The 57369-nt window shown below is 68.9% G+C and carries 48 protein-coding genes, 1 tRNA gene and 2 pseudogenes (1 of these 51 cut by a window edge); 27 read left to right on the top strand and 24 right to left on the bottom strand.

The features are described from left to right. From ACH492_RS15470 to ACH492_RS15480, 3 genes are all read left to right on the top strand, one after another. Nucleotides 1-833: the 3' portion of a low temperature requirement protein A gene (locus ACH492_RS15470; RefSeq protein ID WP_398986671.1), read on the top strand. 367 nt of this gene lie to the left of the window's left edge; 833 of the gene's 1200 nt are visible here — the last part of the coding sequence; its start codon lies beyond the left edge, outside the window; its stop codon occupies nucleotides 831-833. Between the two features lie 42 nt (nucleotides 834-875). Beyond that, complete coding sequence (locus ACH492_RS15475; RefSeq protein ID WP_398986673.1) at nucleotides 876-1946, top strand: P1 family peptidase; 1071 nt, start codon at nucleotides 876-878, stop codon at nucleotides 1944-1946. Between the two features lie 185 nt (nucleotides 1947-2131). Then, complete coding sequence (locus tag ACH492_RS15480; protein ID WP_398986675.1) at nucleotides 2132-2905, top strand: DUF6227 family protein; 774 nt, start codon at nucleotides 2132-2134, stop codon at nucleotides 2903-2905. Between the two features lie 77 nt (nucleotides 2906-2982). Here the strand turns inward: ACH492_RS15480 and ACH492_RS15485 are convergent, their stop codons facing one another. The 5 genes from ACH492_RS15485 to ACH492_RS15505 form a co-directional block, all read right to left on the bottom strand. After that, nucleotides 2983-3453 carry a hypothetical protein gene (locus tag ACH492_RS15485; RefSeq protein ID WP_398986677.1) on the bottom strand — a complete coding sequence of 157 codons (471 nt, stop codon included), beginning with the start codon at nucleotides 3451-3453 and terminating at the stop codon, nucleotides 2983-2985. A 98-nt stretch (nucleotides 3454-3551) separates the two neighbouring features. Continuing rightward, complete coding sequence (locus ACH492_RS15490) at nucleotides 3552-6023, bottom strand: fructose-specific PTS transporter subunit EIIC (RefSeq protein WP_398986679.1); 2472 nt, start codon at nucleotides 6021-6023, stop codon at nucleotides 3552-3554. Continuing rightward, nucleotides 6020-7009 (bottom strand): 1-phosphofructokinase, encoded by a 990-nt coding sequence (gene pfkB / locus ACH492_RS15495; RefSeq protein ID WP_398986681.1) that lies wholly within the window; start codon nucleotides 7007-7009, stop codon nucleotides 6020-6022. The genes ACH492_RS15490 and pfkB overlap by 4 nt, the downstream gene beginning before the upstream one ends. Continuing rightward, a complete protein-coding gene (locus ACH492_RS15500) occupies nucleotides 7006-7767 on the bottom strand; it encodes a DeoR/GlpR family DNA-binding transcription regulator (RefSeq protein ID WP_398986683.1) in 762 nt (253 codons plus the stop codon). The genes pfkB and ACH492_RS15500 overlap by 4 nt, the downstream gene beginning before the upstream one ends. Before the next feature lie 198 nt (nucleotides 7768-7965). Then, complete coding sequence (locus ACH492_RS15505) at nucleotides 7966-9471, bottom strand: MFS transporter (protein WP_398986685.1); 1506 nt, start codon at nucleotides 9469-9471, stop codon at nucleotides 7966-7968. Between the two features lie 63 nt (nucleotides 9472-9534). On the opposite strand from ACH492_RS15505, the gene ACH492_RS15510 reads away from it, so the two are divergent. Beyond that, the gene (locus ACH492_RS15510; protein ID WP_398986687.1) at nucleotides 9535-10497 is read left to right on the top strand and encodes a helix-turn-helix transcriptional regulator; all 963 of its coding nucleotides are present in this window, start codon (nucleotides 9535-9537) and stop codon (nucleotides 10495-10497) included. Between the two features lie 178 nt (nucleotides 10498-10675). On the opposite strand, the gene ACH492_RS15515 is transcribed toward ACH492_RS15510, so the two are convergent. Further along, entirely contained in the window at nucleotides 10676-11668 is a 993-nt protein-coding gene (locus ACH492_RS15515; RefSeq protein ID WP_398986689.1) for an RNA polymerase sigma factor RpoD/SigA, read from the bottom strand. Between the two features lie 146 nt (nucleotides 11669-11814). On the opposite strand from ACH492_RS15515, the gene ACH492_RS15520 reads away from it, so the two are divergent. Beyond that, nucleotides 11815-12381 (top strand): GNAT family N-acetyltransferase, encoded by a 567-nt coding sequence (locus tag ACH492_RS15520; protein ID WP_398986691.1) that lies wholly within the window; start codon nucleotides 11815-11817, stop codon nucleotides 12379-12381. Here the strand turns inward: ACH492_RS15520 and ACH492_RS15525 are convergent. Further along, nucleotides 12378-13160, bottom strand: coding sequence for a dioxygenase (locus ACH492_RS15525; protein WP_398986694.1), 783 nt, complete (start codon nucleotides 13158-13160; stop codon nucleotides 12378-12380). The genes ACH492_RS15520 and ACH492_RS15525 overlap by 4 nt on opposite strands. 142 nt (nucleotides 13161-13302) lie before the next feature. Here ACH492_RS15525 and ACH492_RS15530 point away from each other — a divergent pair, with 142 nt between their 5' ends. After that, nucleotides 13303-13827: a MarR family winged helix-turn-helix transcriptional regulator gene (locus tag ACH492_RS15530; protein WP_398987338.1), complete on the top strand. Its 525-nt coding sequence runs from the start codon at nucleotides 13303-13305 to the stop codon at nucleotides 13825-13827. Between the two features lie 186 nt (nucleotides 13828-14013). On the opposite strand, the gene ACH492_RS15535 is transcribed toward ACH492_RS15530, so the two are convergent. Beyond that, complete coding sequence (locus tag ACH492_RS15535) at nucleotides 14014-15537, bottom strand: MFS transporter (RefSeq protein ID WP_398986696.1); 1524 nt, start codon at nucleotides 15535-15537, stop codon at nucleotides 14014-14016. 135 nt (nucleotides 15538-15672) lie between these two features. Then, nucleotides 15673-16326, bottom strand: coding sequence for a TetR/AcrR family transcriptional regulator (locus ACH492_RS15540; protein ID WP_398986698.1), 654 nt, complete (start codon nucleotides 16324-16326; stop codon nucleotides 15673-15675). A 279-nt stretch (nucleotides 16327-16605) separates the two neighbouring features. Here ACH492_RS15540 and ACH492_RS15545 point away from each other — a divergent pair, with 279 nt between their 5' ends. Continuing rightward, nucleotides 16606-17892 (top strand): M6 family metalloprotease domain-containing protein, encoded by a 1287-nt coding sequence (locus ACH492_RS15545; protein WP_398986700.1) that lies wholly within the window; start codon nucleotides 16606-16608, stop codon nucleotides 17890-17892. Here ACH492_RS15545 and ACH492_RS15550 read toward each other — a convergent pair. Next, nucleotides 17879-19579, bottom strand: a complete 1701-nt coding sequence (locus tag ACH492_RS15550; protein WP_398986702.1) for a class I adenylate-forming enzyme family protein — start codon at nucleotides 19577-19579, stop codon at nucleotides 17879-17881. The genes ACH492_RS15545 and ACH492_RS15550 overlap by 14 nt on opposite strands. Before the next feature lie 40 nt (nucleotides 19580-19619). After that, the gene (locus ACH492_RS15555) at nucleotides 19620-20774 is read right to left on the bottom strand and encodes a CapA family protein (protein WP_398986704.1); all 1155 of its coding nucleotides are present in this window, start codon (nucleotides 20772-20774) and stop codon (nucleotides 19620-19622) included. Nucleotides 20775-20925: 151 nt separating this feature from the next. Between ACH492_RS15555 and ACH492_RS15560 the strand changes: the two genes are divergently transcribed. The 3 genes and pseudogenes from ACH492_RS15560 to ACH492_RS15570 all read left to right on the top strand — a co-directional run. Then, nucleotides 20926-21001, top strand: a tRNA-Arg gene (locus ACH492_RS15560). A 583-nt stretch (nucleotides 21002-21584) separates the two neighbouring features. After that, nucleotides 21585-21731 (top strand): annotated as a pseudogene (locus ACH492_RS15565) (IS5/IS1182 family transposase); the annotation flags it as partial. 38 nt (nucleotides 21732-21769) lie between these two features. Next, nucleotides 21770-21865, top strand: a pseudogene (locus tag ACH492_RS15570) (IS5/IS1182 family transposase); the annotation flags it as partial. A 284-nt stretch (nucleotides 21866-22149) separates the two neighbouring features. Here ACH492_RS15570 and ACH492_RS15575 read toward each other — a convergent pair. Then, a complete protein-coding gene (locus tag ACH492_RS15575) occupies nucleotides 22150-23139 on the bottom strand; it encodes an aldo/keto reductase (RefSeq protein ID WP_398986706.1) in 990 nt (329 codons plus the stop codon). A gap of 100 nt (nucleotides 23140-23239) precedes the next feature. Here ACH492_RS15575 and ACH492_RS15580 point away from each other — a divergent pair, with 100 nt between their 5' ends. Beyond that, nucleotides 23240-23662 carry a MarR family winged helix-turn-helix transcriptional regulator gene (locus tag ACH492_RS15580; protein ID WP_398986709.1) on the top strand — a complete coding sequence of 141 codons (423 nt, stop codon included), beginning with the start codon at nucleotides 23240-23242 and terminating at the stop codon, nucleotides 23660-23662. A 751-nt stretch (nucleotides 23663-24413) separates the two neighbouring features. Next, nucleotides 24414-27875, top strand: a complete 3462-nt coding sequence (locus ACH492_RS15585) for a type ISP restriction/modification enzyme (protein WP_398986711.1) — start codon at nucleotides 24414-24416, stop codon at nucleotides 27873-27875. Between the two features lie 391 nt (nucleotides 27876-28266). Here the strand turns inward: ACH492_RS15585 and ACH492_RS15590 are convergent, their stop codons facing one another. From ACH492_RS15590 to ACH492_RS15600, 3 genes are all read right to left on the bottom strand, one after another. Continuing rightward, entirely contained in the window at nucleotides 28267-29607 is a 1341-nt protein-coding gene (locus ACH492_RS15590) for a ferric reductase-like transmembrane domain-containing protein (protein WP_398986713.1), read from the bottom strand. A 267-nt stretch (nucleotides 29608-29874) separates the two neighbouring features. Beyond that, on the bottom strand, nucleotides 29875-30558 hold the full coding sequence (locus ACH492_RS15595) for a DDE-type integrase/transposase/recombinase (RefSeq protein ID WP_398987340.1): 684 nt from the start codon (nucleotides 30556-30558) through the stop codon (nucleotides 29875-29877). Continuing rightward, a complete protein-coding gene (locus ACH492_RS15600) occupies nucleotides 30468-30713 on the bottom strand; it encodes an IS3 family transposase (protein WP_398986715.1) in 246 nt (81 codons plus the stop codon). The genes ACH492_RS15595 and ACH492_RS15600 overlap by 91 nt, the downstream gene beginning before the upstream one ends. Before the next feature lie 457 nt (nucleotides 30714-31170). On the opposite strand from ACH492_RS15600, the gene ACH492_RS15605 reads away from it, so the two are divergent. Then, nucleotides 31171-31737, top strand: coding sequence for a Uma2 family endonuclease (locus tag ACH492_RS15605; RefSeq protein ID WP_266379015.1), 567 nt, complete (start codon nucleotides 31171-31173; stop codon nucleotides 31735-31737). Nucleotides 31738-31890: 153 nt separating this feature from the next. On the opposite strand, the gene ACH492_RS15610 is transcribed toward ACH492_RS15605, so the two are convergent. Continuing rightward, nucleotides 31891-32427 (bottom strand): hypothetical protein, encoded by a 537-nt coding sequence (locus ACH492_RS15610; protein ID WP_398986717.1) that lies wholly within the window; start codon nucleotides 32425-32427, stop codon nucleotides 31891-31893. Nucleotides 32428-32834: 407 nt separating this feature from the next. Between ACH492_RS15610 and ACH492_RS15615 the strand changes: the two genes are divergently transcribed. From ACH492_RS15615 to ACH492_RS15625, 3 genes are all read left to right on the top strand, one after another. Beyond that, nucleotides 32835-33212, top strand: a complete 378-nt coding sequence (locus ACH492_RS15615) for a DUF6959 family protein (RefSeq protein ID WP_398986719.1) — start codon at nucleotides 32835-32837, stop codon at nucleotides 33210-33212. A 390-nt stretch (nucleotides 33213-33602) separates the two neighbouring features. Beyond that, nucleotides 33603-34343, top strand: coding sequence for a hypothetical protein (locus ACH492_RS15620; RefSeq protein ID WP_398986721.1), 741 nt, complete (start codon nucleotides 33603-33605; stop codon nucleotides 34341-34343). A gap of 707 nt (nucleotides 34344-35050) precedes the next feature. Further along, nucleotides 35051-35593, top strand: coding sequence for a hypothetical protein (locus ACH492_RS15625; RefSeq protein ID WP_398986723.1), 543 nt, complete (start codon nucleotides 35051-35053; stop codon nucleotides 35591-35593). A 74-nt stretch (nucleotides 35594-35667) separates the two neighbouring features. Here the strand turns inward: ACH492_RS15625 and ACH492_RS15630 are convergent, their stop codons facing one another. Next, nucleotides 35668-37116, bottom strand: a complete 1449-nt coding sequence (locus ACH492_RS15630) for a hypothetical protein (protein ID WP_398986725.1) — start codon at nucleotides 37114-37116, stop codon at nucleotides 35668-35670. Nucleotides 37117-38079: 963 nt separating this feature from the next. On the opposite strand from ACH492_RS15630, the gene ACH492_RS15635 reads away from it, so the two are divergent. From ACH492_RS15635 to ACH492_RS15645, 3 genes are all read left to right on the top strand, one after another. Next, a complete protein-coding gene (locus tag ACH492_RS15635) occupies nucleotides 38080-38601 on the top strand; it encodes a YcxB family protein (RefSeq protein ID WP_398986727.1) in 522 nt (173 codons plus the stop codon). A 485-nt stretch (nucleotides 38602-39086) separates the two neighbouring features. Then, complete coding sequence (locus ACH492_RS15640; RefSeq protein WP_398986729.1) at nucleotides 39087-40970, top strand: glycoside hydrolase family 15 protein; 1884 nt, start codon at nucleotides 39087-39089, stop codon at nucleotides 40968-40970. A gap of 33 nt (nucleotides 40971-41003) precedes the next feature. Next, nucleotides 41004-42425: an MFS transporter gene (locus ACH492_RS15645; protein WP_398986730.1), complete on the top strand. Its 1422-nt coding sequence runs from the start codon at nucleotides 41004-41006 to the stop codon at nucleotides 42423-42425. Between the two features lie 83 nt (nucleotides 42426-42508). On the opposite strand, the gene ACH492_RS15650 is transcribed toward ACH492_RS15645, so the two are convergent. Beyond that, entirely contained in the window at nucleotides 42509-42889 is a 381-nt protein-coding gene (locus tag ACH492_RS15650; RefSeq protein WP_398986732.1) for a hypothetical protein, read from the bottom strand. Next, on the bottom strand, nucleotides 42886-43473 hold the full coding sequence (locus tag ACH492_RS15655) for a TetR/AcrR family transcriptional regulator (protein ID WP_398986734.1): 588 nt from the start codon (nucleotides 43471-43473) through the stop codon (nucleotides 42886-42888). Before ACH492_RS15655 ends, ACH492_RS15650 begins: the two co-directional genes overlap by 4 nt. Before the next feature lie 57 nt (nucleotides 43474-43530). Here ACH492_RS15655 and ACH492_RS15660 point away from each other — a divergent pair, with 57 nt between their 5' ends. From ACH492_RS15660 to ACH492_RS15670, 3 genes are all read left to right on the top strand, one after another. Beyond that, nucleotides 43531-43782: a hypothetical protein gene (locus ACH492_RS15660; RefSeq protein ID WP_398986736.1), complete on the top strand. Its 252-nt coding sequence runs from the start codon at nucleotides 43531-43533 to the stop codon at nucleotides 43780-43782. Nucleotides 43783-43855: 73 nt separating this feature from the next. Beyond that, complete coding sequence (locus tag ACH492_RS15665; protein WP_398986738.1) at nucleotides 43856-43996, top strand: hypothetical protein; 141 nt, start codon at nucleotides 43856-43858, stop codon at nucleotides 43994-43996. Further along, nucleotides 43996-44625: a hypothetical protein gene (locus ACH492_RS15670; RefSeq protein ID WP_398986740.1), complete on the top strand. Its 630-nt coding sequence runs from the start codon at nucleotides 43996-43998 to the stop codon at nucleotides 44623-44625. The genes ACH492_RS15665 and ACH492_RS15670 overlap by 1 nt, the downstream gene beginning before the upstream one ends. A gap of 70 nt (nucleotides 44626-44695) precedes the next feature. Here ACH492_RS15670 and ACH492_RS15675 read toward each other — a convergent pair whose 3' ends face one another. Beyond that, nucleotides 44696-46018, bottom strand: a complete 1323-nt coding sequence (locus ACH492_RS15675; RefSeq protein WP_398986742.1) for a hypothetical protein — start codon at nucleotides 46016-46018, stop codon at nucleotides 44696-44698. A 513-nt stretch (nucleotides 46019-46531) separates the two neighbouring features. On the opposite strand from ACH492_RS15675, the gene ACH492_RS15680 reads away from it, so the two are divergent. Next, nucleotides 46532-46990 (top strand): hypothetical protein, encoded by a 459-nt coding sequence (locus tag ACH492_RS15680; protein WP_398986744.1) that lies wholly within the window; start codon nucleotides 46532-46534, stop codon nucleotides 46988-46990. Nucleotides 46991-47032: 42 nt separating this feature from the next. Here ACH492_RS15680 and ACH492_RS15685 read toward each other — a convergent pair whose 3' ends face one another. The 3 genes from ACH492_RS15685 to ACH492_RS15695 all read right to left on the bottom strand — a co-directional run bounded on the left by ACH492_RS15685 (nucleotide 47033) and on the right by ACH492_RS15695 (nucleotide 52811). Continuing rightward, entirely contained in the window at nucleotides 47033-47788 is a 756-nt protein-coding gene (locus ACH492_RS15685) for an adhesin (RefSeq protein WP_398986746.1), read from the bottom strand. A gap of 326 nt (nucleotides 47789-48114) precedes the next feature. Next, nucleotides 48115-49932 carry an MFS transporter gene (locus tag ACH492_RS15690; RefSeq protein ID WP_398986747.1) on the bottom strand — a complete coding sequence of 606 codons (1818 nt, stop codon included), beginning with the start codon at nucleotides 49930-49932 and terminating at the stop codon, nucleotides 48115-48117. 200 nt (nucleotides 49933-50132) lie between these two features. Further along, the gene (locus ACH492_RS15695; protein WP_398986749.1) at nucleotides 50133-52811 is read right to left on the bottom strand and encodes a serine hydrolase; all 2679 of its coding nucleotides are present in this window, start codon (nucleotides 52809-52811) and stop codon (nucleotides 50133-50135) included. Between the two features lie 253 nt (nucleotides 52812-53064). Between ACH492_RS15695 and ACH492_RS15700 the strand changes: the two genes are divergently transcribed. From ACH492_RS15700 to ACH492_RS15710, 3 genes are all read left to right on the top strand, one after another. Then, complete coding sequence (locus ACH492_RS15700) at nucleotides 53065-53796, top strand: GPP34 family phosphoprotein (RefSeq protein WP_398986751.1); 732 nt, start codon at nucleotides 53065-53067, stop codon at nucleotides 53794-53796. 242 nt (nucleotides 53797-54038) lie between these two features. After that, entirely contained in the window at nucleotides 54039-54896 is an 858-nt protein-coding gene (locus ACH492_RS15705; RefSeq protein WP_398986753.1) for a helix-turn-helix domain-containing protein, read from the top strand. Nucleotides 54897-55090: 194 nt separating this feature from the next. Then, on the top strand, nucleotides 55091-55300 hold the full coding sequence (locus tag ACH492_RS15710; protein WP_398986755.1) for a DUF397 domain-containing protein: 210 nt from the start codon (nucleotides 55091-55093) through the stop codon (nucleotides 55298-55300). Between the two features lie 164 nt (nucleotides 55301-55464). Here ACH492_RS15710 and ACH492_RS15715 read toward each other — a convergent pair whose 3' ends face one another. Continuing rightward, on the bottom strand, nucleotides 55465-56322 hold the full coding sequence (locus tag ACH492_RS15715; protein ID WP_398987342.1) for a hypothetical protein: 858 nt from the start codon (nucleotides 56320-56322) through the stop codon (nucleotides 55465-55467). 96 nt (nucleotides 56323-56418) lie between these two features. On the opposite strand from ACH492_RS15715, the gene ACH492_RS15720 reads away from it, so the two are divergent. After that, nucleotides 56419-57201, top strand: a complete 783-nt coding sequence (locus ACH492_RS15720) for an SDR family oxidoreductase (RefSeq protein WP_398986757.1) — start codon at nucleotides 56419-56421, stop codon at nucleotides 57199-57201. Nucleotides 57202-57369 lie beyond the last annotated feature (168 nt).

Genomic DNA, 57369 nt, shown 5'->3' on the forward strand with positions numbered 1-57369 from the left:
ACAACGACTGGACCGTCGCCGTCATCGGCTATCTGATCATGCGAGTCGCGCTGACGACCCAGTGGCTGCGGGCGGCGGCCTCGGAGGCGGGACCGGCCCGGAGGACCGCGCTCGAGTACACCGTGAGCCTCGTGGTCTGCCAGATGGCCTGGGTGGGGCTGCTGTTCGTGCCCGACGGGGCCAAACGGTGGCTGTTCATCGTTGTGGCCGCCGCGGAGCTGCTGATCCCGCTGGTCGCCGAGCGGAACCAGCAGACCCCGTGGCACCCGCACCACATCGTCGAGCGCTACGGACTGTTCACGATCATCGTGCTGGGCGAGACGATGTTCGCGAGCACCATCGCCGTACAGTCCGCGCTCGACGACAACGAGGCCCTCGGCGAGCTGCTGCCCATCGCGGGCGGCGGTCTGCTGATCATCTTCTCCGCGTGGTGGATCTACTTCGCCGTACCGGCGCACGAGCGGCTGGTCTCCAACCGGCAGGCCATTCCATGGGGCTACGGACACGTCCTGATCTTCGGGTCCGCGGCAGCGATCGGCGCGGGCATCGAGGTCTCGATCGAACACGTGGTGGGCAAGGCGCACATCTCCGCGGTCGCGGCGAATGCCGCCGTCACCGTCCCGGTCGCTCTCTTCCTGTTCACGGTCTGGCTACTGCACGCACGTCACTTCAAACGCACCCTCCCACAGCAGCTCACCCTCCCCGTCGCGACCCTGGCAGTCCTCGCCTGCACATTCGCGGGGGACTGGGCCGTCCTCACCACGGGGCTCGTCACCGCGGCGACGGTCGCGGTGGGTGTGACACTCGCCACCCGCCAGACGGTCACCGCGTGACGGACACGGCCTGCCGCAACTGGCGTGATACGCATGGGCGTTATGGACAGGAATGATGCTCCGGCAGACGGGCAGGCCGGCGGACCGGCGGAAGGTGGGCTCACGGACGTGGCCGGCCTGCGGGTCGGCCATGCGCGCGTGCCCGGCGAGCGTGCCCTCAGCGGCACCACCGTCGTGCTCGCCCCCGCGGGCGGAGCGATCGCCGCCGTCGACGTACGCGGCGGCGGCCCCGGCACCCGGGAGACGGATGCCCTCGACCCCCGCAATCTGGTCCAGCGCGTCGAGGCGGTCGTACTGACCGGCGGCAGCGCGTACGGCCTCGACTCCGCCGCCGGCGTGATGGCCTGGCTGGAAGAGCAGGGCCGCGGCGTCCGCGTCGGCCCCGACCCCTCGCACGTGGTGCCGGTCGTCCCGGCCGCCTGCGTCTTCGACCTGGGGCGCGGCGGCGACTGGCGGGCCAGACCGGACGCGGCGACAGGCCGCGCCGCGGTGGAGGCGGCAGCCCGTACGGAGGAGGGCGCGCCGGTCGAGGAGGGCAACGTCGGCGCGGGCACGGGCGCGGCCGTCGGGCAGTTCAAGGGCGGGATCGGCACCGCGAGCACGGTCCTGGACTCCGGGATCACCGTCGCCGCGCTCGTCGTGGCCAACGCCGCGGGCTCGGCCGTCGATCCGCGGACGGGCGCGCTGTACGGGCAGTACTTCGCGGGCCGCGTCACCTACCCCTCCCCCGACGTCCACGCCGCTGCCCAGCTCCGCCTCACCGAGGCGCGCGAGAAGAGCGGGCCGCCCCCGCTCAACACCACCCTCGCCGTCGTCGCCACCGACGCCGACCTCACCCGCGCCCAGGCGCAGAAGCTCGCGGGCACGGCGCACGACGGCATCGCGCGCGCCGTACGCCCCGTCCATCTCCTCAACGACGGGGACACCGTCTTCACCCTGGCCACGGGCGCCGTCCCCCTCGACGCCGCCAACCCGCTCGCGCTCAACGAGGTGCTCGCGGCGGGCGCGAACGTGGTGACGCGGGCGATCGTACGGGCGGTACTCACGGCCGAGGGGGTCGAGGGACCGGGCGGGGTGTTTCCTGCGTACCGGGACCTGTACGGCATCAACTGACTTACGGGGCAAGTCAGTTGGCTCCGGCGCACGGAACCCCCGGCGGATGCGCGGGAACGCGAGCGGACGCGCGGGAACTTCCCTCGCACCCCCTTCGTTTTCCCGAACCCCGGACACGTTGTCAGACCCAGGGGCTACGTTTAGCAATCACCAAGTGACTTGCGGCGACGGCCTGGAGACCCATCTTGAACGATCCGTACGAGACAACCGAGACGCAGCTCGAGCGACTCCTGGGTCGGGCACTCAACTCCTTCGACCTGCCCGACGCCACGGTCGAACGACTGGAGTCGGCGCTGGCGCACGCCAGTTCGCTGCACTCCTCGCACCACAGCGCGGCGCTGCACCGCGCGACGTACCGCCATGCCTATCTGCTCAGCGACGGCAGCTCGCTCGTCCTGTGGGAGCTGGTGCACAACACCGGGCGCGGCGGCGCTGAGCAGCACGAGCTGTACACCGAGGAGTCGGAGGCCCGCCTCGCCGCCTCACGGCTGCCCGCGGGTTTCCCGGGCTTCGCCGGACCGGACGCGGGCCCCAGCTTGGATCCGGGCGCCGATCCCGGCGCCGACCTGGACGCCGATCTGGAGCTTCTCGCCAGCCTGATGGCGACGCCGCCGGCCCCGCTCCCCCGGGTGTATGCCCCGGACAACTCCGCGGACCACGCCCGCCGCGTGCTGCGCCGCGCGGAGAACGCCGACCGGCCGGGCGAAGAGACCGCGCGCCTGCTGCGGGCCGCGTTCGCCCACCACATCACGCAGGTCTTCGGCCGCCAGTACCGGGTGGAGGGCAGGGACGCGGGCTTCACCCTCTACGAGCACGCGTTCCTGCTGCTGGACGGGACGGAGACGAGCCTGTGGGAGGTGGAGCACACAGCGACGCCGGACGGCCGCCATATGTGCGAGGTGTACGGCGCGGAGCACACCGCGCGGGAGGCGATGGAGCTCCGGGCGCGGGTGCGTTAGCCGACGGGCGTCAGTCGGCGGGCGTCAGCCGACGGGTGCTTGGGCCCGCGGGTGCTTGGGCCCGCGGGTGCGTTCGGCTAGGTGACCTTCCGGTAGGTCACATCGAAGTCGTACGACCACGTCTCGCCGTCGCCCGACCCTTCCCAGCGGCCGGTGATGGTCCTGCCGCCAGCGCCGATCGTGCCGGTGAACCGCTGGTGGAACGCGGGTGCGGCCCGCCGAATGGTCCAGATCCCGTCCTGTACGTCGGTCTCGTAGACCCGGGAAACGCCGCGTCCGTCGGCGTAGAGCATGGTGAACGTCCCGGCCGCGTCGTCCAGTCCGGTGACCGACTCGACCGGGAAGGGCGCGTTGTCCAGCCATTCAGCGGCGGTGGACGCGTCGGGCTCCAGGTCCGCGTGCTGGAGGAGGAAGGCTCCGCCCTCCAGCCACGCGAAGGTCGTCCTTGCGCGCGCCACGAGCCGGCCTTCGATGGACGCGTCCATCAGCCACTCGCCCACGAGGGGCTCCAGCCGTTGGAGCTCGGGGTGTGTCGCCGTCTGCCTCACGGGCTTCTCCTCACGGGCTTCTCCTCACGGGCTTCTCCTCACGGGCCTCTCCTTCCTGGTGACCGTGCCTGGTGACCGTGACCATCGGTCGGGCCCGCTCAGGCCGCCGCGAGCACCTGGGTCTCCTCCTCGGCCGCGGCCGGTACCTGCTCAGGCTGCCGCTTGCGCGCGCGCTTGAGGAGGATGACCACGCCCGCGCTGACGAGTGTGCCCGCGACTATCGCGACCAGGTAGAGGAACGGGTTGCCGATCAGTGGCACCACGAAGATGCCGCCGTGCGGGGCGCGCAGGGTGCACTCGAAGGCCATCGACAGGCCGCCGGTAACCGCGCCGCCCGCCATCGCGGCCGGGATCACCCGGAGCGGGTCGGCCGCGGCGAACGGGATCGCGCCCTCGGTGATGAAGGACGCACCGAGCACCCAGGCGGCCTTGCCGTTCTCGCGCTCGGTCTTGGTGAAGAGCCTGCCGCGTACGACGGTGGCCAGAGCCATCGCCAGCGGCGGCACCATGCCGGCGGCCATCACCGCGGCCATGACCTTGAGGGATCCTTCGTTGGGGTTGGCGAGCCCGCCGACCGCGAAGGTGTACGCGACCTTGTTGAGCGGGCCGCCGAGGTCGAAGCACATCATCAGGCCGAGGATTGCGCCGAGGATGACGGCGTTGGCGCCGGAGAGGCTGGACAGCCAGTCGGTGAGCGCCTGCTGGAGCTCGGCGATGGGCTTGCCGATCACCAGGAACATCAGGAACCCGACGACCGCGGACGAGATGAGCGGGATCACGACGACCGGCATGATGCCGCGAAGTGGTTTGGGCACTTTGAGGCGTTGGATCGCCATGACGGTTGCGCCCGCGAGCAGACCGGCGATCAGGCCGCCGAGGAAACCGGCGTTGATGGTGAGCGCGATGGCGCCGCCGACGAAGCCGGGGACGAGACCGGGGCGGTCGGCCATTCCGTAGGCGATGTAGCCCGCGAGTACGGGGACGAGGAAGCTGAAGGCGAGTCCGCCGACCTGGAAGAGGAGGGCGGCCCAGCTGGTGTGGTCGGCCCAGGCGAAGTGCTCGGCGACGGACTTGGCGTCGGAGATCTCGTAGCCGCCGATGGCGAAGCCGAGGGCGATGAGGAGGCCGCCGGCGGCGACGAACGGGACCATGTAACTGACGCCGGACATCAGCCACTTGCGCAGCTTGGTGCCGTAGCCCTCGCCGGGCTCGCCGGCCGCCTCGACGGGTGTGGCCTTGGCGGGACCGCTGGCCTCACCGCGCGCGGCCTTGCCACGGACCTCGGCGATGAGCTCGGCGGGCCTGCTGATCCCGGCCTTGACGCCGACGTCGACGGTGGGCTTCCCGGCGAAGCGCTCCTTGTCCCGTACGGGTACGTCGTGCGCGAAGATCACGCCGTCGGCGTCGGCGATGACCTTGGGGTCGAGCCGGGTGAACCCGGCGGACCCCTGCGTCTCGACGGCGACTTGGACGCCGTTGGCTTCGCCGGCCTTTTCGAGGGATTCGGCGGCCATGTAGGTGTGGGCGATGCCGGTGGGGCAGGAGGTGACGGCGACGATGCGGAAGGGGGTGGTGGTGTCTCCCCCACCCCGCCCCTTCCCGAAACCGGGGCTCCGCCCCGGACCTCCGGCCGCGCCGTCGCCGGCTTCGCCGCGCTCGGCGGCCACCGGCTCCACTCCGACGCCGGGCACCTGCCCGTCGCTGTCGGCGGCAGCTTCCCCGCCGGACGCGTCACTGTCGGCGCCCGGCACCGCCGCGGCGGCGGCATCCCGCGAGCCCGCGGCCGGTGCGCCCGCGCCCCCGTCAGGCGAAGGCGCCGCGCCAGTCGCGCCCGAGAGCGAGCCGCCACTCGACACCGCGCCCGACGCCGTGTCGGTCTCCGCCGCCCCGTCAGCTGCGCGCGTCCCACCTGGCAAAGCCGAGGCGGCCATGCCCGTCGAGCCCTCGCCAGAGGCGGAACCTCCGCTTGGCACCGGCACCGAGCCCGAAGCCGTATCAGTCTCCGCCGCCCCGTCGGCCACTCCCCGCGAACCCGCGGCCGGTCCACCCTCGCCGCGCTCCGGCGAAAGCGGCGCGACCGCGGCAGCCCCCGCGCCCGGCGCGGCTCCAGCACCCGCCGCGGTCTCCGGAGCGTCGCCCCGGATCAGCGCGGCAGCCGCATCCGCGGCCGTCGCTCCCCGCAGCGTCCCCGTGAAGTTCTCGTCCATCAGGCGGCGCGCCAGGCTCGACAGGATCGTCAAGTGGGCGTCGTCCGCGCCCGCGGGGGCCGCTATCAGGAAGATCAGGTCCGCCGGGCCGTCCGGAGCGCCGAAGTCGATGCCCGAAGCGCTGCGGCCGAATGCCAGTGTCGGCTCGGTGACATGCGCGCTCCGGCAGTGCGGGATGCCGATCCCGCCGTCCAGGCCCGTCGGCATCTGGGCCTCGCGGGCCGCAACGTCCGCCAGGAAACCGTCCAGGTCGGTGACCCGGCCATGGGCCATCATCCGCTCGGCCAGCGAACGGGCCGCGGCCTCCTTCGTCGTCGCGGCCAGGTCGAGGTCGACCAGGTCCGCGGTGATCATTTCGCTCATCGCGGGCTCCCTTGCTCGGTGAGTGCTCGGTCCAGGGGGATCTCCGCGGTCACGGTGACCGCGGACGGGTCGAGGTCGGTCGGCTTCGGCATCACGCTGCCGGGCAGCTGGACCGCGGCCGCGCCGTGGGCGACCGCCGCGGACAGCGCGTCCGGGCCCTCGCCTCCCGCCGCCAGGAAGCCGGCCAGCGACGCGTCGCCCGCGCCGACGTTGCTGCGGACGGCAGTCACGGGGGCGTGCCCGTAGAAGATGCCTGCGGAGGAGACCAGCAGCTGGCCGTCCGCGCCCAGGCTCGCCAGCACCGCGCCCGCGCCGAGCCCGCGCACCTCCTCCGCCGCCTTGACGGCGTCGCCGACCGTGGCGAGCGGGCGGCCCACCGCCTGGGCGAGTTCGTCGGCGTTGGGCTTGACGATGTCGGGGCGCGAGCGCAGGGCGGCCAGCAGGGACGGGCCGGAGGTGTCGAGGGCGACCCGTGCCCCCGCCGCGTGGGCCCGGGCGACCAGCTCGGCGTACCACTCGGGCGCGAGGCCACGCGGCAGGCTGCCGCAGCACGCGATCCAGGCCACGGACGCGGAGTGCTCGGAGTGCTCGGAGGCCGCAAAGGCCGCGGAGACCGAAGAGACCGCGGACAGAAGCGACTCGGCTTCCGCGGCGCTCAGTTCGGGGCCTGGCGCATTGATCTTCGTCAGCGTCCCGTCCGGCTCCGCCAGCGCGATGTTGGAACGCGTCGCACCCGCCACCGCAACCGGCGCGACCTCGATGCCCTGCCCCGTCAGCAGCTCCACGACGAGCGCGCCGGGCGCCCCGCCGAGCGGCATGACCGCGACCGTGCGGTGCCCGGCGGCCGCGACGGCCCGCGAGACGTTGACGCCCTTGCCGCCGGGGTCCATCCGCTCGGCCGTGGCCCGCAGGACTTCGCCGCGGTCCAGCGCCGGGACCTCGTACGTACGGTCCAGCGAGGGGTTCGGGGTGACGGTCAGGATCATGCGCGTACGACTTCCGTTCCCGCGGCCTCGATCGCCGCGGCGTCCTCGGGGCTGAGCCCGCTGTCGGTGATGAGCAGGTCGACGTCGGCGAGGTCGCCGAAGCGGGCGAAGTGCGAGTGGCCGTGCTTGGCCGAGTCCGCCAGCAGCACCACGCGCCGCGCGGCCGAGACGGTCGCCCGCTTGACGGCGCCCTCGGCAAGGTCGGGCGTGGTGAGCCCGCCGGCTACGGAGAAGCCGTTGGCGCCGAGGAAGACGACGTCCGCGTTGATCTCTCCGTACGCCCTCAGCGCCCACGCGTCGACCGCGGCCCGTGTCCGGTGCCGGACCCGTCCGCCCACCAGGTGGAGGTCGATGCCGGGGTGGTCGGCGAGGCGCGCCGCGACGGGCAGGGCGTGGGTGACGACGGTGAGCGAGCACTCCAGCGGGAAGGCCGCGGCGAGGCGGCCCACGGTGGACCCGGCGTCGAGGATCACGCTGCCGTCCGCCGGCAGTTCGGCGAGCGCGGCGTGCGCGATGCGGTCCTTCTCGTCCGCGGCGGTGGACTCGCGCTCGGCGAGGTCGGGCTCGAAGTCGAGCCGCCCGGCCGGTATGGCCCCACCGTGCACCCGGCGGACGAGCCCGGCCCGGTCCAGGGCCTTGAGGTCCCGCCGGATGGTCTCGGCGGTGACCTGGAACTCCTCGGCGAGGGAGAGCACATCGACGCGGCCGCCATCGCGGGCGAGTCGCAGGATCTCCTGCTGGCGCTCCGGTGCGTACATGTGGGTTTACATCCGTTCTAAGCCCGAATCTGTGGTTTCGTTTGCAGACTACGCCTGGATTTCGGCAAAGTAAACAGATCCGGGCATGTGGCGGGACGCATTGAAACAGTCACATCGGGACGGGCACATCGAGGCGGGCACACAGAAAGGCCCGGCCCGGGGAAGCGTCCCCGGGCCGGGCCTGTCAGCCGCACGAGCTCAGTTGGCGAGCACCGGCTCCCGGTCGGCCGGGCCCTCGGCCTCCGCCGCCCCCTCCACATGCTGCTTCGGCCGCGTCGGCAGCGCGAACATCACCACGAAGATCGCGCCCAGCACCGCCACCACCCACCACAGCGAGTTCTGGAACGCCTCCCCGAACGCGTTCCCGACCGCGCTCGGCGCGATCCGGTCGTCGATCGAGCCGAAGAAGACCACCGAGACCAGTCCGAGCCCCAGCGCATTGCCCATCTGCATGGTGGTGTTGATCAGTCCGGACGCCGAGCCCGAGTGCTCGCGGGGCACGTCCGACAGCACCGCGTCTGTCAGCGGCGCCACGATCAGGCCCATCCCGATGCCCATGACCACCAGCGGGAGCGCCATCTGCCAGGACTGGATCCCCGACCCGTACCGCCCGGCCTCCCAGATGTAGATCAGCAGACCCGCGGCCATCGTCACCGCGCCCGCCTGCAGCACCTTGCGGCCGAAGCGCGGCACCAGCTTCTGTACGGACATCCCGGCCGCCGTGGACACGGCGATCGAGAAGGGGACGCCGGTCAGCCCCGCCCGCAGCGGCGACCAGCCAAGACCGATCTGCATGTACAGCGTCCAGACCAGGAAGAAGATCCCGCACGCGATCCCGAAGGTGAGCTGCACGGCGATACCCGCCGCAAAGCTCTTCACCTTGAACAGCGACAGCTCGACGAGCGGCGAGGAGTCCTTGCGCGTCTTGTACTTCTCGTACATGACGAACGCGGCGAAGACGATCAGGCTGCCTGCCATGCACAGGTGACCCCACAGCGGCCAGCCCAGCTCACGGCCGCGCGTCAGCGGGTAGATCAGCATCAGCAGACCGAGCGTGACCAGCGCGACGCCGACGAGGTCGAGCTTGAGCGCCTTCGGGGCGCGGGACTCGGTGATGTACTTCCGGCCCAGGACCAGCCCGGCTATGCCCACCGGCAGGTTGATCAGGAAGATCGGCCGCCACTCGAGGCCGAAGAGGTTCCACTGGGTCAGCAGCGCGCCGAGCAGGGGCCCGGACACCGCGCCGAGCCCGATGATCGCGCCGAACATGCCGAAGACCTTGCCGCGTTCGTGCGCCGGGAAGGTGACATGGATGATCGCCAGCACCTGCGGCACCATCATCGCGGCGGTCGCGCCCTGCAGCAGGCGGGAGGCGACCAGCATCTCCTCGTTCGCGGCGAAACCACAGAGCGCGGAGGCGAGCGTGAAGCCGGTGATGCCGATCAGGAACAGCCGCTTGCGGCCGTAGATGTCACCGAGCCGGCCGCCGGTGATCAGACCGGCGGCGAAGGCCAGCGCGTACCCGGCGGTGATCCACTGGATCGCGCCGAAGGACGCCCCGAGGTCCCGCTCGATGCTCGGGATCGCGATATTGACGATGGTGACGTCGACCAGATCCATGAAGGCAGCGGTCATGACGATGGCAAGCGCGATCCAGCGACGACGGTCTGAAGCCGTATCCGGTACGGCGGGCTGTGAACTCATAGGAAGGAAAGTAGAGGCCATATAGGCCAGATCACGACCTATATAAGCGGCATCCTGAAGAACATGACGGATACTCCGGCCCGACTCCTGAATCTGCTCTCCCTCCTCCAGACACCGCGCGAGTGGCCGGGCAGTGAGCTCGCCGAGCGCCTCGAGGTGAGCCCGCGCACCATCCGGCGCGACATCGACCGGCTGCGCGACCTCGGCTATCCGGTCGAGGCGACGAAGGGTGCGGTCGGCGGGTACCGGCTGGTCGCGGGCGCCGCGATGCCGCCGCTCCTCCTCGACGACGAGGAGGCGGTCGCGATCGCGGTCGGCCTGCGCGCGGGGGCCGGCCATGCCATCGAGGGCATCGAGGAGGCCTCCGTACGCGCCCTGGCCAAGCTGGAGCAGGTACTGCCGTCCCGGCTGCGGCACCGGGTGACCACGCTCCAGGCGGCGACGATCCCGCTGACCCGGGGCGACGGCGCGACGATCGACCCGCAGACTCTGACGGTCATCGCGGGCGCGGCCACCGGTCGCGAACGGCTCCGCTTCGGCTACCGAGCGGGCAACGGCAGCGAGACGAAGCGACAGGTCGAGCCGTACCGCCTCGTCTCGACCGGCCGCCGGTGGTATCTCGTCGCGTACGACATCGGCCGGGAGGACTGGCGTACGTTCCGGGTCGACCGGGTCTCCGAACCCCTCGCCACGGGGGCACGCTTTGTGCCGCGGGAGCTGCCGACGGGCAGTGCCGCGGAGTTGCTGGGGCACTCCATGTCCCGGCAGCCCGAGCACGCCATCGACGTGACCTTCGATGCCCCGGCGGCGTTCGTGGCCGCGCGGCTCCCGGAGACGCTGGGCGCGCCGGAGGCGACGGGGGAGGGGACATGCCGGCTGCGGGCGAGGTCGGCGGACTCGCTGGAGTGGGTGGCGCTCCGACTGGCGCTGGTGGACTGCGAGTTCACGGTGCACGGACCGCGGCCGCTGGTGGAGTACCTGACGGACCTGGGCGCGCGCCTGACCCGGGCAACTCCTGTCCGGTGACGCCGCGGGCACAGGAAACCCCCGACCACAGGAGACGCCGCGGGCACAGGAGACCCCCGACCACAGGAGCCCCCCGGCCACAGGAGCAGGAGCCGCGGGCCCAGGACAGGAAAGGACCCCAGCACCGGGGGGGATGGTGCCGGGGTCCGTCTATGGGGGCTTTGCCCGCCGCGGGCGATTACGCCGCCGCGTCGAAGCCCGTGTCGCGCGCCATCCGCTTCAGCTCCAGCAGCGCGTGCTTCTCGATCTGCCGTATCCGCTCCCGCGTCAGGCCGTGCTGCTTGCCGACCTCCGTCAGGGTGCGCTCCCGGCCGTCCTCGATGCCGTACCGCATGCGGATGATCGATGCCGTGCGGTGGTCGAGCTTGCCGATCAGGTCTTCCAGCTCCTCGCTGCGCAGCAGCGTGAGCACCGACTGCTCCGGCGAGACCGCCGAGGTGTCCTCCAGCAGGTCGCCGAACTGCGTCTCGCCCGCGTCGTCCACCGCCATGTTCAGGCTGACCGGGTCGCGCGCCCAGTCGAGGACGTCGATGACGCGCTCAGGCGTGGAGTCCAGCTCCTTCGCGACCTCCGCGGCCTCCGGTTCCCGCCCGTTCTCCCGGTTGAACTCGCGCTGGACGCGGCGGATCCGGCCGAGCTCCTCCACCAGATGGACAGGGAGACGGATCGTGCGGGACTGGTCGGCTATGGAGCGGGTGATCGCCTGGCGGATCCACCACGTGGCGTACGTCGAGAACTTGAAGCCCTTGGCATAGTCGAACTTCTCGACCGCGCGCACCAGACCGGCATTGCCCTCCTGGATCAGGTCGAGCAGGGGCAGGCCGCTGCGTGGGTAGCGCCGGGCCACTGCCACCACAAGCCGGAGGTTCGAGCGGATGAAGACGTCCTTCGCGCGCTCGCCCTCGGTGACCAGCGCCTCGAGCTCCTCGCGCGTGGCGGCGACGGCATCGCTCTGCACCTCTTCGTCGAGGATCTGCTGGGCATACACACCCGCCTCGATGGTCTTGGACAACTCGACTTCCTTCGCGGCGTCGAGCAGCGGCGTACGTGCGATCTCGTCGAGGTACATGCCGACCAGGTCGCGGTCGGCGATCTCCCCGCCCACGGCACTGCTTGCCCGGCCGGTCCCAGTGGACTCGGACTGACGACGGGCGACGGCACGGGTTGCCATGCGAGCTCCCTTGCTGAGTAGGTCGCGACACCCTTCCGGGTGCCCTGCATCCGTTGGAAACAACGACTGGAATCCGGACAGAATTCCCACGCGACACATCGATTTTCGTGATCTTGCAGTACCCTGTCCGGCCATCGGGAGGAAGAGTGCCGAAGGATCACGCAGAGGTGCAGGTCAGGGCGGGCACGGAGGCCGATCTCGATGCCCTCACGGAGCTTTACAACCACTACGTACGCGAGACCGCCGTCACGTTCGACACCGCTGTCTTCACACCCGAGCAGCGCCGCCCATGGCTGCACTCCCACCCTGAAGACGGCCCCCACCGTCTTTTGGTTGCTCGGGATGTCCGTTCTGCCCTAATTCTTGGGTACGCGACGAGCAGCCCCTTCCGCCCCAAGCCCGCGTACTCCACCTCGGTCGAGGTCAGCGTCTACTGCGCTCCCGATGCCGCGGGCCGCGGCATCGGCACACTCCTCTACAAGGCGCTCTTCGAGGCACTCGACGGCGAAGATGTGCATCGCGCGTACGCCGGGATCGCGCAGCCGAACGAGGCCTCGGCCCGGCTGCACGCGCGTTTCGGCTTCCAGCACGTCGGTACGTACCGCGAAGTGGGCCGGAAGTTCGGCCGATACTGGGACGTGGCCTGGTACGAGAAAGTCCTGGGCAAAGTCCTGGGCAACGACCTGGGCAAAGACCTGGGCAGCAGCGGCTAGCCGAACTGCAAGGACCGCTTCGCCAGGCCCATCCAGAAGCCGTCGATCACGCTCTTCCCGCTCTTGAGCTCGCCCTGAGACGCTCCCAGGGTGACGAAAAGCGGCGCGAAGTGCTCGGTCCGCGGGTGGGCCAGCCGGCCGGCCGGGGCCTTGTTCTCGAAGTCCAGGAGCGCGTCCACGTCCGCCGCCGCGAGCGCCCGCCGCCCCCAGTCGTCGAACTCCGCCGACCAGCCGGGAGTCCCCTCGTGCCGCAGCGCGGCCAGATTGTGGGTGAAGAAGCCGCTGCCGACTATCAGCACGCCCTCGTCGCGCAGCGGCGCGAGCCTGCGCCCGATGCCCATCAGCTTCTGCGGGTCGAGCGTGGGCATGGAGATCTGGAGTACGGGGATGTCGGCGCCCGCGAACATCTCCACCAGCGGGACGTAGGCGCCGTGGTCGAGCCCGCGGTCCGGGACATCCTGTACCGACGTTCCGGCGGTGCGCAGCAACTTCCGTACGGAATCGGCGAGTTCGGGTGCGCCGGGCGCGTCGTAACGGACCTGGTAGTAGTGCTCGGGGAAGCCCCAGAAGTCATACACCAGCGGCACGGTCTCGGTCGCGCCGAGCGCGAGCGGGGCGTCCTCCCAGTGGGCCGAGACCATGAGGATCGCCTTCGGGCGCGGCAGCGACGAGGACCAGGCGGCGAGCTCGCCCGGCCAGACGGGGTCGTCGGCGAGCGGCGGTGCGCCGTGCGAGAGATAGAGGGCGGGCATGCGCTCCGCGGCAGGGGTGGCATTCATGACAGCGGCTCCCGATCCACATCCGGTCCGGCCTACTTGGTCCGGCCTACTTGGTCCGACCTACTCGGCCCGATCTACTTGAACTTTCAAGCTACATCGACTCTAACCCTACATAGTTCAACTTTCAAGAATGGGTCGTAGAGTGGGATACATGAACACGGCATCCACTGGCGGGGGCGGCCGCGAACCGCGCTGGCTCACCGAGGACGAACAGCGCGTCTGGCGCGCTTATCTCCATGCCACCACCCTCTTCGAAGACCACCTCGACCGCCAGCTCCAGCGCGACGCCGGCATGCCGCACATCTACTACGGACTGCTCGTTCAGCTCTCCCAGGCCCCGCGCCGCCGCAAGCGGATGACCGAGCTGGCCATCGACGCGAAGATCACCCGGTCCCGGCTCTCGCACGCGATAGCCCGTCTCGAGAAGAACGGCTGGGTACGCCGCGAGGACTGCCCCTCCGACAAGCGCGGGCAGAACGCCGTGCTGACGGACGACGGCTTCAAGGTCCTCGAACGGTCCGCGCCCGGCCATGTCGAGGCCGTGCGACAGGCGATCTTCGACCGGCTCACGCCCGAGCAGGTCGGACAGCTCGGCGAGATCATGCAGATCATGGCCGCTGGACTGCAGCCGCAGGACTCCGGTGCGGACCTGCCCTGGCTGCGCTGACCCCGCACCGCAAGAGAAGGGCCCTGCCCGGGTTAACCCCGGGCAGGGCCCTGTCTGCTTGACCTCTCAGCGTCCGCCGAGCTCGTGTCAGTGCCACGACCGTCAGTGCGCGACTGTCAGTGCACGACCGTCAGTCCACGACCGTGAGTGCACGACCGTCAGTCCACGACCGTGAGTGTGCGACTGTCAGTGTGCGACGACGGGAACCTTGATCTCGTCCTCGACGCCCTCGTCCTCACCCGACGCCCCGGTGACCGAACCGGCCCCCGGGCGCCCGGTGTTGATCAACGCGAACGCGATCGCCGCGGAGGCCACCAGGATCCCGACCGCCCACCAGATCGCGGACGAGAAGCCGTGCACCATGCCCTGCAGTTCCAGCAGCTTCGGGTCGGTCGCTCCCGCTGCGTGCGAGGTGATGTACGCGGTCGTGGCCGAGGCCGCGATCGTGTTCAGCAGCGCCGTACCGATAGCGCCGCCGACCTGCTGCGAGGTGTTGACCATCGCGGAGGCGACACCGGCGTCAGCCGGGTTCACACCATGCGTGGACAGCGACATCGCCGGCATGAACGCCGTACCCATGCCAAGGCCCAGCAGCACCTGTGCCGGCAGAATCAGACCGGCATACGACGTGCCGATCTCCAGCTGGGTCAGCATCAGCATGCCGACCGCCGCGACCAGGAAACCGGGGCCCATCAGCAGCCGCGGCGGAACGCGGGTCATCAGCCGGGCACCGATCTGGGTCGAGCCCGCGATCATGCCCGCGATCATCGGCAGGAACGCGAAGCCCGTCATGACCGGGGAGTACCCCTTCACAACCTGGAGATAGAACGTCAGGAAGAGGAACAGCCCGAACATCGCGATGATGGCCAGGCCCAGCGAGAGGTAGACACCGCCGCGGTTGCGCTCGGTCAAAACGCGCAGCGGCAGCAGCGGGGACTTGACCTTCGCCTCGGTGACGACGAATCCGGCGAGCAGCACCGCGGAGGCGAGGAACATGCCCACGGTCAGGCTGTCGGACCAGCCGGCGGACTCGGCGCGGGTGAAGCCGTACACCAGCGCCACCAGGCCCAGGGTGGACAGGACGACGCCGGGGATGTCGAGCGAGGAGCGGTTGCGCGCGCCCTGCGGCTCACGGATCACCAGGTACGCGCCGACGGCGGCGACGATCGCGAAGGGGATGTTGACGAAGAAGGTCCAGCGCCAGTTCAGGTACTCGGTGAGGAAGCCGCCGAGGATCAGGCCGACGGCGCCACCGCCACCGGCGATGGCACCGTAGATACCGAAGGCCTTGGCGCGCTCCTTGGCGTCGGTGAACATCACGGCGAGCAGCGAGAGCGCAGCGGGCGCCAGCAGCGCGCCGAAAGCGCCCTGCAGAGCACGGGCCCCCAGCATCATCGCCTCACCGGTGGCCGCACCGCCGAGCGCGGACGCCGCGGCGAAGCCGAGCAGTCCGACGACGAAAGTGCGCTTACGGCCCCACAGATCGGCGATGCGGCCACCGAATAGCAGCAGTCCGCCGAAGGCGAGGGCATAGGCGGTGATGACCCACTGCCGGTTGGCATCGGAAATACCCAGGTCCTGCTGCGCCGTGGGCAACGCGATATTCACGATCGTCGCGTCGAGCACCACCATCAACTGGGCCACAGCTATGAACACCAGCGCTCTCCAGCGGCTGGGGTCCGGAACGGAAATGTCGGCTGTTTTTGGCATGGAAGTAGCCACCTAAGGGTGCGGAGAGGTCAAAACGGACGTACTGAGACGTGTTGTAGACGTGGTCAAAGGTGTTGCAGAGGAGACCTGCGGCGCCGGTTCAACTCATCGGCGCGGCCAGGCTGCTTCACAGCTTCACGGGGTGCCGCCGCGCAGGCCCTCCAAAGTCGCGGCTGTGCCCGGCAGTTCGGAGCGCGCGGGCGCTTCGAGTCCGTCCAGGAATAGCTGCAGATGGCGATGGGTGAACCGGTCGATGTTCAGGCACGCGGTGCCCGGCAGCGGCCGGGTGAGCTGGGAGAGGGCGACGAGCAGATCTCCGACGGCGACGTCGGAGCGGAGTCGGCCCGCTTCATGTGCGCGCTGGAAGAGGCCGTCGACCGCCGCTTCGAGGCGTACCCGCTCATTGGTCAGATCGGGAAAATGCTTGTCGAAGGTCCCGGTGAGCAGTGGGCACAGCGCCCCGATCCGCTCCTCGGCGGCCGCGTGGGTGAAGCGCCGCAGCGCCTCGAACGGATCCGCCTCCTCGGCCGCCGCCTCGTGCGCCCGCTGTGTCGTGCGGGCCAGGACGAAGAGGACGACCTCGTGGATGAGGGTCTCGCGGTCGGGGAAGTGCCGGTAGAGCGTGGCATTGCCGACACCCGCCCGGCGGGCGATGTCATCGAGCGGGACCTCGGGCCCGAACTCGACGAACATCTCGCGCGCGGCCGTCACGATCCGCTCCCTGTTCCGCAGGGCGTCCGCCCGCGGCCGGGGGGAGCGGCGCGTTTCGGTGTCGGCGGCGGGGCTCACGGCTCCACTTCCTCTCGTGTCTGCCTCGTATCGCTACGTACATCGCATGTACTCGCTACGTAATCGGGGACCTCTTCCCCGTTTCGCGCGGACACGAGTTCAAACGGGGAATCGATCCCCGGTTATTTCCCTTGCGAGATGTGACCTGCGTCACAAGCATCTCGCGCGGAATACCACGATCGGCCCACCCGGCGGGCACCCCGCCACCACCCGTCACAGGCTGATCGCAATGAGTGCAGCCAGGGCCCGGCCTGCTGCCGCGGACCCGAAGGCGATTGCATGCAGCCAACGCGCCACCGGATACGCACCACCGGCAGCTCCCGCCGCCTCGGCGCACTCGCCGCCCTCGCGGCTCTCACCCTTGCCGCACTCACGACGGCGAGCGCCCATCTCCCCGACCCCACCCGGGCGTCGGCCGGGCCGGTGGCAGGCGCCGACAAGTCCGCCCTCGGGCCCTGCAAAATCGCCTCCACGCTGGGGATCCAGATGTCGGAGGGCGTGCCGACCCCGCCCGGCTACTCCCGCTCCATCGGCGTGGTCCGCGCGCTCAACCTGATGATCGACTTCCCGGACGCGCAGGGTACGGGGCGGGCGGTGGACCGGCTCGCGGAGTTCTTCCCGCAGACCGCCGACTGGTTCCGGACCAGTTCGTACGGACGCCTCACCTATCGCACGCACACCCCGCTCACCGACTGGCTGCGGATGCCGATGCCGTTCGCCGCATACGGGATAGAGCGCGGCTCCCCCTATGAACCGGGCTACCGCCGGCTCGCCCAGGACATCGTGGAGGTGGCCGACCCAAAGGTGGACTTCAAGGCGTACGACCTGGTCAACATACTGGTCACGCCCAATGCCGGGCCGTCGGCGCTGGACACCGTGCTCTCCGTTACCTTCTCCGGCAATGACGAGGCCCCGCTCGCGGACGGCGTGCCGCTCGCCAACACGTCCTTCGTCTACAGCCGCCAGGACGACGGTTCGGGGTCGTACGCCGAGAATGGCTATCGCGTACTGCCCCACGAGAACGGCCATGTCTTCGGCCTGCCCGACCTCTACACCTCCGAGGGCGCGGGCGCGGTCGGCCACTGGGACATCATGTCCGAGGACTGGGGGGCCAACAACGATCTGCTGGGCTGGCACAAATGGAAGCTGGGCTGGCTGGACGCCGGCCAGATCGGCTGCGCGTCCGCGCCCGGCACCACGGATTACGCGCTGACGCCGCTGGCGGTCGCGGGCGGCGCGAAGATGGCGATCGTGCCGCTCACCAGGAACGCGGGGTACGCGGTGGAGGTGCGCACCCGGGCGGGCAACGACGAGGCCGTGTGCGCGCCGGGCGTGCTGATCTACCGCGTGCAGTCAGACGTGGACACCGGGCAGGGTCCGGTGTCGGTCTCGGACAGCACCCGGAACAGCGGGGGCTGCACCCGGCGTCCCAATGTGCACGCGGAGCTGTCGGACGCGCCGTACCGGCCGGGGCAGTCGTTCGTCGACCGGCAGAACGGCATCCGTATCGCGGTGATCCGGGAGGAGCCGGACGGCACCTACCGGGTGCGCGTCACGCGTTCCTGAAGAGCCGCTCCTGCGACACCTGTTCCTCTACGGGGCCACGGAGTTCGCGCTTGAGGATCTTCCCGGTCGGATTGCGGGGCACGGGCTCGTCCCGTACGAGGACATGAGCGGGCACCTTGAAGGCGGCGAGGGTCTTGCCGACGTGCGCCCTCAGCTCGTCGACGGTGACCGTGGCCGCGGCTCGCAGCTGCACCACGGCCGCCACCTCCTCCCCCAGCACCGGGTGCGGGACGCCCAGCACGGCGGCGTCGGCAACGTCCGGGTGATCGTGCAGGACGGCTTCCACCTCGACGCAGTACACGTTCTCACCGCCGCGGATGACCATGTCCTTGAGCCGGTCGACGATGCTGACCTGCCCGTCGCGCACGGTCGCGAGGTCGCCGGTCCTGAACCAGCCGTCGTGGAACGCGGCGGCGGTCGCGTCCGGGTTGTTCCAGTACCCGCGCACCAGCGCCTGCCCGCGCAGCCACAACTCACCGACCTCTCCTTCGGGCAGTTCATGACCGTCCTGCCCGGCGATCCGCACCTCGGTGGCGGGGGTCGGCCGCCCCACGCTCCCCGGGTTCTCCCGGTACCCGGGGCCGAAGTTGGCGAGCACGCCGCCGCTGGTCTCGGTCAGTCCGTAGCCGGTGCGCGGCTCGATCCGCTGCCCGTAGCGGGCCGTCAGCCGGGCCATGAGATTGGGTGGGGCCGCCGCCCCACCTGTGTTGAGATGCGTGAGCGTCTCAAGCTCTGCCCCGGCCCCCTCGGCGGCGACAAGAAGCTGGAGCGCGGTGGTCGGGACCCCGGAGTAGTGCGTGACGCGGTGCCGCTCGATCAGCGCGAGGGCCTCTTCGGCGTCCCACTTCCGCATCAGTACGAGCGCCCCGCCGGCCGCCATCGCCGCGTACAGCGTGGTGAACGCGGCCACATGGAAGAAGGGGAACGTCATCAGCACCACCGGCGCGGGCCCCTGCCCCGGCAGCACCCCGCTCGCGAGGGCGGAGGCGGCGGCGTAGAACCGCGGATTGTGCGCGGCCCCGGCCTGGGCGAGCTGAGTGGCGACGGCGCCCTTGGGCCGCCCGGTGGTCCCGGACGTATAGATGATGGTGGCGTCGTCCTCGGCCCGCACCTCGACCCCGGGCGGAGCGGCGAGCGGATCGGGGGCCTCGAAGTCTTCGTACCGCTCCACCCCCGCGCCCGGCGCGCCTTCCCCGTGAAAGACGACGACCTGGACGCCGGCCCGCCTGCGCCAGGCGTCGACCCGCGGCAGTCGCTCCCCGTCGACGAGCAGCACCCGCGGCGAACAGTCGTCGAGGGCGTACGCGAACTCGTCCTCGGTCCACCAGGCATTGAGCGGCACCGCCACCAGTCCCGCCAACTGGGTGGCCCAGAAGGCGATCTGCCACTCGGGGTGATTCCGCATCGCGACAACGGCACGGTCGCCCGGACGCAGCCCGTACACCTCGACGAACCGCCGGGCGAGCGCGGAGGCGGCGGCGAAGAACTCGCGGTAGCTGTACGTCCCGGTGGCGGCGACGAGGAACGGCTGGTCCCCGAACGCCCAGGTGGCCTCGACGAACTCCCGCAGGGTGCGCGGCCCGTCGGCGTAGAGCAGCCCGCCGTCCTCGCCTCGTACGACCTCGAAGGGCGCCCCGGGCGCAATCAGTGCGGCCTCGGGGCGGGTGGACGGATCGGGGTGCGGCACGGTCGACCCTCTCTAAGCACCTGCTCAGTACGGAGCGACGCTATGCCCGTGCCCCACCCTCGTCAACATCCGTGTACGACCCATGCAGGGAACCGGCCAAGAGCATCCCGCCGGGCTCCAGGCCGATGCGCACACCGAAGCCGCGGCTGACCCGGTCGAGAGTCGCCCGCAGCCACTCGCGGTCTTCGCCCGACGCCTGTCTCAGCCGCATCTGCCGGCTCTGCACGGCTGCCATCCGCACGTCGGCCGCCTTGCCGGTGTCCGGCTCCACCGAGACGAAATACAGCAGCCGCAGGTCGTCCCGGTACTGCTCATAGCCGATGATGCCTTCGTAGTCGTCGATGAAGTCGCCGCAGCCGTAGAGGATGAGCTTGCCGCGGTACAGCTCCAGCGGGCGGGGATGGTGCGACGAGTGCCCGTGCACGACATCGACTCCGCCGTCGATCAGCGCATGCGCGAAACGGACCTGGCTTCGGGGGATGCCGTATCCCCAGTTGGATCCCCAGTGGACGGAGGCGACCGACACATCACCCGGTCGTTTCACCTGCCGTACGCGACGGACGACCGAGGCCGCCGCGGCGTCCGACGGCTCCGCCACGAAGTCGACCCCGGCCCTGCCCTCGCCGGCGGCCCAGCTGCGCGGAATGCCACTGGACGCCATCCCGAAGGAAAAGACGAGGACCCGCGCGCCACCGTGGACGTCGACCACGGCGGGCCGCCGCGCCTCCTCCACATCCCGCCCGGCGCCCACCGCCCGCAGGCCGGCGCCGGCCAGGGAGTCGAGCGTCTCCTCCAGCCCCCGGAAACCGAAGTCCAGCACGTGGTTGTTGGCCAGCACACAAGCATCGGGCCGACCCGCGACCAGGCAGGGGAGGTTGGCCGGATGCATCCGGTAGTGCACCTCTTTGCCCTCGGCGAAGTCGTTGCTGCGCGTGACGCCGGTCTCCAGATTCACCACCCGGGCATCGGGCGCGGCCTCGTCGAGGATCTCCAGCGCATCCCCCCAGGGCCAGGAATGACCGACCGGACGCGGGATCGGCCCGTTCACCGCCTCCGCCAACTCCACATAGGACCGGGCGTCCGCGGTGTACCGCTCCCACAGTGCGGGGTCGCCGGGGTGCGGGAGGATCTGATCGACGCCACGGCCGAGCATGACGTCACCGCAGAGGAACAGGGTCACCACGTCCCCGCGCATGCTTCCACGCTAAGCCGCGCGGAACGCGACCGGAAACCACCCGGATCCCCGACCGCCGACCACGGCCTGACCTGCGAAAATGGAATGCTTGCCAGGCTGGAGCCCGCATCCGCTAGGCTAGTCGCCGGATCTGGATCAACCGGGTCTCCCCGCCTTCGTAGCTCAGGGGATAGAGCACCGCTCTCCTAAAGCGGGTGTCGCAGGTTCGAATCCTGCCGGGGGCACCACAAAATTGCAGGTCAGCGCACTGAAGGCCTTCCAGGGAACCTTTTTGGAAGGCCTTCAGGTGCGAAATGGGAACGCCCTGGGAACATTGAACGGCGCGTTTTTCACATTTCGGACATTCGTTAACGATCTGACAGCCGGCCCCCGGCCTCTGTGCCAGACGAGCCTCAGGAGACGCCGAACTCCCGGCATTGGGCCTTGGAGATCTCGCAGTGGGCGGGGACCCCAGACGTAGCGGCCCACGCTCGTTGCGTGATCACGCCGTAAGCCCATGCTTGACTGGGCTCAACAGCGCGTTGGTGAGGGATCCACGACGGAAGTCGTCTGCGGACCTCCCGGGGGAGAACGTGCCAACGATCCATTGCGACACCACACAAGCGGCGGCCCACCTTGAGCCGGAGAAGGCCACGGCGAAGGCAGCGGCCCCGGCGAAGCCCGAGCCGTGTGTCCAAGCGGGCGCAGTCCACCGCGCAGGAAGCCGAGCCGAAGAAGAGATCGGCAACCCCGGTCCCGGCGCGCCGCGAGCACGGCCGCCAAGACGAACTAAGACTGTGTCCTATGTGGCGAGTTGGGCGTTGATCGGGCATGGGGAGTAACGACTGGGGGTGGATCGCCCCGGACGTTCTGTGGGATGTCGTCCGCCCACTGTTACCGCCGTCGCGGGTGCGTCCGCAGGGCTGTGGGACGCAGAACCCACCTGATGAGGCGGTGTTCGCGGCCATCGTCTGCGTCCTGGAAAGCAGCTGCGCCTGGCGGGCTCTGCCGCGCGCCACGCCGACAAGGCGTACGACATCCCCGACGCGGCAAAACGCATCAGCGTCCGCATCGCCTGCAAAGGCATCGAGTCCAGCGAACGCCTGGGCCGCGATCACCCTCATGACCAGGCGCATCAGCCGCCGCCAATCCCGCATGGCCGGTCAGCCGAAGTCCCGCGAAGCCCAGCGGGACTGATCATTCTCACGGTGCCCGCAGGCACTTTGGCCGGGAGCGGCCCGCCACGGCTGCCACCGCCCGTCGGCGGATTCGGCCGCGCACGGCGGGCGCCTGGCTGATGATGCGACGCGGCGAGCCGGAAGACCAGGCGCTCGACATCGGGTGCTCAAGGTTGTCCTGGCCCTGGCCCAGGGGCGGTGCTGGGCCACGGGCGGTGTCAGTTGTTGACGCGGTCCATGAAGGCTTCGGGGTAGCGCGGGCCGACGGCGGCGCCGGGCGGCATGGCTGCCTCCAGGGCGGCGAGCTGGTCGGCGTCGAGGCGGATGTCGGCGGCGGCGGCGTTCTCCTCCAGGTATGTGATGCGCTTGGTGCCGGGGATGGGGACGATGTCCTCGCCCTGGTGGAGCAGCCAGGCCAGGGCGAGCTGGGTAGGGGTGTGGTCGGCTTCGGCGGCCAGGGTGCGGACCCGCTCGGCCAGCTTCAGGTTGTTCTGCAGGTTCTCGCCCTGGAAGCGGGGGTCGAAGCGGCGGTAGTCGTCGGGGGCCAGGGAGGCGGTGTCGGTGATCTTGCCGGAGAGGAATCCGCGGCCTACGGGCGAGTAGGGGACCACGGTGATGCCCAGTTCGCGGGCGGTGGGCAGGATCTCGTCCTCGAGTCCGCGCTCCCACAGCGAGTACTCGCTCTGGAGGGCGGTGATCGGGTGCACGGCGTGGGCGCGGCGCAGGGTGTCGGCGTTCACCTCGGACAGTCCGATGTGGCGGATCTTGCCCGCTGCGGCGAGCTCGGCCAGGGCGCCGACGGTGTCCTCGATCGGTACGGCGGGGTTGCGGCGGTGCAGGTAGTACAGGTCGATGTGGTCGAGGCCCAGTCGCTGCAGTGAGGCGTCGACGGCCTGCCGCGCGTATTCGGGGGTGGAGTCGACGGTGAAGGTGGTCCTGTCGGCGCTGGCCCGGGATCCGAACTTGGTGGCCACGACGGCTTCCTCGCGGCGCCGTCCTGCCAGAGCGCGGCCCAGGAGGCCTTCGTTGTGGCCAGCTCCGTAAACGTCGGCGGTGTCGAGGAGGTTCACGCCGATGTCGAGTGCGTGGTGGATGGTGGCAACGGACTGGCTGTCGTCGGTGGCTCCGTAGAACTCGGACATGCCCATCAGGCCCAGGCCTACCGCGGACACGGAGGGGCCGCCGGTGCCAAGGGTGCGCTGCTTCATGTGATGTCTCCTGGTTCGGTAGTGATGAGACAAACTTATGCTCCATAACCATTATTGTCAATCGTTGTAGACGGTTATAACTTCATCTAGGGTGAGGCGCATGACGCTCACCCCTGACCCGCTGACCTCCGAGGTGACCGCTCTCTTCGCAACGATCACCGACCGGTACACCCGCGAATACGAGTCCGCGGCTGCCCACCACGGCCTCACCCCGCAGCAGGTCAAGGTGCTCATCGCCCTGGAAGGCGCCGCGCTGCCCATGCGGCGCATCGCCGAGCGCCTCGGCGCCGAGCCCTCCAACCTCACCGGCATCGTGGACAAGCTCCAGACCCGTGGCTTGCTCGAGCGCCAGCCCGACCCCGGCGACCGGCGTGTCAAACTCCTGGCAATCACGGACACCGGCAAAGAGATGGCCGAGGATCTGCTCGACCGCCTCCGCTTCGCCCGCGAACCGCTCGCGGCCCTCGACGAGAACCAGCGACGCGACCTGCGCGACCTGCTCCAGCTCATGGCCGGCACATAAGAGCAGGAATTCGCCTCTGCCTTGCCGACCAGGCGGGCAGTCGGTCGCCGTCCGGCGCAGAGCGCACAGCCGCGGCTGAGGAATCCAGGCCCGGCACCCGCTCCGGCAACGGCCGCACCACGACACTCCCGCTACTGCGTAGCGACGGGCTCTTCCATCTGCGCCGGCTACGGTCCCGCAACGGACGGGCACGGGTCAGCGTGATCGGGGCGATGAGTGCACCGCTCGGCGGGGACCGGCTCCAGCTCGACGTCAAGAGAGGCATCCAGGCCCCGTCCCGATCGCCCGAAGGCGGTGTCGCCCGTACTTCAAAGCATCTGCGGTGCTCAATGGAACCGGGCTGGGCGACGAACCTGCGTAGATACCTCTGCCAACTCTCGAAGACCGTCGCCATGCCCTCAGACTGGGAACCTGATGGGAACAGCAAGACAAAGAAGGCCCGCGAAGGATCGCGAAAGATCACTCCCCCGCCTTCCCCCATCAGGCGGATGACCTGCGAAAACAGCGAAACATCAAGCCAGATCAGGCAAGACGAGTGAGCTTATGATCAGGCTCCTAAAGCGGGTGTCGCAGGTTCGAATCCTGCCGGGGGCACAAGAAACACCTGGCCAGAGGCCCTGTTGTCCCAGTGGATGGCAAAGCTGGGGTTGCCGTTGAGCGGTGAACGTGTGCAGCCCTCTCGACGGTGGGTGATGTTGTGTTTACCGTGGGTTGGGGTGGATGCGGCGGTGTGCTGGCCTCGGGGGGCGGGATGCAGCGCAGAGACAGGTTTCGACGGATCGTCAGCGAGTTCGGTGCGACGTGTAAGCAGGCGCTACTGCACGGGCAGAAGGAAGCCGCGATACGTCGGGCAGTGGAGACACTTCTCGTCGACGCGGCAGACGTGTTGGGGCTGCAAGCCGTCCTGCATGCCGAGGTCGCAATCGCCGCGCATCGAATTCGCCCCGACCTGGCAGTGCGGATCGGGAAGTTACCGCGCAACATCGTCGGCTATGTCGAGCTGAAGAGCCCGGACAAGAGCGTGATCCATCCTGGCGAGCTGAACCAGCGCGACCGCCGTCAGTGGGAGGGCATGGCAAAGCTCCCCAACTTGATCTACACCAACGGTCAGACGTGGATCATGTACCGCTCGGGCCAGCAGCACGGCGACACCATCCACTTTGAAGGCGATCTACGCACCGCCGGCTCTCGCTTGCGGCTGCCAATTGCCGGCGAGACCGCCTTCGAAACCATGCTGACCGCGTTCTTCAGCTGGCAGCCGCATCCACTGACGTCGATGCGAGATGTAGTCGCCCAGGTAGCCCCCCTGTGCACCCTCCTACGTGATGCCGTCCACGACCGCCTCGACGCCGAAGCCGGCCACCCACGCCACCAACGACCGTTCACCGACCTAGCTTCCACCCTTGAAGTCGACCTCTTCCCGACCACGGACGACCGGGACAAACGAGCGGCCTTCGCTGACCGCTACGCCCAGTCCGTCACCTTCGCTCTCCTGCTCGCTGGCTCCGACACCACCGACGGCAACGACAACGCATTGGTCGGCATGAGCCTGCACGAAGTAGGTCGACGTCTGGGGGCGGAGCACTCAGTCATGGGCCGCGCCCTGCAGATCCTCACCGATCAGGTCGAAGGAGAATTCCGCGACAGCCTCGACATGCTTGTCCGCGTCATCGACGCCATCGACTGGAGGAGCGCCCTGGCCGGCGAACCCGGCTTCCACATCCATCTCTACGAGCACTTCCTGCAGGAGTACGACGCCGACTTACGCAAGGACTCCGGCACCTACTACACCCCGGCCCCACTAGTGACCGAGATGATCCGCCTCGTCGACGAGGTGCTGGCTACGACACTCGATTGCCCAGACGGCTTTGCCGACCCCGGTGTGTCCATCATCGACCCGGCCATGGGCACCGGCACCTTCCTCACCGGCATCATCGACCTCGTCGCCCGCAAGCAGTCCGAGGGCGGTAACGAAGGCTTCCGCGCCGAATCCGTACAAGAACTCGCTGGTCGGCTGATCGGTTTCGAGAAGCAGATGGGTGCCTTCGCCGTCGCTCAGATGCGCGTCGGCCAGATGCTGCGCGCCCTCAACTCCCGAGTCCGGCTGCGCGACATGCACCTGCATCTGGCCGACACCCTCGCCGACCCTTGGCGGCCGAGCGAACTCTTCACCCGCTACGGCGCTCTGTGGGGCCCCTTACGCGACGACGCCGAAGCAGCCAGCACCATTCAGCGCAACGAACGCATCACCGTCGTCATCGGAAACCCTCCCCACCGCGAACAGGCAGAAGGCCAGGGCGGATGGATCGAGAAGGGTTCATCGGGCCGTGGCGCCCCGCCACTGGACGACTTCCGAATAGGCGGTGCGGCGGGAGTTTTCGAGAACAAATTGAAGAGCCTCTGCACCTACTTCTGGCGCTGGGCCACCCACAAAGTCTTCGACCAGCACGACGACCACCGCCACGGCGTCGTCTGCTTCATCAGCACCGGCGGATTCATTCGCGGCTCCGGCTTTCAGGGCATGCGCTCCTACCTACGGCGAACCTGTACCGAAGGATGGATCATCGACCTCACGCCCGAGACCAAAAGGCCCCCGCTCAACAGTCGCTTCTTCCCAGGCGTCCAGCAGGAGTTAGCCATCGGCATCTTCGTCCGCCGCGAGGGAGAACGACGCGACGAACTGGCTCCGGTCCACTACACGGCTGTCCAGGGCACCCGCCAACACAAGGAACAACAACTGCAGCGCCTACACATCGGTGGGCCCGGCTGGCACACCTCCCGCCCCTCCGAGTCCGCCCCGTTCACACCCGCTTCCAGCAGCGGCTGGGACAGCTTCCCCGCCCTCATCGATCTCATGCCCTGGTACAAACCCGGGGTCACCACCAACCGGAACTGGGTCATCAGCCCTTCCAAGAGCACGCTGCGCCGACGCTGGGACCGCATCATCCAAGAACGCGACCCCGCCACGAAGCAGGCACTGTTCAAAGAGACCCGCGACCGCACTCTGGACAAGGAAGCCCGCTGCGTTCCCGGCCATCCCCATCCACCAAAGCTCTTCCGTGATGAACGCGGCCCATGCCCTGCTCCGGTACGTATTGCCCGCAGAGCCCTGGACCGTCAGTGGCTCACACCCGACGGTCGTCTCATCGACTTCTCACGCCCCGAACTGTGGCAGGCCGCAGTCGAAGGCCAAGTCTTCGTCGTCGAACAGCACGCACAGCGCCTGCAGACCGGGCCCGCACTGCTATTCACCGCCCTCATCCCCGACGTGCACTACTTCAACGGAAACGGCGGCCGTGTCATGCCGCTTCTGAATGCCGACCACACCCCGAACATCGCGCCAGGACTGCTACACCACCTCGCCAACTCCTACGGCCTCCAGGAAGTCCCGGCTGAAGATCTTGTTGCCTACATCGCTGCCGCCACCGCCCACCCTGCCTTCACTGAGCGCTACGCAGACGACCTCAACTCCCCTGGCGTACGCATTCCCCTCACCGCCGACCGAGCCCTATGGCAGGACGCCATCGACCTAGGGCGCCACATTCTGTGGGCATCCACCTTCGGCACACGCTGCATCAACCCCGAAGACAGCCGCCCGGCGGGGACCTCGAACTGGTGGAAACGTGCACACCCCGAAATCACGTACGCCCGAGAAGTTGCTTCCGATGCGCTCCCTTCGACCATCACGTACAACAGCGAACAAGAGCACCTGATCATCGAGAGGGGCGTCTTCACCGGCGTCACGCCACGCATGCGCAACTACACCACCGGCGGGCGCAACGTACTCGACAGCTGGCTCGCCTACCGCAGCAACCACACAGCCGGCAAAGTCACCAGCGAACTCGACCGCGAGCGCCCCGATCACTGGGAGCACGGCTGGAGCCGGGAACTCGTCGAAATCCTTACCGTACTCAGTCACCTCACCTCCCTGGAACCGCAGCAGGCAGAGCTGCTCAACCGCATCGTGGCCGCCCCCTTAATCGACGTCGCCGAACTCACCCGCCGCCGCATCCTCCCCGTACCCGACCGCGCCAAGCGCGCCCATACCAGCCCGGATCACCAATTCCTGCCCGGCATGGAAACAGTCGACGGTCAACCGCCAGGGCCCGTCGACCCCCTAACCCTCCAGGAGGATCCCCCCAATACCGCGCTGCCAAAGTCGCACTCCCCTGCACGGCCCAGCCCTCGCGCTCGGAGGCAGGGCCCAGCATGACGGGTGGCGTCAGCAGCCAGTTCGTACACAGCGATGCATCCCATCCGCGCCCTTGCCAGCGGCCTGGCGGGGCACTGACCGCCTGCCGAGGAGTTCGGCCAGAACAGATTCGGCACACATGAGGCTGGGAAACCCCGCGAACACGCGAGAACTACGGAGGAGTGTCTGTGCAGGCCAGACCCACGATGCCGAGCGTTTCCGCAGGTCACAGCATCGCCCCGGGAAAACTCCTAAAGCGGGTGTCGCAGGTTCGAATCCTGCCGGGGGCACAACGCATTACGCCGCTGACCTGGGGTTTTCTCCCCAGGGAAGCGCTCCATTCGGGCTCGGACTCCTCGTCCGGGGCCGTTGCGTGAGCGACGGGTACTGCTACGTCGGGCCCCTTTCCGGTTCAGGCCAGACCGAACTTCTCAGCGTGCACCTGTCGCGCAGGGACCCGCAGGTCTCGTAGGCCGGCGAGCACGGCCCTGGTCATGGCGGGCGGGCCGCAGACGTACACGTCGCGTTCGGTGATGTCGGGGACCAGCTGGTGCAGGCTGCCCGGGCCGAACGGCGGGGTGCCGCCCTCGCCGGTTCTGCCGGTGAGCAGGTGCAGCCGTCCGCCCCGTAGCGCGACCAGGTGGCGCACCTCGTTCAGCAGCACGGCGTCGGCCTCGCTGCGCACCCGGTACAGCACGACGACGTCGCCGGGCGCCGCCTCCTCCAGCATGGCCCGCACGGGCGTGATCCCCACACCCCCGGCGATCAACAGGGTGCCGGGCCGGGTCCGGTGCAGCGAGGTGAACGCCCCGTACGGTCCCTCGACGAAGGCGCGGTTGCCGACCGGGACGTTCCGCAGGCCGGCACTGGTGCTGCCCGCCGCCTTCGCCGTGAGGCGCAGCCCTTGTCCGCCCGGCGCCGCCGACAGGGAGAAGGGGTTGGCCAGCCACCAGTGGTTGTGCCCGGGGAACCGCCAGATGCAGAACTGCCCCGCCCTGGCCGGGAGTTTGTCGAGGTGTCGGCCGGTGACGTACACGGAGACCACATTGTCCGACTCCGGTACCACGGCCGCGACGCGGAACCTGTGGTAGGCGTTGCGCCACAGCGGCACGGCGACACGCCCGGTCAGCAGGGCGCCGAAGGCGAACAGCCACAGAATCCACCAGTAGGCCGTGGCGAACGCGGAGGACGTGAACGTCGTGGTCTCCTGCAGCTGGTGGACGAACGACAGGCCCAGAGCCACGTAGAGCAGCAGGTGCAGACCGTGCCAGACCTCGTACCGCAGTCGCCGCCGCAGGGGCCGGGTGGAGATCACGGCGATCACGACGATGACGGCCGCGGCGAGCATGCCCAGCAGGGAGGCCGGCACCCCGCTCAGTGCGACGAACGTCTTCCCCATGGACGCGTCGTCGAGGTTCGCATAGCCGAGCACCACCAGCGTGGCGTGGGTGAGGACGGTCCACAGCAGCAAGAAGCCGACCCAGCGGTGCCACACCGTGAGCCGGTCCATCCCGATGCGGCGGTCCAGCCAGGGCAGCCGGGCGACCAGCAGCAGTTGGAACAGCATCAGCAGGGCTGCGTGCAGTCCGAAGAACTTGGCGACCGTGAGCACCCCGTTCTTGCCTGAACCCGCGCTGAGGAACAGCGCCTCGACGGTCACCGCGTTGACGATGACGAAAGTCCACATCGCCCAGCGCGCCGCGTCCACCGGAAGCACGGTGCCTCTGCGCACCGTGTTACTCGCCACCGCCATGCTTTCCTCACATCCCCCGTGGCCGCTGCACTCGCGGCCCGCATGCACTAACCTGATGAAGATCGAGTAATTCGTCCGGATACGCACTCCGATCGGATAAGCATACGGAGCGTGAGCCCGATCCGTTCACGCCAGAACCGTCGAATCCAACCGCTGTTCGGCGTTCGGTGCGTCCTGCGGCCCAGGGTTCCGCAATGGTTTACGTCGCCGGGTGGTGCAGCGCTCACCGGTGTGGCCAGCGCCGCGAACATCAGCTCGGCCGCGGCGTCAATCCCCTCGCAGCGTGGAGAGTTCCCACGCTGCTTCTTGCAAGACCTGCCCAGTACTGCCGTTCGAGCTCCACCGGGCTGAGGAACCCACACACGCTGTGCATCCGACGAGTGCTGTAGAAGTCCGCGATCCACGTGCCGGTCCTGATGCGCGCCTCGGCCCAGGTGCGGAAGTGCTGCCGGTGGACGTACTCCACTTCAGCACACTGTTGAATGCCTCTGAGACGGCGTTGTCGGAACACGACCCCACCCGCCCCATGGATTGCCACACGCCCCACCGGCGGCACGCGTCACCGAACCGCTTCGAGACGTACTCACTGCCGCGGTCCGAGTGGAAGATCACTCCGGAGACGTCGCCGGCGCAGGCGGCGGCCATGTTCAGCGCCGCGACCACCAGTTCTGCATCGTGGTGGACGCCCATGGCGAACCCCAGCAGCCGGCGGGAGTACAGGTCGATGACGGTGGCCAGGTACAGCTTGCCTTCATCGGTGCCGAACTCGGTCATGTCCCCGGCCCAAACGGTGTCCGGGGCGGGCGCCCTGAGGTCGCGCCGCAGCCAGTCCGGGGCGGCGCGCCGGCTGCCGGGTCTGGTCAGGCCGGGCCGGGCTCGCGGCGCACCGTGCGCGCCGCGAGCCCGAGCCCGGCCATGAGCCTGGCCACGGTGTTGCCCGACACCCGCCAGCCGGCGCGCATCAGCTCGATGAAGATCTTCGGTGATCCGTAGGCACCCCCGGACTGATCGAAGATCCGCTTACTCTCCTCGGCAAGGCCGATGCGCCGCTGCTGACGCTTCGTCACCGAATCCTTGATCCACTTGTAGAACCATGACTCGCTCACCCCCAGCACCCGGTAGGCCACGCGGTGCGGGACGCCGTGCCCGGCCCTCTGGTTACCGACCTTCCCCTACGAAGGCGGTGTCGATGCGATGGGTTCCGCCGCGGTGCGCTGGAGGGCGTGGACGTGCCGGGGCGACGACTGCGCGAGCACCTGGACCTTCAGGACTTCGAGGACGTCGGCGAGGTGGCGGCGTCCTCTCGGCCGTTGTGCTGGGACTCGCCGGGTCGGCCGCTGCCGCGCTCTCCGGGGTGGGCCACTGGGTCAGTGGTGCCGCTGGCCTGTTCCGATCCCCTGGTGACGAGTCCACCGCGCCGGTTGCTCACTTGTCGTGGGCTCGCTGGTCGGATACTGGCCGACGGGGAGGGGCGTGAGCGAGAGCAGCGTGCCGGACGGGTGGCAGACAGTACGCTGAATCCAGCGGGATCGGGCCCGCAGCACAGTGTCCGGGAGGCGCTTCATGACGGCCGAGATGGTGGCCCCGGCGTGGATGCATGAGCAGATCACGGCGGAGGAGTACGAGTCCTGGTCCGAGGAGCAGTGCGCCGGCATCGAGATCGTGGACGGGATGGTCGTCGTGAGTCCGAGTGCGTCCAAGCGGCACAACCGGCTGGCCCGGATTCTGGCGAACGCCCTGGATGCCGCCGCGGGCCCGGAGTGGAACGCCGACACGGACTTCGACGTCCGGCTTCAGGACGTCCCGCTCACCAATCGCCGCCCGGACGTCGTCGTGTACCACGCAGACACGATCGATATCACCCCGACCCGCCCTGAGCACGTGCTGCTGGTCGCGGAGGTGGTGTCGCCAGGCTCGGAGACCACCGACCGGATCGTGAAGGTCGACCAGTACGCCAAGGCAGGCATCGGCTTCTACTGGCGGATCGAGCAGGCCGCGACAGGCGTTCCTCTCGTGTACACCTACGTTCTCGACCCCGCGACGAAGACCTACCGGGACGGAGACATGTTCACAGGCGTCCTCAAGGTAGCGGCCCCCTTCGCGGTGGAGATCGACCTCGGCCAGGTCTGACCCACGCGCTGCTCAGCAGCGGAAGGCTCACTCGGTAGGAGGCTGTCCGGGGAACGACAATCGGCGACCACCAGGCTCGCGGGCGCCGGTCGACCGGCCACCGGGTGGCATGCGCGCGGAGCGTCGGGCGGCTCCGCGTACGGCGCGTCGGGTTCAGTCGGTGATGTACCAATCGTTCTTGAGGTACTCCAGGGTGTAGCTGCCGAGGTCGCTCTCGGAGAAGGTTGCGGAAGCCCTGACCGCTTCGACCGGCATCTCGATCTTGTCAGGCGTGCGCACGTCGATGCGCTGCGGGTCGACCGTCGCGGTTTGCAGGGCCTTCTTCTGCGCGGGCGAGATCATCTGGAACACGACGGAGTACGTCGACGTGCACGGGCCGGACCCCTGGTCCTGTGCCTTCTTCGCGGCGGGCCCGGCCACTTCGCAGACCGTGTCGATGTCCTCACGGCCCAGGGCGTGGAGGTACTGCTCGTACCGCTGGATCGCGCCCTCCTTCGTCCTGGGTGCGGGCTGGTCGCCGGTTGGCTCGGCCGACGGCTTCTCGGTCCGAGCGGACACGGACGGCGTGGCCGACGGCTCTTCGGCGTGCGTAGACGCGGACGGCTGCGAAGGCTTCGCGTCCGTGTCCTCCTTCGATTTCTCCGGACCGCACGCGCACGCCACCAGCGCCACACAGGCCGATACCGCCACGCTCACCATCGTCCGAGCTTTCATTCGGGTCCCCCCATCACCAGCCGACAACACGTCAAGAGGTCACGCAGGATCCGGGGGAACGGTTCCCGAGCCGGTCCAGGCGGGACGCCGACCGGTTCACGGAGGGCCCCGAGTCCGCATGGGCCGCTGCGCGAGGCCCCGTGCCAGCCCAGCCCTCCCGGCGCCGACGCGGTTGACGAGCCTCGGCGGTCGCCCCGGGGATGGACAGGGGGTGTACCACGCACGTCTGACCTCTCGCCCGGTCGAGAGTGACGGCGCGGCTGGTCTCCGACGGGGATCAGGCGGATGTTCCGCCCGCTGTGCCCCAGCCCCCAGGAAGTCGGACAGGGCGCGGCGTTGCTGTTTTTCGCGGGCAACTTGCTCGGCGAGGACCAGGCGCTCGGGTGCCTCCCGAAGTCGTGAACATCGGCCTCACCGTCATCGGGGTGCCTCCCGCGCTCATCGACAAACGACGCCCGTTCTCGTGTACAAAGCCAACCGGGTTGGATGGCCCTATGGAGCATGTTGAGGCTGAGCTGTTCACGGACGGCGGGAACAATGCTGTGGTGCGACTGCCCGGGCGGCGGTTCCCCGGCGTGCTGATCCAGGGTGACTCTCTCTCCATCCTTCGCAGTGACGTTGCTGAGGTCGTGCAAGCCTTGGACCAGGGTGACGTGGCCGGGGCTCGCGAAACCGCCGGCCTTCTCCTTGCCGACCTCGATGCGCTGCTGACGCGCTACTCCGCTGCGTTGGAGGCGCACAAGACCCCTCGACCGTACTGACACCGCCAAGACTCTGAGCTTGGGAATCACCGCGCTTCTGGACGTTGCCTCCGGGCTGACCAGCAACAACGGGTGCGAGGGTGAACCCTTGGGCTCTTCCTGGCAACCGCTGTTGACCGTGGCTTACCGACCTATCGGGCACGGGTCGGGCACGCTCGGGGATGCGACTCCTTCGTCCCGAAGCAACTGGGCTGGGCGCTCGACCTCGGGTTGGTGTGCCTCTCACCTGCTGCGAGGGTCCGCAGGTGTGCGCGCTTGTCCACCTCTGTACGTCTGGGTTGTCACACAGTACAGAGCGCACGCCGGCCCCGTTCCTAGCCTTGTCTGACACCCGGCGTCAGTGGCACCGACTGACCCATACCTGATGAAACGTCGCGATATGGTCGGCCGGTGCGCGGAACACAACGGACCTGGCGGTGGATCCTGCTGGTGACCGCCGGGACGATCGGGCTGCTCGGCTTGCTTACGCTTTCCACGGTGGACCGCCTGGTCCTGAGAACCCCCACCTCCGGCTATTACAGGAGCGACGGTGCCGACCAGGTCATCTTCCAGAAAGGAGTGGCCGAGGACCGCAGATCCCTTTTCAATGGGGTCCTTTATTACCAGCCTCCGAAGGAGGTGGACGTGGACGACACCCTGGAGTTCACGGTGTGGCTCACGGCGATCCGCGGCGAGACCCCGCCCGCGTGGCCGCCGGGCAGAGTGGTGGCTCAACGCGCCTTGCGCGTGGGCGGGGTGCAGAAGGCGTACCTCTTCGAGGCCGGGAAGGACGTGGACATCGAGGTACTCGGCTCTCCGATCGGCACGATCGCTGCGCCCGGTGACGAGGTGGAGTGGCGCTGGTACCTCACCCCGCGCAAGCCCGGCAGGTACACCCTCAAGTTGATGGTCGAGACCTACCGGGGAGATTCGGGCGTCCTCCTCGCCCGTTCCTCCCCACCCATCGACATCATCCTGACTGCCCGCGCCACCTGGGGCTACCGCATCACGTCGGCCCAGAACTGGCTCATCGGCTTGGCAACCTCCCTCACCGCGCTGACAGTGCTGGCGACGGTCTTCCGCAAGCCCCTGGCCGCGATCCTCTCCCGCTTCCGCGACCATCTGCGGAGAAGCGGCCGGCAGCAGCCCTAAGTGCCTCATGCTGGGCTCACGGCTCCTTCGCCGTGACGGGCTCGCCCAACGATGCGGGCTTGATCGGCCTGATTTAACACTTCGGTACAGCAACGGACCACCGCTTTAGCAGCGAGGTGGGGCGAGTTGGGCGCTGACCTGGGTACCGCCAGCTCTTGTGCCAAGACACCTCATTTCCGCTAGCAACTGCGGTTCCCCGTGAGTCCCCGCTCTATCTGGCACGCCTGTGGCACGATCTGACCCTCTCCATGCGAACTAGAGGCGGGGCGGTCGCTGAGGTCTGCTCGACTGCTCAGCCGGGGTGACTGGGGCCGATGCCGGTCGGATGCGGTCGCGCTGGTTGCTGTACTTCGCTGCTCGGCGAACGTCCTCTTCGCGCACGCGGTGTTGTCGCAGACCAGTCTGGGGCGGGCAATATCGGCGGCGCCGGTGCCGTGGCGACAGCCAAGGACGGTGCATGATCCGGGGATAAGCCTGCTGGATGTAGCACTGGCGATTGCGATGGGCGCGGGGACTGCCTGGCTGACGTGGGCCTGCTGTGAGCCGAGTCGGCCGTGTTCGGACCGGTAGCCTCCAACCCGACCGTCTCCCGCCTGCTCGACACCCTCGCCTGCGGGGCAGAGCGACCGAACCCCGCCAGTGGCAAGCCACGGAGCACAGCCGTCCCTGTGTAGCGTGGTGATGTCTGTGTCGCTGAGGCGTACGGCGTGGTCGTCGACTACGCCGGGGGAAGGACAGGGATGGCGAGGTTACTCGACTCGGCCGAGGTGGAGGTCAGCGTCTCCTACCGGACCTTCGGCATCGTGGATGAGTCCTGTCGGCAGGAGACGCACACCCCCGATGCGCCCGAGGGAAGCTGGGTGCAGGTGGCGCGGGGGATGGTGTACCTGCAGTGCCCGTCGGCCGTCATTCGAGCGCGGCTGCGGTTGGAGAGCTGGAGCACCACGCCGCCGCCCGACCAGGCGCAGTGGTCGGGCAGCGAGGAAGTCGAGTTGGAGCTTCCCAGCGGCGTGCTGGAGGTCCACGAACTCACCGGCGGCCGGGAGGGGGCGGTGATCGTGCTGCCGTCGCCGGGCCGGTACCGGCTGCGTCTTCATTGGGCGTTGAATCCGGAAACAGGGCCCTTCTACTCGCCATTCAAAGACGGCCCCGCTGTGGTGGAGACGCCCTCGGGGCACGAGCAGAAGCTGGCGGGCGTGGACGAGTTCTGCCTGGGGCAGTTGTGGCGCCTGTCCTCCACGCACGGTTGATCACGTCTGCGGGCGGGGGCCGGCCGTGGCACGGCCGGCCCCCGCGGTGTCATGTACTTGGTTACGGTGGTGGTTCAGTCACCGATGTGGATCACGAAGGCGTCCCAGCCGAGGATGCGGTCGTTCTCGTACCAGGCGTCGAGTCGACGGCCGGCCTCTTGGTTCTCCGTCGGGTCGACGTAGCGGACGGAGTAGTCCCTCTCGTACTGGCCCCCCTCGAATTGGTAGCGAGCCGCGCCTTGGTAAGAGGACGCGAAGGGGTATTCGTCGCAGTCCAGCCCCTGGCCGGGTCCGCCGGGCACGTCGCCGCTGTTGCAGTACGACCTGACCACGCTGCGGTTGGCGTCGGAGCGGGCCCGCTGAGATGCTCCGGCGGCAGCGGCGATGCGGTGCAGGGGGTCGAGAGGTTCCGCGCCGGGCAAGTTCTTGTTGTCCTTGGGCGGCAGCGTGCTGTCGGGGTTGGCCCGGGCGTCACCGATGTGGTCGGCGACGGCCGCGACGCCGAGGTACGGCTCTCCGGGACCGGTGGGGTCACTGGTGTCACTGCGGTCGTAGCGCAGGGCCGGAGTGATGTCGCTGAAGACTGAGCCCATGTCGCCGCGGTTGAGGTACCAGGCGCTGTCGAACCGCAGCTTGCCTTCTTCTCCCTCGGTGGGCTGGAGCTGATCGTAGCCCGGAATGGTGAACTCATAGATCGGCCGGAAGTCCGCGTTCGCGATCTGGGGACCGGCCTCGGCGCTGGGCTGCCGGGGAGCCAGCGAGATCAGGTCGAACTTGACGTCGCCGTCGTTCCGCCAGCCTCGGGTCGAGTCCTTGCGGCCCTCGTAGACGCCGCTGTCGCAGGCATCCTCCGGCTCGCCCCCGCCACCCTCCCAGGTGCCCTCGCATTCGAGTGTGGCTTCCATGGTGGCGCCGGCCTGGTTGAAGTGTCCGGTGGCCGCATAGACGTCCACGTTGAGGTCGAAATCGGCGTTGCGGGCGTAGCGGCTGCCTTCCCACCCGCCGATCTTGCCCTGCCCGATGATCGTGTTGCGGGAGATGAACCATCCCCTGACGTAGCAGCCCGGAGGCCACAGGCCGCACTGGACCGCAGGTATGACGATCATGTGGCGCTGGCAGTAGGAGAACCGATTCTTGATCCACCCACCGTCATTGTCCGAGCTGTCGTTGGCGGCACACTCGTCGATGCCGGATATGTACTGGTAGGGATCGGCGGGCTTGCGACCGCGCGGAAAGCGCTGGCTCGGCACGGTGTAGCTGCGCCCCCACGGCGCCATCGTTTCGCGCTCGGGTTGCGCCGAGGGGCCGTTGTTGGGCTTCAGCCCCAGCGCATCCAGGTCTCCGTCTTTGGCCAGAGCGTCCTCGACCTTCTGCGGGTTGGCCAGGAGGGCCGGGTCGGAGATGGTGTACGAGTCACCAGGCTTGAGGGTGGTTGCCACCGCGTCGTCGGGTGGGCCGTCGTCGGCCGCCTGCGCCGGAGCCGTGACCAGCCCCATCAGGACCGCCGATAACGCGGCTGCCACGACTGCTCTCTTCGGGAAACGCATGATCCTCCCCTGTCAGGTCTCAGCCCGGAACGGCGTTCACAGGGGGAACAGAAAGGAACTGCGGAACGTCGTCGGCCGCTCGCGCACGCGGAAGAGGGCCAGATCAACAGACACTCCTGCAGGCCCATGCGCCCACGCCCCCGTGGCACCTCTGGGCTCTCGGGGAACCCACACTGCCCACTCGCTACTGAGCAGTACAACCACCCGCACATGACATGACCGAATCGAGCGCGACCCAACTGGCTCCCGGCTCAGCCGATTCAGGCACGCAAAACGGGAACATGCAGCGCAGGCGAGACACCCCAGAGCCCGCACACCATCGCGCCCGAACGCGCGTTTGACTCATTCGTTGCCCCCGCTGCATACAACGGCTTACTGCCTCGCCGCGGACAGAGGTCACGCAGGGACATTCGGTCGGCCACCTGCGACCCACTCAGAATTCTCGCCCAAACGATGCCAACACAGCGCAGTCGGTGCTGCAAGTAAGGTTCCGTGGCAGCATCCTGAGTGGCGGACCCCACGCCCTGACCGACCGTCATCGGCGGGCGGCGTATGTCATCGAGGAGCACGACCCCGCCCAGCCCATCCGGTACCCGAAACTCCGGGACCTTCTCGACGGACGTGCCGAGCTCCCGAACCCATAGACGTAAGACCCTGCGTAGCCGTGCTTCTAGCCGTGAACCATGGGCGGAACCTGCACACTCAAGCACCCCAGATGTAATCCTGGAGACGAAAGAAGCAGGTAGGAGCCACGGGCTACAGGTCCTGTTGCCCTCCTAAAGCGGGTGTCGCAGGTTCGAATCCTGGCGGGGGCACCAGCGAAACGGCCCCGGACCGATCATGGTCCGGGGTCTTTGACATCAGCTTCTGACATCGTCCCTGGTAACCGCCACACGGCCCCGCTCTCCTCCAACTCCAGGGGCCGCTAGGGTTCCGCCCATGGTTCATCCGGGGCGGGACACGGCACACGGTACGGACGCGGTCGAGTTGGCCTACCGCCCTACGCGAGGCGACATTCTGGCGGGCATCCGGGTGCGCGACCGGATCAGGAAGCTGGCTCTGCTGCGGGGTGCGGTGGTCGTGTTGTTCGCGTTGTTCGGCCTGCGGCTGATCGTGACCGGAGCCGGGCTCGGCCAGATACTGCTGCAGTGGCTGGTCGTCTTTCTCGTGTGGTCTATTCCGCATGTCCAGGCCAACCATGTGCTGCGTACCGTCGAGTGGCACGGTGAGTTCCGCGCGACGGTGAGCGATGACGGCATCTCCGTCACCACCGATCACTGCACGCTGACTCAGCGCTGGTCGCTGTTCCGCGGCTACCGGGACACCCGCGATCACTTCGTCCTGCTCAGTCGGGACCCGAACATCCTGTGCCTCGAAGTACTGCCCAAGAGCGGTCTGCGGGCCCCGGAGGACGCCATCCGTCTCCAGGCGCTCCTCGACCGCCATCTCAACCGGGCCTGACTGTGATGATGCCGGTGATGCCGCCCTGGGGGCCTGACTCTCCGTCCGACCGACGCTCTCCGGCTGTCCTGTTGATGATTTGTCAGCCGTCTGCCCACGGCGTCTCGGTCGGCTCCGCCCACCGCGCCTTCACGCAGTTGAAGAAGGACGGTCTGATCGAGGTCAGCCGGGGCCGCCGAGATGCCGCATACCTGTCGTCCTGGCGGTGACTGTGAGGGCCAGCGGAACTGCCCGGCCTGATGGGCGTCGCTGCGGTTGGTGCCGCGCATCCACGCGACGTGCGGCTTCGGAATGCGCTGAGCTGTGCAGAGGCGCACGCTATGAACGTGGGTGGCGACGGTAGACCGCATACCCCACGGCGGTCCCTGGCCCGGACGTGCCGAGCGAAGGGGCGACATCACTTGGGTGTGCTGCGTGCCTGCTCCGGGCAGTGACGGCCGCGCCCGAGTCGCCTGAGCGCTTTGGACTCGGCCGAAGGAGGGCGCGTGATCAGTTACCCGTCTGTCGCTGATCATGGCATGGTCGGCGATCTCCAGACCGCTGCGCTGGTGTCGTCCGACGGCACGATCGACTGGTGGTGCACGCCGCGCTTCGACTCCCCCAGCGTCTTCGCCTCGATCCTGGATGCTGCACGCGGTGGCCATTGCCAGTTCTCTGTGGATCTCTCGGACGAGGACGGCGTGACGATGCGCCAGCTCTACCTCTCGGACACGGCCGTCCTGGTCAATCGGTTCCTGGCCCCGGGCGGCGTCGGCGAGGTCGCTGACTTCATGGAACCGATCGACAGCACAACGCCCACCGACCGGCACCGCATCGTCAGGGCCGCCCGCGTCGTCCGGGGCAGCCTGCCGTTCACCTTTATCTGCCGCCCGCGCTTCGATTACGGACGCGCCTCTCACACCCTGACGCAAATCGACGACCACTCGGCCATCCTCCACGGGCCGGGAACGGACCTGCATGTCCAGGCCACCGCGCCCGTCGCGCTGCGCGCGGACGGCGACGACGTCACGGCCGACTTCACGCTCGCAGCCAGCGAGATGGCGGCAGTGGTGCTGACGAGCGTGGCGAGCGGAGAGCCCGCCCCCGCCCCGCCGTCTCTGGAAGACATCGCCGACGAACTGGAGTCCTGCCGCGCGTTCTGGGTCTCGTGGCTGCGCTCCTCCACGTACCGGGGCCGCTGGCGCGACATGGTGCACCGCTCGGCGATCACGCTCAAGCTACTCACCTACGCCCCGACCGGCGCGCCGATCGCCGCCGCCACGATGGGACTGCCCGAGCAGATCGGCGGCGAACGCAACTGGGACTACCGCTACACCTGGGTCCGCGACGCCTCCCTGTCTGTACGGGCCCTGATCGACCTGGGCTTCGAGAAGGAAGCCCACGCCTTCCGCCACTGGCTGCGCGACCGCATCGAGGCCGGCGGGACCGCCTCGGGAGACCCGCTGCAGATCATGTACCGAGTCGACGGCGACCCCCACCTCACCGAAGAGGTCCTCGACCACCTGGCGGGGTACATGGGCTCGTCGCCGGTACGGGCCGGCAACGCCGCGGCCGACCAGGTCCAGCTCGACATCTACGGCGAGGCCGCCGATGCCCTGGCACAGGGCCACGACATGGGAGCCATCCGCGGCTGGAAGGCGGTCAGCGACGTACTGGACTGGCTCGCCGGCAACTGGGACCGGCCCGACGAGGGAATCTGGGAGACCCGCGGCGGCCGGAAGAACTTCACGTACAGCCGGCTGATGACCTGGGTCGCGTTCGACCGCGGCATCCGGCTGGCCACCACCCACTCCCGCCCCGCCGACATTGCCCACTGGACGGACGTCCGCAACACGGTCTTCAAGCAGATCGTCGAACGCGGCTGGAACGACGAGCGCCAGGCGTTCGTCCAGCACTACGACACCGACGTCCTGGACGCCTCCCTGCTGCTCATGCCACGGGTCGGCTTCCTCTCCCCGCGGGACCCGGCCTGGCTCAGCACCCTCGACGCCATGGACCGGGAGCTGGTGAGCGACAGCCTGGTCTACCGGTACGACCCGGCGGCATCCCCCGACGGACTGCGCGGCTCCGAGGGCACCTTCAACCTGTGCAGCTTCCTTTACGTGGAGGCCCTGGCCCGTTCCGGGCGGCTGCACCAGGCCCGGTACGCCTTCGACAAGATGCTCACGTACGCCAACCACGTCGGCCTCTTCGCCGAGGAGATCGGCCCCTCGGGCGAGCAACTGGGCAACTTCCCTCAGGCGTTCACCCATCTCGCGCTGATCGCCGCAGCCATGGCACTCGACGAACAACTCGACAGAGCGGAGATCCGGCCGGATTCCGACACCGGCGCCCCGGCCGACACCGGCTGGCGCGCGGGCGGGGCATGACGCCCGCCGGTCCGACCTGCGGAGGCGACACCTGTGTCCGGGACAGGAACTCCCCAGCAGCCGTCGAAAGCACAGCGCCGGGTCCTCGCCCCGCTCGCGCTCGCGCAGTTCATCTGCAGCTTCGCCGGCTCCAACATGAACGTGATGATCAACGACATCAGCGAGGACCTGGACACCACCGTCCAGGGCGTGCAGATCGCCATCACGATCTTCCTGCTGGTCATGGCCGCGCTGATGATCCCCGGCGGCAAACTGACCGACCGCTACGGCCGCAAGCGCTGTCTCCTGGTCGGCCTCGTCGTCTACGGCATCGGCGCCCTGCTCAGCGCGGCCGCCCCCGGTCTGGGCGTACTGATCCTCGGCAACTCGATCCTCCAAGGCGTCGGCACGGCCCTGCTCATCCCGCCCGTCTACATCCTGACGACGCTCCTCTTCACGGACATGACCTCACGCGCCCGCGCCTTCGGCGTCATCATGGCGCTGGGCGGGATCGGTGCGGCCGCCGGACCGCTGATCGGCGGACTCATCACCTCAGTGCTGAGCTGGCGCGCGGCCTTCGTGTTCCAGGCCCTGGTCATCGCCGTGATCATCGTGCTCAGCCGACACATCGAGGACCCCCTGCCGCCCGACCCAACACGCCCCTTCGACACCACCGGAGCGGTCCTCTCGGCCGTCGGCCTCATCCTCGTTGTCATGGGCATCCTCGCAGCCGACAACAACGTCTGGCTCATGATCGGCCTGCTCGCCCTGGGCGCCCTCGTACTCCTCTGGTTCTTCCGCACGATCCGTGCCAAGGAGCGGGCGGGAGAGGAACCCTTGCTGTCCACCGGCCTCTTCCGCCACCGGGCCTCCAACCTCGGCCTCGTCACACAGAACGTCCAGTGGCTGCTGCTGATGGGCTCGTCGTTCACCGTCGCCGCCTACCTCCAGGTCGTCCGCGGCTACGACGCCATCCAGACCGGTGTCATCTTCACGGCCGCCACGCTCGGGCTGCTCGTGTCATCGCTCGCCGCCGAACGCCTCGCCAGGCGGCGGCCCCAGCGGACCCTCATCATGACCGGCTTCGTCGTCACCATCGCCGGCATCGTCGTCCTGGTCGCGATGGCCGGCAGCTCAACGAACCCCTGGGCCCTCACCCCCGGACTCCTGCTGATCGGGCTGGGCCTCGGCGTGATGCTGACGCCGTCGGTGAACATCGTCCAGTCCAGCTTCCCCGAGGAACAGCAGGGCGAGATCTCCGGCCTCTCCCGCAGCGTGTCGAACCTCGGCTCGTCCCTCGGTACGGCCGTCGCCGGCACCATCCTCGTCTCCGGCCTCACCACGGGCGCATACGCCGCTGCAATGATCACCCTGGCCGTCATCGGACTCGGCGGACTGGCTGCCGCCATACTCCTCCCGCGAAGGCCGGCCCAGAACAACTCGCCCAGCGACACCGCCCCACGGCCCAGCACGTGACTCGATGTTGGTTGGCCCCTACCGGCCTACTTGGCGAACCCCGGTTCACGGCGGGGGCAGCGCCTCTTACACACTCGGTGTTGCTACGCGGCGCCCGCAGCAGTCAGTAGCGCGACCGGCAGAAGCAGAATCCACTGCGGCAGCCGGAGCAGTGGATTCGGCCAGTCGACCGACAGCGAGACAGCCAGGAAGGCCGCTGCGTAGGCGAAGAAGTGCGCGGCCACGAACCACGCGACCAGGTCGGCCCCTGCCGTACCTTCCGCCAGCGCAAGGTAGACCAAGCCGGCTGCGGAGAGCACCAGGTCCACGGTGACCATGTGCCACACGGCATGCATGACGCGCTTGGGTTCGTCTGCGAGCCCGCAGGACAGCAGTGGGCGCACTACGTCCCCGTGCCCGGCGACGATGTGTACTGCGGCCACGCCGAATGCGGTGATGCCCGCTGCGAGAAGCCAGCCGTTCATCGAATCTCAATTCCTTTGGCTACGACGGTAGCCAGCCGGCCGGCCAGCTGTGGGGTGGGGTGCTCTCCGACCAGTCCGATGTGGAAGAACACGGCTCCTGCCAGCGTGTCCAGGACCAGGTCCACGGGTGTACCGGCCGCGATCTCCCCGCGCAGCACGGCGCGTTCGAAGACGATCAGCAGCCGCTCCTTCGACGGGGCCAGGAAGTCGCCGCGGATGCGCGCCTTCAGGGCCGGGTCGGCGGCGAAGTCAGCGAGCAGCCCAGGGAGCGCCGCTGCAGCGGCAGGCGAGTGGAACTCCTCGACCAGGCCCTGCAGCAGTACGGTCAGATCCCCGGTCAGCGTCCCGGTGTCCGGTATCGATGCTTGGTCGGCAGTTGTGAACACGGCCTCGAAGACCAGCTCCGGCTTGCCCGACCAGCGCCGGTAGATCGTGTCCTTGCCGACGCCGGCCCGCGCAGCCACGCCCCCGATCGACGTCGCGGCATAGCCCAACTCGGCCACCAGCGCTGCGGTCGCGCTGATGATCGCCTCGTGCGAACGGGGATCCCTGGGGCGCCCCCTGGGGGGCGGAGAAGAACTCATGGCATTTATCTTACGGGTCGACCCGTTTGATAAACGCACCGGGTGGCGGATCGGCTGATGGACATGGTCAGCAGTTGCGGCCCGGAACCCGATCCGGGCCCCAGCCAGGTGCGCGCACGCCGCAACGAAGTCGAGTACCGCTCATCCGAAGCGCCGGCTGTGACCACCGAGGAAGTCACAGCCGATCTGTCCAAGGTCCAGGCGTTGATCGATCTCGCCGAGAAGGCAATCCCCGACATGCCTCGCTTCTGCCCCGCCGGCACTGGCATCCAACAGGAGCGATGGGCTCCAACAGGGCGGCCATTCTGATGCCAAGCACACACTGCGCCAGATAGGTTGTCCGTTCCTCGCACCACTGCCTGTATGACCCCAGGAGGTCTGCATGGCCAGGAGCCCGGAGTCGCCGGACTGTGTCTTCTCACCGGATCCGCTGGAGTTCCCCGACGGCCGCCAGATACGCATCCGCGCCTACGAAGACGACAGTGTCCGCCTTCGCGCGGACAAGCGGAAGGGAAACGCGTAATGGCAGAGCGCCCGCAGCCGCTTGTCACCCGCCCGCTGCCCGACGCGGTGAATGCCCGGATCGAGGAAGAGACCTGCCCTCCATGGCTGTTGCGTCCCGGCTGGGTGGAGTGTGCGGGCGCGTGGGAGACGGTGTCACGCGTGTACACGGCACTCACCGGCGCTGCACTGCCCGAGGCCGCTCCACCGCGCGAACGGCGCCGCCTGGACATCGTCCTGACGTACAACGACGGAAGCCGTCAGGTGTTGGAGGTCGACGAGCGGCAGCACTTCACCGCGGCCCGTGGTACGGCCTTGGCGCTCTACCCGGCCGATGCGCAGGTGGGGTTCGATCGCGATGCTTGGCGGTCCCGCTGCCAGGCACTGGCCGGGCGTGAGCCGGGCGGCGGATTCGCCAAGCCTCGGCCGCCCCTGTTTCCGGGCGAGGGGGGACGTCATCGCCAGCGCGCCTTCCGCGACACTTTGGCTGACCTGCTGCCACCCGAACACGGCTGGCTGCCCACCATCCGTCTCAGTGACAGAGAGGCAGTTGCCGTCGCCTCCGCCGCTGACCCAGCTGCGGCCTTGCGGGATCTGCTGGCCGACTGCGGTGTACCCGCATCCTCACTGGCCGGCCGGCCCGGCCGGTGAAGGGTCGGGCCCTTCGCGCCCGCCGTTGGGCACCAGGCCCGGCTCCAGCATCGGCAGCACGCCTCTTCGCTCAGGGCTTGCCGTGCGTCAGGTCGCCGATCACTCCGATCCGGATGCCCAGCCACGGATAGGTGTGGCTGTAGAACACGTTGTCCTGCGGTTGCAGTCCGACCGCCGAGGGCCACATCTGGAAGGCCGGCGCGTTGGAGATCCCGCCGTGCAGTCGCCGCCAGACCCGCCCGAAGTCGCGTCCGGACGGGGGCGCCGTGATCGTGTCGGTCCACTCGACCGCGTTGCCGCCCTGGTCGAGGGTGCCCCACGGCGAGGTGGTCCTCGCCTGGCCGACCGTGCCGAGGCTGCCCTCGTAGAGGTCGGGGTAGGTGATGGGGTCCAGCCCGATCGGGTTGACGGTGGAGCAGGTGTCGGGCTGCACCTGACCCGGGCACCAGCTCGGTGCCGGCTGGTCGGTGGCGTGGTACGAGGCCAGTGGCTGGGTCGCCGCGTTGGTGACATCGCCGGTGGTGGGGTTGAGGACCGTGGGGTTGGGGGCCGTCGCGTCGCCGTCGCCGAAGACTCCCGGATTGGTCGGGTACTTCCAGTAGGAGAAGGTGCCGCCGCCACTCGGGTCGTAGTAGGCCGCCTTGATCCACTCGTCCTGGCTCGGCACGACGAAGCCGGAATCATGGGCTCGGGTCGCATCCGGCCGGGCGAGGTCGTACATCCCGCGCTCGGTCCGTTCCGACAGCCTGACCCGGTAGGTGACGTAGTCGAAGCGGCCGTTGTTGCTGATTCGCTTGGAGATCAGCCGCCCGTTGTAGAGAGAGTTGACGAAGCGCGCCGCGTCCAGGAAGTTCGCGAAGCCGTACGGCTTGTCCGCCCATTCCGGATAACCAACCGAGTAGTGGCTGCCGTTGTCGGCGTCGGCGGAGAAGTCGACCTGGCCGTACTTCGGCCACCCGGACGAGCTCTCGGTCTCGATATAGAGAGCATGGCGATTGCGTCCCTCGGGATCGACCGTGTTCAGGAACGCGACCCACTGTTCGACGGTGACCTCGAGCTGTCCGATCTCGTAGGGGTAACCGACGCCGCCGACCATCTGGCAGTCGCTCGAGGTCGCGGGGGCATCGGCGCACGATCGGTAGACGGCGTCCGTGAACGGGACGACGCCCACCGAAGGATTACCGGGCGCGCCAACCTTGGCGGTCGTCACTGTGATGACCGCGCCATCACCTGACGTTACGCTCCCGGGGGGACGCGGCTCGGTGGCAGCGGCACTGGAGTCGGCTGTCGCGGACACGGCGAGCAGCGCCGATACCCCGCACGTCGCTACGACGGCCATGCTGAAGCGGGTGCGGCTGGAAACGAAGCGCATGGGCATACCCTTTTCGGCCATGGCAGTCCGCCCCTTAGCCGGGAACAGCGCGGGAGCGGCCAGCGATCACGACGACGGTTGGCGCCACACTAACTCCGTCCCCTACTCTCCGCTTACGCGACGTCACAGGGCCGATCACGCCGAGCCGTTCGGAGTACTCGGCAGGCGTCGCCGCGGTCGGCCGGACTCCTGTTCAGGCGCCGGACCGACCGCGGCGTCCGGTTCGACCACCGGGTCAGGCCGACATCAGGGCCGTCGTCAGGGCGGTCGCCAGGGCGTCCTCACGCAGGTTCCCACCATGTAACCAGTGACGCCGCCCAGCGGCTCCGACCTGTTCCCGCTGCGGGATGTGGAGACACTGCGCGATGCGACGTTCCAATGGCACCGGGGCGGGACGGTACGCCACCTCAGCTGGCGGCGGACCTCCCCCTTCCCGAAGGCCTCCAAAGTCTCGGGCTCTTCGGCAACTTGAGCGTCCAGGGCCTCGATACCACCGCCCGCTTGCGGCATCTCGCCTCACTCACCCTGTCCTGCATGCCGTTACCGGCCGAGGAGCCGGCCACGCTCAGCCGGCTCCCGTCGCTGAGGAACGTGACCTTCGCCGTCGAAGACCTCTGGCGCCAGGATGTCTGCGAGGTGGTCGCCCTGCCCGGTGTGACCAGGGCTGAGGTGACGCTCTACGCCACCGAGGACTTCTGCACGACGGATCATCTCCGGCGTATGCTCCCCGCGCTGTGTGAACTCGACCTGCGCATCCGGTTCCCGCACTCGGGCCGCAGGCCGGTGACGCTGGACCTCTCCCCGCTCTCCGCACGCTCCGACCTGTCGGACGTCTCGGTCGATGTCGAAGGGCTGTCCCCCGGAGCCCTGCGTGTCATCGCAGCCGAACAGCTGCCGCACGGTTCCGTGGTGTACCGGCACCGGCCGTCCAGCGCACTTGGCGAACCGAGGCGCGCCGCCGCCTGGTGGCGGCGCCGCTTCGGCGGCCGCTGAGCCGGGCGCAGAGCCCGGCACCGAGCCAAGCCGACTCACCCCTCACGCGCGGCAGTCCGCCCTCATCTGGGCCGCCGCGTGGTGCGCCCCGTCGCGTTCATCGCTGCCCCAGTCCTCGCCTCGGTCCACCAGCTGCACCGCCAGCTGCTGGTTGCGGACCGGGATCTTCTCGACGATCAGGCCTCTGCCGCGCAGCGATGTCTGGTCGATCTCGAAGGACTTGATCGCGCTGTCCCCGTCGTCGGGATCGGCCAGCACGTGGTACGTCGTCGGCTTGCCCGCCACATCGCGGTCCCGGTCGCTTTCGGGGATGACGACGGACACCGAGCAGGTCGTGTAGCCGCTGCCCACGTACCAGGACCAGGTCGCCGTGCCACCGCTGTCCTTGGTCGTGCTGCCCGACATGGGGATCGCGGTGAAGGAACCGTCGCAGCCGTCGCCCTTGTGGCCGCCCTGTTGCGCTGTGTACCAGCCGTCGTCGCCGTCGCTGTAGCGGCCCCGCTCGCGGTAGCGGCCGCCGCCGGTGCAGCCGGGGCCGGCCCAGGCGGAGTACGACGGGCCGTTGGCATTCTGCGGAGGCTTCGGCTTGCCCGGGCCGATCCGGGTCGGGGTCGGCAAGGGTGAGCGGGATGCGGAAGGAGGCGGGGAGGTGCCGGGCAATGCCGTGGGTTCGATGCGCTCCGGGGCGCCCCCGAGGTCGCCGGGGACGAAGTCGGAATCGTCGGCCGCCTCAGCCGGAGCCGAGTCGCCCCCGTACAGCGTGATCGCCGAGACGACCAGTGCGAGCGCGGTCAGCACAGCTCCCCCGGTCAGCAGGATCTTTCCGGTACGGGAGAGGAGAGAGACGCGTCCCGCCAGCGTCTCCCGTGCAACCCACGACCCGCCCGCGCCCCGACTGTCCCTACCGCCCTGACTACCGCTACCGCCCACACTGCCCACACCACACTCCAGACACCTCAGACCTGGCAGCGCGCCTCTGCCGTTGCCACCGCATCGTTCGCACGCCATGCCACACCTGAACCACTAGACCAACCAAGCGGTATGTCAAGGCAGTCCACTATGCATCAGCGCGCCAGGCGGAGATAGGTGTTAACGCCGGTAATGGGACAGCGGCCGTACGAGGGTCAGCGGAGTTCGTCGGGACAGGGCGTCCCGCGCGGCAGTTGGTAGGGCGCCGCCAGCCGGTAGACACCGGGGGCGGGCGCGAGCAGTTCGGTCCACTCGTCGCCTTCCGTGTCCTCCTCCGCCTTCAGCAGGCAGCCGTTCCGGTTGTCGAAGGTCTTCGGCCCCTCCTCGCGCGCCTTCGACTCCTCCGTCTCCTCCGGCCCCTTCACCTTCTGGCCCTGCTCGTCGACGATGCTCAGCCACGGCGAGTACGGGACCCGGATCAGCACCCGGCCCGCCGTCTTCACCTGGATCGTGAGCTCGCCCGCACCCGCGTGGTCCACCGTGGCCGGCAGGTCGGCCAGCGGCATCGGGTCCTTCACCGCGAACAGCTGCCAGTTCGCGTCGCTCCAGATCCGCGTCAGATACGGCTGCCCCTCACGCACCAGCTCCGCCTCCTGCTTCGCCCCGCTGGAATCGGGCGAGCCCTTCGGCAGCACCACATAGTGGACCGCCCACCGGTCCAGCCAGGCCCGGTAGCCGGCCGAGGTCAGCGTCTTGTCCTCGTCGTAGAAGAGAGGATTGCGCTTCATGTCCGCCTGCCGGTTCCAGCCGCGGGCCAGATTGACGTACGGAGCCAGAGCCGACGCCTCACGGTGGCTGCTCGCGGGAACCACCTCGACCCGGCCGCGCTCGGCGCGAACCTGCTGGAGCCGGTTGACCAGCGGTGCGAGCTCACGGTTCCAGGACGCGGCCGGGGCCGTACGCACCATGTCGTCCACGGCCTTGTAGCCGATCCAGAAGTTCAGCCCGAGGAAGGCGAGGACGAGCGCGTACCACTTGCGGGAGCGGGGCACGGTGTACGGCAGCGCCGCCAGCAGCACCACGCCCGCGAAGAGCATCGGGAGCCGGGACACGTTCGAACCGATCTGGGAATCGATCGCCCAGGTCAGCAGCGTGCCGAGGGTGTAGACCGCGGCGGCGGCGCGGACCGTGCGCCAGTCCTTCGGTACGAGAACGAGGACGAAGACCCCGTAGAGGAACGGCAACGAGGTCGACCAGAACGACATCGGCTGCGTACCGGAGAAGGGGAACAGCCAGGCGGAGAGCGCCACGACCACGACCGGGGCGATACCGAGGGCGTACGCGCCCGGGCGGCGGCGGTTCAGGAACAGCGCCGCCGCGACGACGCCGAGGAACAGTCCGGCGACCGGGCTCGACGCGGTGGCGAGGCCGGCGAGCGGGGCCGCCACCGCCGCTTTGGCCCAGCGATTCATTCTCCAGCGGTGTGGCCAGCAGAAGACCGCGGCCACCGCGCCGAGCGCGAACATCATGCCGAGGCCGAAGGTCACCCGGCCGGAGAGCGCGTTGCAGAGGAAGGCGAAGACCCCGGCCAGCGAGCAGGCCACGGGATTGCGGACGGCGCGGACGCGGACCACTATCAGCGCGGTCAGGGCGGCGGAGACCGTACCGGCGATCATCATCGTCGAGCGGACGCCGAGCAGGGACATCAGATACGGCGAGACGACGCTGTACGAGACGGGATGCATCCCGCCGTACCAGGCGAGGTTGTACGCGGAGTCGGGGTGGCGGCCGACGAACTCGGCCCAGGCGTCCTGGGCCGCGATGTCGCCGCCGGTGTTCGCGAGGAAGAAGAACCAGATCAGGTGCGTGAACGCGGCGAGTGCGGTCGCGATGAGTACGGGGTGGCGGCTCAGCCGGTCGCGGAGGTCTTCGAGGGAGCTGGGGTCCACCTTGCCGGGCAGGGGGATACGTATTCGCGGCCCTGCGTCGGGGCTGCTTCTGCCGTCCGCCTGTGTCGGCTCAGCGGTGGTCACTGCGGCTCTCCCCGTCCTCCCCGGCTGTGCCGTTGTCCCCCGGCCTGCCAACCTCCGACGTGCTTCGTGCTGACGACGTTCCGCGCGTTCCGTACTGACGTTCCATGCTCAAGGACGCTGTCCCGGCGCCCGAAGTTGCCCCGGGACGCTAGCACGCGGGCGTCCCGGGACCCCGGGACGCCCGCGCCGACGGCCGGCTGCTAGCCGATGCGGGTGAGCTTGTCGCCCAATCCAGGTTCCGCCAGGTCCTGCTGGAGCGCGACCGGTGCGCTGACCCTGCCGGTGCCGGTGCCGACGGACACCTGGCCGACGACGGTGCCCGCCTTGGCCGAGTGAGGGACCGTCCTGCCTCCGTCGGCGAGCTCGATCTCGACCTTCAGACCGGCCCAGCCGACCGCCTTGAGCTCCTTGGTGGCGACGACGGGGGTCCGGCCGCCGAGGCCGTCGTCGACGTATCCGACGACTTCGCCCTTCTTGATGACGGTCGCGGAGGTCACGCCGTCCTGGGCGGCCTCGATCACCTTGATGCTGTGGGTGATCGCCAGCTCCAGCTTGTCGTTGAGGATGGCGGCCTTCTGGACGCCCATCGTGATGCCGACGATGCGGCGCATCTTGCCGTCGACCAGGGCGTTGGCGGACCAGAGCAGGTTGCCGCCGGCCGGGGTGGACGAACCGGTCTTGATGCCGCCCACGCCCTCCTTCAGCAGGGCCCTGTCGTTGTTGTTCCTGATATTCCCGTCGATGCCGGGGATCGTGGTGAAGGTCGTGTTGACGATCTCCCGGAACACGTCGTTCTGCATGACCGCCTTGGCCAGCTTGAGCTGGTCCTGCGGGGTGGAGACGGTGGTGGCCTTCAGTCCGCTGGGGTCCGTGTAGGTGCTGTTGGTCATGCCGAGTTCCTTGGCGGCGTCGTTCATCTTCTTGACGAACTCGGCTTCGGACTTGGCGTCCCAGCGGGCGAGGAGGCGTGCGGCGTTGTTGCCGGACGGGATCATCAGCAGTTGCAGCATCTGCCGCTCGGTGAACTGCTGCCCCTTCGAAATCTGCGCGGTCGACTCGTCGCCGAGCTTCGACTCGTCCTCGGCCTGCTGGTCGACCGTGATCTTCGGGCCGACTTCGGCGCCCTTGATCGGGTGGTCCTTGAGGATCACGTACGCCGTCATCGTCTTGGCGATGCTGGCGATCGGGGCGGGCTTCTGGGCGCCATACGTCCCGAGGCTGCCGACGCCCTCGACCTCGACGGCGCCCTGGCCCTCGTCGGGCCAGGGCAGGGCGAACCGCCCGCCCTTGAAGGTGAAGGTGGGCTCGGTCGAGAGGGCGAGCTCGGGGGCGGGGAGCGGACGGAAAGCCTGCGCGATCGCAAAGATGATCAGCAGCAGCACGACAAGCGGCGTCCAGATCTTGATCCGCCGCACGACGGTGCGGACGGGAGTCTGGGGTGGCGGCGGGGTGTTCGTCAGCTCGGCGAGAAGGTCGAGCGGCGGCAGCGGCGGCATGGGCTGCTGCTTGGTCCGCTCGGCCTCGGTGAGCGAGACGGGAGGCGCGGATTCCTCCGGCCTGGCGGGGGCGGGGGCGGGGGTGCGTACGGCTTCGGCCCGCAGCGGCACGAAGGTGCTGGTCCGCTCTGCGGGCGCCTCGGGCCGGGGCGCCGGGGGCACTTTGAGCGCGGTGGTGGGCTGGTCGACGGCGGGCCGCCGGAGCGCCTTGAAGACGGCGGTGGGCTGATCGACAGCAGGCTTGGACGGCTTTGCTTCCGCAGATCCGGGTGCGGTGGGCGCGGCCTTGGCCTCGGCGTCGGGGGACGCGCCCTGCTTGGCGGCCTCGCCCTCCGCGGCGGCGGATTCCGGCGAACCGGAGGCCTTGCCCTTCGGCGCGTCGGCGCTCGGCGCGTCGGCGCTCGGCGTGGGGGGCCTGTCGCCGGGGCCTTCCTCGGCATCGGCACCGGCGTTGCCGTCCGTCTCCTCGGAAGCGCCTGCTTTGTCCTTGGCGGACGGCGCTGCGTCGTCCGCCGATTCGCCGGCCTCCGCCGAATCGGCCGCACCGTCGCCGGGGGCGTCCTCGGTGTCAGCACCGGTCTCGCGGGCATCGCCGGAGGCGTCCGATGCGACCGGAGCGTCCCGGTCCGCGGCCTCGGCCTGCGACTTCGCCTGCTCGCCCGCGTGCGCGTCGTCGGCGTGCGCGTCGTCGGCGCCCGCAGGCGCGTCCCGCCCGACGGCCTCAGACGCATCCTCAGTCCCACCGTCGTCGCCGGACGCATCCTCGACGGCCGGAACGTCCTCGTCCGCGTCGCCGGCGCCCGCAGGCGCGCCCTCACGCCCGTCGCCGTCCTGTTGCACGGCGTCAGACGCATCCGCATCCGCGCCGTCGTCGCCGGAAGCGTCCACCGCGACCGGAGCGCCCCCGTCCGCGGCCTCGGCCTGCGACTCCGCCTCCTCGCCCGCGTCCGCCTCTTCGGCGCCCGCAGGCGCGTCCTCACGCGCGTCAGGATCGTCCGATCCCGCGTCGACGGACGCCTCCGCATCCGCATCCACGTCGCCGGACGCGTCCCCGTCCTCGTCCGCGCTCGCCACCCACGCCGCCACCGCCGCGCGCAACCTCGTGTCGTTCTCCACCGAGCCCGACTCCGTGCCCGGCTCCGCGACGGACCGCGAGTCCGGCCCGGCCTCCTGGTCCGCGCCCGGTCCGCCGCTCCGCTCGGACGGTGGCAACTTGAACACAGCCGTCGGCTGGTCCACCGCGGGGGCCGTCGCCCCCGGCGATGCCTGACGGAACACGGCGAGACGCGGGTCGCGTTCACCCGGAGTCGTCTCCCCCGACGACTTCCGCTGCTCCGACTTGTCGGGGGACTCGCCCGCCACCGTGCCTCCTTCATGAGTCATACGTCTTGCTTCATGGGTCATACGTCTTGCGTCTCGCGTTGTGCGTGTTGCGCAATAAGCACGTCGCACGGGCGCCGTCATCGCGACAGCCCGTGTTGTCCGAACCATCTACCAGTGTCCTGTGTGAGAGCACGCCCCCAGCGCATAGACGAGAACGACATACCTGCCGGTTCCCATAGAAACCACCCAGGCGCTCTCGACAGACCAATGTGAGAGGGGTCACCCTGTCATTCATCCACGCGGGGAGGCATGGATGGGCAGGAGCCGCAGAACACTTCCGGAGGAGCTACTGCTGCTCGCTCTGGACCCGACCACGGGTACCACAGCGCAGCCGCAGTCGCTCGACCTCGGCCTGGCCGGAGCTCAGCTAGTAGAGCTGGCTCTGGCAGGACGGATAGCCCCAGACGGGGATCGTATCGCCGTGGTGATGCCACGGCCGACCGGAGATCCGACTTTGGACTCCGCGCTGGAACTGCTGCGCAGACGCGGCAGCCCGGTTCGGGCTGTCCACTGGATTGGCGGGCCCCGACTGGGGTTGCGCCAGATTTACCTCTCGCATCTGGAGCGGTGCGGCATGGTGCATGCCGTGGCGGGCCAGATGTGCGGAGTTCTGCCGACGACTCGCTACCAGGCGACGGACACGGCAATCAGCCGGGACATCAGGGCCCGGCTGGACAGTGCGATCCGCACCGGCGTACCGCCGGACCCGCGGACCGCGGCGCTCGCCGCGCTGGCCCACGCGGTCGGACTCGGCAAGCACCTCTACCCCGGGAACGAAGGGCGTTCCTCGAGGTCCCGTCTGCGGGATCTCATCAGGCACGACCCCATGGGCGGACTCGTGGCGCACGCCGTGATGGACGTTCAGAACGGTGCGGCCGCTCAGCCCCGCCGTAATCCCGCCGCACCGGCAGGCAGCCGACAGCCGACGGCGGCCGTGTCGATGCAACCACGCCGCGGAGGCATGGCCCGCGTCGCCGCGCACTGACGCAGCAGCACGAACAGCACCAACCGCACCACGCGTTTCAGGAACAACCGCACAAGACCGCCGCACCGACGTCCCCATGGCCCGGTTCGGGAGCCGCACAGGACGCGCGGGGCAGCCACTGCGCTGCCCCGCGCGTTCGCGTATGCGTCCTGTGTAGCCATTTGGCAGCGCAGCCACGACCATTGGTGGCAATCTGCTGAGCAATAGATACGCTCAGCTACGCAGCCGGAGGTGCAGTTTCCGTGGCGTCCAACGTCAACCCCACCGTCAGGCGACGCCGATTGGGCCAGGAGCTGCGGCGGCTCCGCGAACTCAAGGGCATGACGGCCGAAGAGGTGGCGGAGCGCCTTCTCGTCTCCCAGTCGAAGATCAGCCGTCTCGAGAACGGCCGCCGCTCGATCAGTCAGCGCGACGTCCGCGACCTGTGCGGGGTGTACGAGGTCGAGGACCACCGGATAGTCGACTCGTTGATGCAGATGGCCAAGGACTCCCGCCAGCAGGGCTGGTGGCACGCCTTCGGAGACATTCCGTACAGCGTCTACATCGGCCTGGAGACCGACGCGGCCAGCCTGCGGGTGTACGAACCGCAGGTCGTCCCCGGTCTGTTGCAGACCCGGCAGTACGCCGAGGCGCTGATCGCCGGCGCACTGCCCGAGAGCGGCACCACCGACGTCGAGAAACGGGTCAGCGTCCGCGTGCGCCGCCAGGAGCGGCTCAACGACGCCGAGCACCCGCTGCGGCTGTGGGTGGTGATCGACGAGGCCGCGCTGCGCCGTCTCGTCGGCGACAAGCAGCTGATGCGCGAGCAGTTGGAGCATCTGGTGGAGCTGTCCCAGCTGCCGCATGTCACCGTGCAGGTGCTGCCCTTCGAGATGGGCGCCCACCCGGGCATCAACGGCCAGTACGCGATCCTGGAGTTCCCGGACACCTCCGACTCGAGCGTCGTCTACATCGAGGGCGTGACGAGCGACCTGTATCTGGAGAAGGCCAACGATGTGCAGAAGTACAGCGTCATGTACGAGCATCTGCGCGCCCAAGCCCTGAACGTCGATCACACGAGGCAGTTCATCGCGGACATCGCCAAGGACTACGCGCGCTGATACACCCGCTGAAAGGTCTCTGCGGCGAGGGGGACGGCACGGTACACCCCCGCCACCGCGGGCGGAAGGGTCGGATGGAATATGCCATCCGGTCGAGTGAACGCCTGCCTCGCGCACCCATCGCGGCGAGTAGCGTCGATCACGCCAGCGAGAACGTTGGCGCAAATCACACCACTTGCCGAAGCGGAGCGAACATGGCAATCATTCAGGGCGCCACGGATACCTGGACGAAGTCCTCGTACTCCACGGGAAACGGCGCATGCGTAGAAGTCAAGTCCCCCGTCGTACAGGCCATTGCCGTCCGGGACTCCAAGGTCCCCGCGGGCCCGTCGATCACCTTCGTCCCCGAGTCGTGGACCGCGTTCGTGAACGAAGTGGGGCACGGCGCGTTCAATCTCGGCTGAGCACGACACCGAGGAGCGCGCCGGGGAACCCCGCGAACCGACGCAGCACGGAGCACCACCAGCACCATTAGACAGAGCCCTCTCGACTGGTCCGCCGTCCCGGCCGAGGGGGCTCAGCCATGCCCCCAGGGCCATCCCCACCCGCTTCCGTCTCGCGCTTCGGCTCAGCGCAGTTGATCGACGTAGCGGTCGGTGCCGGGGACCGTCGGGATGAAGGGAGCAACCAGCTCCACCCGCCCGAGCCCCGATTCGACGACCGCTGCGTCGAGCCCGGCGAAGGCAGACTCCCAATGCTCCCTCGGGTCCTCCTCGAGGAACCACAGCAGCGTCAGCCTGGTGTCTACGCCCTCCACCTGCTTCACATAGGTCATCCGGTCGCCCGGCAGCGGAGTCGGCCGGAAGACCGTCACCATCGCCGCGCAGGAGCCGGCCAGCCGCTTCGGCAGATGCTTCGTACGCAGCCACTCCAGCAGCTCGGCCCGCTGCTCGGGCCCGTCGGCGTCGATCACCTCCACCACCAGGCCCGCGTACGGATGATCCAGCGCGTGGTAGTCGCGCGGTCCGGCCGCGCCGTCCCGGTAGACGGTCGTCTCGTGGTCCTGGAAGGCCGTGAAGACATGCGTACGGTCCTGGTAGACGCGCCCGTCCCGGTTGAGCCGCTTGTTGATGCCGACGGTCCACTTCATGTGGTCGCCGTAGCGGCCCTCGGTGATCCAGTACGTGGAGATGTAGCAGCCCGTGGTGACGGGCTGGGCCACCGCCGACTTCTCGGGGTAGCGCAGCAGTTGGAGCTCCTTGGTGGCGACCCAGCGCCGACCGGCGTACATCCAGGGCATCGCCATCGCGCCCGCGTAGTAGTGGTCGTCCTCGTACCAGCGGTTGTACGCGTGCTCATGGCCGAGATGCGGTTCGACCATGGTGATCAGGGCGTGGCCGGGGTGCACCCCGTACGGTCCGACGCCCGCCAGCTGCGCGTACACCTCGCTGCGGGTGTCCTCTTTGCGCGTGTCCTTGCCGCGCATGTCCTCGCTCACGATGTCCGCTCCCCTTCCTTCCGTCGGCGCAGGGACCTACTCTGACGCTCCGTCAGAAGAACCGCCATAGCCGGGAGGCCGCGGATGCTGCTCAAGGGGAAGACAGTGATCGTCTCCGGCGTCGGGGCCGGACTCGGCCATCGGATTGCGGCCACCGTCGTACGGGACGGGGGCAACGCGGTCCTCGGCGCGCGTACCGAGGGGAATCTCGCCAAGTCGGCCGGAGAGATCGACCCCGACGGCTCGCGCAGCGGGTACCTGGCCACAGACATCACCGACGAGGCGCAGTGCGACGCGCTGGCCGCGCTCGCGATCGAGCGGTTCGGCCGGATCGACGCGGTCGTCCATGTCGCCGCCTGGGACAGCTATTTCGGCGGCCTGGCGGACGCGGACTTCGAGACCTGGCAGGGGGTCATCGATGTGAATCTGCTGGGGACGCTGCGGATGACGCGTGCCTGCCTGCCTGCGCTGAAGGTGCGGGGAGGCTCGGTCGTCATCATCGGTACGCAGTCGGCGGTGGCCGCGCCCTCACAGGTGTGGCAGGCGGCGTACGCGGCATCCAAGGGCGCGCTGACCTCGGCGATGTACTCGCTGGCGCGCGAGCTGGGCCCGGACCGGATCCGGGTGAACACCGTGCTGCCGGGCTGGATGTGGGGGCCGCCCGTCCAGGCGTACGTCCAGTTCACCGCGCACACCGAGGGCGTACCGGAGAACGAGGTGCTCGGGCGGCTCACCGAGCGGATGGCGCTGCCCGAACTGGCCACGGACGGAGATGTCGCGGAGGCCGCGGCCTTCCTCGCCTCCGACCGGGCCCGGGCGATCACGGGTCAGTCGCTGCTGGTCAACGCCGGCGAACTGATGCGGTAGTAACGCCAGTTGTCCTCACCCTTTCCCAGCCGCACGGGACCCGCATCCCGTGCGGTCCTTCTTTGTCCGCGGAGCCTGACGAAGTGCCTGCTCATCGTGTGGCCGCCGTCACGTTCACGACAACGTCCAGGAAGGTCAAGAACAAGCAAAATCGTTCTGCTTTCTGAT

The organism is Streptomyces sp. NPDC019443, from assembly GCF_044389785.1.
Classification (GTDB): Bacteria; Actinomycetota; Actinomycetes; order Streptomycetales; family Streptomycetaceae; genus Streptomyces.

What these genes read in the sequence shown, in the direction of transcription:
- ACH492_RS15475 (WP_398986673.1), top strand. Translation starts at nt 876, where the DNA reads ATGGACAGGAATGATGCTCCGGCAGACGGGCAGGCCGGCGGACCGGCG.
- ACH492_RS15490 (WP_398986679.1), bottom strand. Translation starts at nt 6,023, where the DNA reads ATGAGCGAAATGATCACCGCGGACCTGGTCGACCTCGACCTGGCCGCG.
- pfkB (WP_398986681.1), bottom strand. Translation starts at nt 7,009, where the DNA reads ATGATCCTGACCGTCACCCCGAACCCCTCGCTGGACCGTACGTACGAG.
- ACH492_RS15500 (WP_398986683.1), bottom strand. Translation starts at nt 7,767, where the DNA reads ATGTACGCACCGGAGCGCCAGCAGGAGATCCTGCGACTCGCCCGCGAT.
- ACH492_RS15505 (WP_398986685.1), bottom strand. Translation starts at nt 9,471, where the DNA reads ATGAGTTCACAGCCCGCCGTACCGGATACGGCTTCAGACCGTCGTCGC.
- ACH492_RS15510 (WP_398986687.1), top strand. Translation starts at nt 9,535, where the DNA reads ATGACGGATACTCCGGCCCGACTCCTGAATCTGCTCTCCCTCCTCCAG.
- ACH492_RS15515 (WP_398986689.1), bottom strand. Translation starts at nt 11,668, where the DNA reads ATGGCAACCCGTGCCGTCGCCCGTCGTCAGTCCGAGTCCACTGGGACC.
- ACH492_RS15525 (WP_398986694.1), bottom strand. Translation starts at nt 13,160, where the DNA reads ATGAATGCCACCCCTGCCGCGGAGCGCATGCCCGCCCTCTATCTCTCG.
- ACH492_RS15535 (WP_398986696.1), bottom strand. Translation starts at nt 15,537, where the DNA reads ATGCCAAAAACAGCCGACATTTCCGTTCCGGACCCCAGCCGCTGGAGA.
- ACH492_RS15545 (WP_398986700.1), top strand. Translation starts at nt 16,606, where the DNA reads ATGCAGCCAACGCGCCACCGGATACGCACCACCGGCAGCTCCCGCCGC.
- ACH492_RS15555 (WP_398986704.1), bottom strand. Translation starts at nt 20,774, where the DNA reads ATGCGCGGGGACGTGGTGACCCTGTTCCTCTGCGGTGACGTCATGCTC.
- ACH492_RS15575 (WP_398986706.1), bottom strand. Translation starts at nt 23,139, where the DNA reads ATGAAGCAGCGCACCCTTGGCACCGGCGGCCCCTCCGTGTCCGCGGTA.
- ACH492_RS15580 (WP_398986709.1), top strand. Translation starts at nt 23,240, where the DNA reads ATGACGCTCACCCCTGACCCGCTGACCTCCGAGGTGACCGCTCTCTTC.
- ACH492_RS15585 (WP_398986711.1), top strand. Translation starts at nt 24,414, where the DNA reads ATGCAGCGCAGAGACAGGTTTCGACGGATCGTCAGCGAGTTCGGTGCG.
- ACH492_RS15590 (WP_398986713.1), bottom strand. Translation starts at nt 29,607, where the DNA reads ATGGCGGTGGCGAGTAACACGGTGCGCAGAGGCACCGTGCTTCCGGTG.
- ACH492_RS15605 (WP_266379015.1), top strand. Translation starts at nt 31,171, where the DNA reads ATGACGGCCGAGATGGTGGCCCCGGCGTGGATGCATGAGCAGATCACG.
- ACH492_RS15635 (WP_398986727.1), top strand. Translation starts at nt 38,080, where the DNA reads ATGGTTCATCCGGGGCGGGACACGGCACACGGTACGGACGCGGTCGAG.
- ACH492_RS15650 (WP_398986732.1), bottom strand. Translation starts at nt 42,889, where the DNA reads ATGAACGGCTGGCTTCTCGCAGCGGGCATCACCGCATTCGGCGTGGCC.
- ACH492_RS15655 (WP_398986734.1), bottom strand. Translation starts at nt 43,473, where the DNA reads ATGAGTTCTTCTCCGCCCCCCAGGGGGCGCCCCAGGGATCCCCGTTCG.
- ACH492_RS15660 (WP_398986736.1), top strand. Translation starts at nt 43,531, where the DNA reads ATGGACATGGTCAGCAGTTGCGGCCCGGAACCCGATCCGGGCCCCAGC.
- ACH492_RS15665 (WP_398986738.1), top strand. Translation starts at nt 43,856, where the DNA reads ATGGCCAGGAGCCCGGAGTCGCCGGACTGTGTCTTCTCACCGGATCCG.
- ACH492_RS15670 (WP_398986740.1), top strand. Translation starts at nt 43,996, where the DNA reads ATGGCAGAGCGCCCGCAGCCGCTTGTCACCCGCCCGCTGCCCGACGCG.
- ACH492_RS15675 (WP_398986742.1), bottom strand. Translation starts at nt 46,018, where the DNA reads ATGGCCGAAAAGGGTATGCCCATGCGCTTCGTTTCCAGCCGCACCCGC.
- ACH492_RS15680 (WP_398986744.1), top strand. Translation starts at nt 46,532, where the DNA reads ATGCCGTTACCGGCCGAGGAGCCGGCCACGCTCAGCCGGCTCCCGTCG.
- ACH492_RS15695 (WP_398986749.1), bottom strand. Translation starts at nt 52,811, where the DNA reads ATGACTCATGAAGGAGGCACGGTGGCGGGCGAGTCCCCCGACAAGTCG.
- ACH492_RS15700 (WP_398986751.1), top strand. Translation starts at nt 53,065, where the DNA reads ATGGGCAGGAGCCGCAGAACACTTCCGGAGGAGCTACTGCTGCTCGCT.
- ACH492_RS15710 (WP_398986755.1), top strand. Translation starts at nt 55,091, where the DNA reads ATGGCAATCATTCAGGGCGCCACGGATACCTGGACGAAGTCCTCGTAC.
- ACH492_RS15715 (WP_398987342.1), bottom strand. Translation starts at nt 56,322, where the DNA reads ATGCGCGGCAAGGACACGCGCAAAGAGGACACCCGCAGCGAGGTGTAC.
- ACH492_RS15720 (WP_398986757.1), top strand. Translation starts at nt 56,419, where the DNA reads ATGCTGCTCAAGGGGAAGACAGTGATCGTCTCCGGCGTCGGGGCCGGA.